Below are 57,671 nucleotides of genomic sequence, written 5' to 3'. Positions count from 1 at the left end.
ACAAATTTATTAACTCCATGTTTTTTCATCAAACTTAAAACTGTTAATGTATTACATAAATTGTTTTTGTAATACTCTAAAGGTTTTGCAACAGATTCACCAACTGCCTTAAAAGCTGCAAAATGTATTACAGAATCTATTTTATTTTCTTTAAACACTACTTCCAAAGATATTTCATCATTAGTATCTAATTCATAAAATTTAAACTCTTTTTTACTTATTTCTTTTATTCTGTCTAAAACTGAAGGACAACTATTTGAAAAATCATCAACAATAATTACTTCTTTTCCTTCTTCCAATAATTCTACTACAGTATGACTTCCTATATATCCAGCTCCCCCTGTTACTAAAACTGCCATTTATTAACTCCCCCTTATTCTCTATACTTAACTAAAGGGGTACACAAAAATGTTACCCCCTTGAATTAATCAAACTAAATCATTATATTTTTATATTAAACAGTTGCGGCCACTTCATCTAGAGTATTGTTTTCTGTTTTTCCTGCTTTACTTTTTAAAAACTCTACAAAGTCATCTCTTAGTTCTGGTCTTTTTAGTGCAAAATCAACAGTAGCTTCTAAGAAACCTAACTTGTCACCTACATCGTATCTTCTTCCTTCGAAGTTATATGCATATATAGCTTCCTTTGTAGCCAAAGTTTGAAGAGCATCAGTAAGCTGAATCTCTCCACCTTTTCCTGGTTCTTGATTTTCTAATATGTCAAATATGGCAGGAGTTATTATGTATCTTCCCAGAATTGCTATATTTGAAGGAGCTTCTTCTATAGCTGGTTTTTCAACCATATCTTTTACTTTATATACTCTGTCTTCTATATGTTTAACGTCAAGTATTCCATACTTGTTTACCTTATCTTTGTCTACTTCCTGAACACCTAATATAGACGTTTTGTATTCATCATAAGCATTTATCATTTGTTTTAGACATGGAGTTTTGGCATCTACTATGTCATCTCCCAGTAATACTGCAAAAGGTTCATTTCCTATAAAACTTTTTGCACAGTGTACAGCATGTCCAAGGCCTTTTGGCTCTTTTTGTCTTATATAATGTATGTTAACCATGTGAGATATGTCTTGTACCATTTCTAACATGGCAGATTTTCCTTTTTTCTCAAGTTCAAGTTCAAGCTCTACACTTCTATCGAAGTGATCTTCTATACATTTTTTATTTCTTCCTGTAACTATTAATATTTCCTCTATACCAGAGGCTATTGCTTCTTCTATTATGTATTGTAGAGTTGGCTTGTCCACTATTGGTAACATTTCCTTTGCTTGTGCTTTTGTTGCAGGTAGAAATCTAGTTCCTAGTCCTGCTGCTGGTATAATTGCTTTTTTTATTGTTTTACTCATATTATCCTCCGTATCCCTTAAGTCCAACCCCATATGTTAGCTTACTTAATTATTTTCTTTTACCCTGGCCATCTGTACAATTTTCCATATAGCTTAATTTACGCTTATATTTTCTTTGTTTCTTTTCCTTCTTTTCATAAAATAAAGACCTAAGACCATAGCCACTAAAGCTATTAATATTAGTTCTATACTCGCCCCATCAGCCACATGCATGGAAAGCGTCAGCATAATGGCTCCAGCTATGGCATTTCCTACAAAAATTCCAAAAAATGCATCTACTATTCTCATCTTAAAAATAGATGCCAATGCGGAAGCAGACCAAGACCCTGTAGTAGGTAGTGGCACGCCAACGAAAACTATAATTCCTATTATGCTGGCGTTTTTTAACTTCTTAGCTCTTCCTTCTATTTTTTTATCAATCCACCTAATTACTTTGTTAAAATATTTTCTATGTCTAAAAAAATCTATAACTTGTCTAAATGCTAGTACTACAGGTACTGCTATTATAGATGATCCTATAACACAAGTTATATATAGGTATAAAGGATTTAGATCCATTGCTATACCTAAGGGTATGGCCCCTCTTAGTTCTATAATTGGAATCATTGATAAAAAAAGTAATTTAATATATTCCATATATTGTTTACCACTTTATTCTAATTACTTTTAGTTTTATTTTACACAGCAAAATAAAACTTTACAAAAAATTCTATTTTTTACTTTAATATGTAATTCAAATAAAGCTTTTGTATTATGATATTTATTGATTATAAAATTACAATAATCTATAATAAACATATAAATACTTATTTATCCTAAAAAGAAAGGTACATATGTAGTCAATAAATTATTTTCTTTCATATGTTATACCCATGGTATGCCTAGAAATTGTTTTATCGGTGTAAGAAATAGTATTATTAACAATAATAAGTAGTATACTTTTATTCGTAGCCATATATTATAATGTGATAAGAGCTTTATTAAAATGGTAATAAAAAATCAGTCATTATTTTCAGTTTAATATTTACGATATATGTTGAGTTAAGTCAGCTTATTTTGACCATGAGACAAACAGATATAGATGATATAATATTAAATTTACTGTGTGGATATATGGAAATGAAATCATCAGAAAAATATGGAAAAATAGATAAGCAATAATTTTACATCAATTATCTATTTTTCCATATGGTTATTACACCACTCTTAGTACCCCCAGCAGACTGTGTATAAACTTGATTTTTAAATAGGTTAAATTCTACATAATATTCTATAGATTTCATTGTAATTTATTCTCTTGTTACGTTTTGGATGTAATTCATAAAATAAGACCCCTAAATTATGATGTTTAATTACATTTATAATACCATATTAAGGTACTTTTCTAATAATCTACCAGTTATCTTTGACCAATAAGCGTCAGTAACTTGGTCTTGCTATTATGCTGTACCAGTAATATTGCATTTGATAAGCCTACATATCCCGTACTCGATATGCCCCCTTCATTAAATCTTCTCCTTTAAAGTAATGTATCTTATTTGTCAATCTATAAGCTTTTATATATATTCGTTATTTTCTCTTCAAAGTCTATAGGATTATGTTGTTTCTTAACTCTTTCTATACATAATTTAGCCTTTTCTTTTATAATACTTCGATTTTCTATACATTCTAAAAATATATCCTCTAAGCTACTTATAAACTTTTCCCTAATAACTTTTATATTTTCTTCATTAATATAATCTATTTCTTTTAATTTTGTTAGAGGCATATTAATCATCCATCCGATTTCATTGTTATTTATTTCAGGCAATGCTCTAGCGTTACTACTTATTACAGGACAACCACATGCTTGAAATTCTAAAACAGAATATCCATATGTATCTGCCCATGTAGGTAGTAAGCCAACATCACTCTTTTTCATCAAATCAATAACTTTTGCATTATCTAATCTCTCATAGTATGAAATTTTACTATTATTGTTTATTATTTCTTTTACTTCTTCTACTTCTGACTTTTCTAGTTTTTTCACATAATCTAGGTTTTGGTTTACATCCCCAACTAATATTAATTTTATATTTTCATATCTGGCTGATATTTTCTCAAATGCTTTTGTAATTTCATATCCACCTTTTCCGTGAAAGAATCTTCCTACAAACATAAATGTTATCTCATCTGATAGATACTTTTCTTTTTCTTCATTATTTTTTACTATTAAATCTTGAGGCGGATGTATAACTACCATTTTATTTCGTACTTTGTCTTGTATTTCTTGGCTACAAAAACTTAATAAATGTAATTGTATTTCACTTGTACACTCAGATATAGCTATAATTTTTTTACAATTATAATCAGCTAATTTTTTCATTAGTTTTTCAATATACAATCGTGTTTTATCATCTATATTTCCACTTAGAAAATCTTTATTTCTAGTTATATCTAAAACCTTATCAATTCTAGGGATTGATGATTCAAAAGTTACAATATAATCTTTATCAGCCATTTCTATATGATTAAAAAAATGATATAAATCTATTGATTTATTATAAATTATACTTTTATGTCTAAATCTATAATTTATAGTTTCCTTACCTATTTTTAGTTGATACAAAAGCTTTTGAAATCTATCAACATAAAAATACATATTATTTTCTCTACTATCATATATATAATTAATATATTTGCTTTTATTTATTATATTTCTTTTTTCCGGATAATTTTTATTTATATATCCAATATTCAAGGAACTCACTTCCTTCTCTACATTATTTTCTTATTTTCTTCTTTACCATATCTATAATTAGTTTTGTTTCATCTACTTTCAATATAATTATAAGTAATCCATACACTATGGCACCTATCCCAACAGAAATTATTAATGTTATAACTTCCTTAACAAGTCCTACCCCTATTAAAGATATCGTATATTTAAATACCACATTAATTATGATTCCCATAACTATCGCTGCAACAATAGACTTTACTGTTGTACTAAATATTTTATCTTGTCCAAAATAACCTATTTTTCTTTTAAGACTTCTAAATAAAAGCATTACGCATACTAAAGCTGATATACTTGTAGCTAATGCCAATCCTGCATATCCTATATATTTAATAAGTATTAAATTAAGCACTATATTCAATATTATAGCTATAATACCATTTACCATTGGTGTTTTAGTATCTTGAATAGAATAGAATACCTTTCCTAGTATATCTCTCACTCCAAATGCAGTCATTCCAATTGAGTACATAGCAAGTGCCACTGCAGTTATATGTGTTGCTTCAGTATCAAAGGCACCTCTTTGGAATAGTAATTTTACTATAGGAGTAGCAAGTACTATTGCTCCAACAGATATAGGTATAACTAAAATAGTCACACTGTTTACACTTTTAACTATAGATTGAATAAATTTTTTATTATCTTTATCATTAGATTGTTTAGATAATATAGGATATATAACCACTGATATAGAAGATATGAATAAAGCCATAACAAATGTATTAAGTTTATTTGCATAACTTAATGCCGATATGATTCCATCCCCTAATGCAGATGCTAAGTTTCTATCTATCATTGTATTTAATTGATTTACAGATACTCCAATTAATACAGGTCCTAATAGTAACAAACATTTTTTTACATATTCATCTTTTATATTTATATATAATTTATACTTATAATCTTCTTTAACAGCAAATGGAATCATAAACAATAGATCCATAGCTAGTCCAACTAATGTCCCCCATACCATAACATATGGTCCAAATTTAGTGCTTAATATGGTAGAAATAATAATAATAATGTTTCTTGGAATAGTTATAAGACCTGTTATAGTAAACCTATTTTTTATTTGTAAATAAGAAGTCATTATAAAACTTATTCCACTAAATACAATACTTATTAATAATATTCTTGTAAAATCTACTGTAATACTAAACTTTTCTGCGCCGAATCCTATGGCAAATAACTTAACTAATGGTTCTGTAAATATAAACCCTAATATAGATAATATCAAACATATTATTACAACTATATTAAGTATATTATTAGTAAATTCTAATGCTTTTTTTTCACCTGAGTTACTGTTAATTTCTGAGTACATAGGTATCAATATAGTGCTTATAGCCGCACCAATAGAAGCAACTATAACTATGGGTATGTTCATTGCAACAATATAGGCATCACTGTACATATTTGCACCATAAGAAGATGCTAATACTAATGACCTTGCAAACCCTAGTATTTTAGTCAATATTGTAGCTATCATTAGACCTATAGTTGCTTTTGCTATTTTACTCATATATTTCTCCTTAATATTGATTAATTTAAAAATCGGTTAATATCTATAATCTATTATCTTAGCTGGTACTCCAACTACTACAGCATACTCTGGTACATCTTTAGTAACTACTGCATTCGCTCCTATTACTGCTCCATTACCAATGTTAACTCCAGACATGATTTGAGCTCCATAACCTATCCACACATCATTGCCTATAATTATATCTTCTTCTCCATGCCCTTGTTCACGAATTAAAACATCTTTTTGCTTATATTTGTGAAATGTTGTTCTGATATGACAATTATAAGATATTAAACAATCTGACCCTATTTTTATCTTTGAATTTTTTCCTGCAAATAAACTAGTATTAGCATTAACATATGAGTTATCACCTACAAAAACATTTTCATGATATTGTAATAATACATTTTTATCTATTCTACAGTTAACACCTATATTAATTTTTTTTAACTCTTTCTCTTTTTTTAGTTTATTAATAAAATTACTTAACATATGTGTTCCTCATTTTCTATAATTAAAATAAACTTTGAATCTTGAATAAATATTAAATACTAAGAAAATATATTTATCCATTCATTAACTATATTTTCTCCATAAAATACTTTAACTCTTTTTAAACCATTATAAGAGTATTCTTTTCTTATGGAATAATTATCCATTAATTCTATTAATGCTTTTGCAAATTGAACTATTCCTCCCTGATCAACTATAGTTGCACAGTTAAATCCATCTAGGATTTCCTTAGGCCCACTTTCATTAAAAGATACTACTGGTAGCCCAGCTTCTAATGCTTCTGTTACTACTAACCCGAATCCTTCCCATCTAGATGACATAGCATATATAGAAGCTTGTTTTAGATATGTATCTATTTCTTTTGTAAATGGTATAAATTTAACACAATTGGATATATTTAAACTATCAACAAGTTTTTTTAGGATACCTTCATCTTCTCCATCGCCAATTATCCATAATTCCCATTTATCACTTCTATCTTTATTGGCTATGTAAAAAGATTTTATTAAATTATCAAATCCTTTTTGTGCGCTTAACCTTCCTGCCCCTATAATAACATTTGATTTTAACTCAGATTTTTCACAACATCTAAAACTTAATGGATTATATATAACATCCGATTTTATACCTAATTCATCTAAATATTTATTCTTATCACTTTTTGTTAAAACTATATTTTTATCTAATATAGCCATATATTTCTTGAATAATATATCTCTTTTCCAATAATATCTATTTTTATTTTCTAGATATGCTTCATATGAATTATGGCTCCAACCGATAGTTTTACATTGTAAGTTAGGCTTTATTATTCCTAACAATATTGCATAAAATCCTTCACATCCTACTACTACGTCATATTTATTTTCATTAATAATATCTATGCTTTTTATCTTAAGTTCTTTCGAGTAATATGATTTTTGCAATATATCAACTAAATATTTATTATTAAGTATATTTGTTAATCGATTTACACCTCTTATAAATTTAACCATATGTCTATTTAGTTTATTAGAATTATATATAGGGTTATGTATAACCCTAACATTCTGCGATAGGCCATACTTTTGCCTATCGATATTTATATTCTTATTAGTACATATAACATCAACTTCATACGTTTCAGAAAGCAAATTGCTAACTGTAGTAACTACTCTTTGTACCCCTCCATTAGAAAAGATGTCATCTGTAAGAAATGCTATTTTCATGTATTTTCACCTCTACATATTAATACATTGGACATATTAATTATAATAAATATAAACAAACATAACATAAGCATATAATCTCCTGCTAAAGCTAGTCCGTTATATGTGTTTACATCTAAAAAAAGTATTAAGTAAACTATTAATAGATATATATGTCTTCGTTTTATCAATATAAATATAGGAATTAATCCTATACATATATATATCAATATCGACATAATAGTTCCCAACTCTAAAGCAAACATCCTTATAGGATATTCAAATGCAGCGGATGCCCAATCTAAATATTTATTATATTCAAATGTAAAACCATGTCCATATCCAGTAAAAAATTTTATAGGAAACATTCCACTATTTATTACTCTTTCCCATGACTCCGATCTTCCTGTTGTTAAAGATCCTCCTACTAACCTGGAAATAGTATTGTTGAATATCCCGGTTTGAAATACTACGGTTCCTGTAACTATAATCATAATTATATGATTTAATTTAGATTTTTGGTATGTTACAAGTAAAATAGATATCCCTATCAATACTAAACCTGTCTTACTTGCAGTCATTGATATTCCAATAAAAGATATAATTATTATTGTTTTTATAGATAGTACTTTTTCAAAATACTTATTATATATATTATTTAATAAGAAGAACATTAGATACAACTGAGTATTTAACAATGGATGTCCCATAAATGAATATAATCTATATATTTCTCTAGATTTTTGACCTAATATTAATTCTCTTGATCTAGGAGTCATAATCTTAGAAATACTACTATATAAATCAATTTTTAATACAACTTCAATTAAACCTGTTATAGTTACTATAATCATAATTATATTAAAAATAAACAATAACTTTCTAAATATATTTTTAAACTCCGCTTCTTCAATTTTCATTCCTATTATTAATAAAGGCATTATATGACTTATAATAACTATTATTGAGTTTATTATATTATCTTCATAAAGTGTAAAAGTTGCCACATAATATATCAAAATTAAATATATAAATATTAGATATTTTTTATTAAATTTCCTAATATTTATAAGGGTTAAATATGTTATTAATCCTACAGCTATATAATTTACTAATCCTAATGTTCTACCTAATATACCAGTTCTTATCTCCCCTGGTATGCAAAATGTAAATATAATAATTAAGGTTAATATTTTTTCTGTTTTTAAATCAGATTTATTTATTAAATTTATATTTTCCATATTTAATCTCACTTTAATTCAATTTTAATTCTTTAATTATTTTGTTCATTTGAAATTTCCATGTTAAAAACTCTTCCGAGTATTTTCTTATCTCATTATTCTCTATATAAGAACATGATTCATATTTCTTTACGATATCTTCTATATTTATCGGAGTATCGCTTTCATCTACTTTTAAAACATATGGTAGTTTCATGTCAATTAATTTATCTTCATATCCTAGCAAAACTGGTATGCCTCTCCCTAAAAATTCTTTGGATTTTATAGGATCATGTCCTCCGCCTGCCCTAAATAAAGCTAACGATGACACTCCAATATGCATCCAATTAAATACATTGTTTAATTCTTGACCTGCTTTAGCTCCTAGAAAATGAACTTTATCTTCAATACGTAGTTCTTTAGTTATTGTCATTAAATTGTTTTTTTCTGATCCTTCTCCAACTATATAGAAATTAACATCTTTTTTATTCATAGATTCACTATTATAATAGTTCGCTAAACCTTTTATAACTCTATCATATCCATGCCATCTTGCCAGATTAGCTATTCCAATCATATTAATTTTGGACTCTTCTTTTTTATCTACGATAGGTAATTCTCTCAAATCTATACCATTATTTATATTAATAGTTTTTATTCCAAAAATTTCACTATGGGTATTTGTAACTGATATACGGAATACATATTTACATAATTGTTTAGTTATGTATTTATCTAAATTTCCTACTATAAATCTCCTTAACGTCATTTTATTAAATTCTGTATTGTACGGATATGTTGGTATTTCAACTATTATTTTTTTATTTCTTTTACTAAAATACTTTATAATATTATATAAGCTGATATTTCCCTGAATATATCTTATATATATAAAGTCGTATTTATCTATATGTTTAGTTTCTAGATTTTTTATTACCTTATAAAAATGTCTACATCCAAAAAATCTATATTTAACTTTATTAAATAATGTTTCATTAAATTTGACAGTTTTATTGGACAATCTAAGATAATCAATATCGTATCCTAACTGGTTAAATGCATGAATTTGGCCTCTTATTTTTTTGCCAACACCTAAGTCTAGACTATATTCTTCATCAATTCTTGCTATATATAAACCTTTCATATTTTAATCCTTCCATTTTTTAGTTTGTGAATTATATATATCTTGATGCCTACTTTTATAAATAACCTCATTAAAATTATCATAATAAGTTTTAGTAGCATTTTCTTTTAATTTTTTTTGAAGGCTTTTATCATTAAATACTTTTAATATATTAGTTTTAAATGCGTCTATATCTTTTATATTTACTAAAAATCCATTATAGTCATCTTTTATTTCTTCATTTGTTCCATCTATGTTAGTAGCAATAACAGGTATACCTTGAGAAAAGGCCTCTAATGGAGCTAATGGTAACCCCTCTATATAGGAACATAATAATACTAAGTCAATATATTTTAAATGTTCAATAACATTATTCTTACTACCCAACATATATACATATTTTTCTAATTTTTTTTCTTTTATATATTTTTGTAGTTTTTCTTTCTCGGGTCCATCTCCAATAAATACAAATCTTATATTATCATTTTCTTTAACTGTTACTTCTGCTATATCTACAAAATCATAAACCCCCTTATAATCTATAACTCTACTTACTTGACATACAATGTAATATCCTGATTCTTTTAGTTGTTTTAACCTTTCATCTACAACTTTATTTTCATTTTTTACCTCTATTGTATTATAAATAGTAGTTATATTCTTGTCCTCTAAGTTAGATTTTGTTTCTAATATTCTTTTAGCTGCATTACTTACAGTTATTGTTTGGATATTATTTAAGGCTAGCTTAGTAAGTTTAAATTTATCTTCTATACATAAATGTTGCGTATGAATAACTCTTACTTTTACAAATCTTGAAACAATTTTAGCAGTCAAAGTTGCCATTCTGTGATGACTATGAATTACATCTATATTTTCATCTTTTACTATTTTAATTAATTTCATTATATTAAATATTATAATATGAGGTCTTTTATTAACTACATCTTTAATAAAATAGTGACTAATTCCCATATCTTCAAAATCTTGAGTAAGAATCCCCCCCTTACTTGCAACAACTATTTTATTTTCATCTTTTAATTCTTTACATAGTTTTAGTATACATTTATTGTCACCACCCAAATGCATTGAATTATTTATATATAATATATTCAACAACCTACCTCCTAATCTAAAACCAACTTTTCTCCTAAAATAAAATCATATTTATCTGGTTCTAGCTTTTGTCTACCTCCTGCAGGTGAAAAAGTCAATTCACTAAAATATATTTTTTCATCGGATAAATAAAAATCTACTCTAACAAAATCAAATTCTTGTGACAATTTTTCTGATAAAGTTATAATTTCATTTAATTTTTGCGGTTTTTCTATATTACGTTCTATGAAATCATACTTCATCTTCATCTTTAATAGATTCCATTCCAAATCATAATGATTCCTTTTTGTATTTCCATCAGAAAATCCTTCATCTATTTGAATAAATTCAGGCCTTCCATTAAAACAATATACTCTGCAATCCAAAAAATTATCATTTAAATCACAAATTAATTCTTCACATATTATTTTTCTATTTATATTTTTATACTGTTTTTCTTTACATTTATTGTAAAAATTCTCTTTCATCCATTTAGTTAATTTTATTTTACATTCATCTATATTTAATAATTGTTTCTCTTTACATATTATGAAGTATCCTGAACCATGATTAGTTTTTAATACAAATTGATTAGGTAAACTATTAAAATCTATTTCCTCTACATTATCATATACCCCTACTAAATTAATTAAGTATTTTTCACCTATTTTTTCTTCTATATAACCTCTAACTTTGTACTTGTCTACAAAATCAGTATACTTAATCATTTGATTACCTATCATTTTAAGTTGTAATTTTTCAGTATATCTTTGTGGATTTCTCATATTTGGTATTCTCTTATGTCTAATTGTATAGTTGAGAAAAACAAACAATTTACTCGGTATAAATTTACTTAATTTCATATATATACTATAAAATGTTTTTTTCATTAGTTTGTACTCCCGTCTCAATATCCTCTATAAATTCATTTAATGAACTTATAATATTATGTGTATTAGATTCATATGAATTAAATTTTATTTTGTCTAAATTCCCAATTAATACTTCCAATTCTTCTAACTTTGTAATCGTACTGATAAATTTCATACTACTAAATGTGTCTACTATTTCTATTTGGTGGTTATCAACATGTTCATTAAATTCCTTAAGCCTAGGTACAGCTATTACTTTCTTACCTTTTTTTATCGAACCTATTATAGCTCCTGTTCCCCCATGAGTAATAACTTTATTACATATGCTTATATAATATTCAAACTCATCTCTATCTAAAAATTTTTTATATTCATAATTTTTAGGCATATAATCACTATAACCAATCTGAGCAAATATTGGCTCATTAATTTTTTTTTCTTGCACTAATCTATCAATTTCTATTAACAATCTATTAAATTGAAATTTTTGCGATCCAAGTGTAATAAAAATCAATATATCCCCCCCTTGCATATTGAATTAGGATAAAATTTCTTCATACTATCCCATTGCACGTAAAATTGGTCTGCAAATTTATAAACTAATTTTCCTGTAAGAGTTGGCGAGTTAATTTTTGCAAATGATTCTATAAATATTACTTTTTTTCTAAATACTTTAGCTATTATACTCATCGGTATAGTTGCTAAAGCACCCGTCGAAATAACAACATCAGGCTTTTCCTTAAAAAATATTTTTAATGTTATTACACTGTTTATAAACATATACCATAAAAACTTAACCTCATGCCTATTCACCTGATTAAGGTAGTAAAAAGGTATGTCTTTATTTGATACTGAATAATTTGTTCTTTCAGTTACAACAAAACTGTCATACTTATCCATCAAAGGCTTCAACATCATTATTTGTTCAAAATGCCCTCCTGATGATGCTGTAAAGCAAATTTTCATATTTTTCACTTCCTAATCTATGCTACAGTTTCATCATCCTGCATTTTTTTCTTTTGTAAATTCAATACTTCTTTTCTTCCTATTGAATAGTAATCTATACTATATTTTTCAATTTCTTTTATATCATAACAATTACGCCCATCGTATACTACTGGAGTATTCATTAATTCCACATATTTATTTAACTCAATAGATTTTATTTCATTCCATTCAGTAAATATAAATGCCATATGTGCATCTTTTAATGCTTCTTCTGGCGAAGTTGCATAGTCAATTTCAGTAGGATATAATTTTTTAAAGTTCTCTACGCCTACTGGATCATAAGCTATTATTTCAACACCTTCATCTAATAATCTTCTTACATTTGGTATAGATGGTGCTTCTCTCAAATCATCCGTTCCCGGTTTGAAAGTAAGCCCAAGCACTGCCACCTTCATACCTTTTAAAGATCCTAGTTCTTGTTTAGCTTTTCTAAATAACTTATATTTTTGATTTTCGTTAACTTCTATAGTTGCTTTTATAGTTTTTATTTCGTATCCACTGTCATTAGCTAACCAGTGAAGTGCCTTTGTATCCTTAGGGAAGCAAGATCCTCCGTATCCAAGTCCAGCATTTAAAAATTTATTTCCTATTCTAGAATCGTAACTCATTCCTTTTGCTACATCTTCTATATCAGCTCCAACTATTTCACAAACATTAGCCATTTCATTCATAAACGATATTTTTAATGCTAAGAAGTCGTTAGATGCATATTTTATCATTTCAGCACTTCTTCTATTTGTAACTACTATAGGTTGATTAAACCTTTCATAAACATATCTTAATTTTTCTTCTGCTTTTCTAGATTCCACACCTATTACTATTCTAGATGCATGTAGCGTATCTACAACTGCTGTTCCTTGTGCTAAGAATTCTGGATTAGATGCTACTTCTATTTTAACATCATTTTTCAAGTTATCTTTCAAGTATTCTTCTACTTTATCATTAGTTCCTATTGGTACTGTTGATTTAACAACTACTAAACAATCTTTAGTCACGTTTTTTGCTATTTGTTTGCAAACACCAAATACATATTCTAAGTTCGCAGAACCATCAGCTCTTTCTGGTGTTCCCACACCTATAAAAACTATATCTGCATTTTTGTAAGCATTAGCATAATCAATTGTAAAATCTAATCTACCTTCTTTATAATTTCTTTCTAGTAATTCATCTAGTCCTGGTTCATATATAGGAGATATTCCTTGTTTCATTATCTCAACTTTTTTTTCATCTATATCAACACATGTTACATTATGCCCTACTTCTGATAAACAAGCACCTGTTACTAAGCCTACATATCCAGTTCCTGCTACTACTATATTCATTTTTACACAACCCCCTTATGATGCATTATCGTCTCCAAATAAAACCCCAACAGTTTTAAATATCAACTTTATATCCATCCATAAATTTCTCTTCTCTATATATTCCAAATCCATATCTACCCACTCATCAAAACCTATACTATTTCTGCCACTTACTTGCCATATACAAGTCAGGCCAGGTTTTACAAGTAATCTTTGTTTCTGATATTCGTTATACTCTGCTACCTCATGCGGAATAGCCGGTCTTGGTCCAACTATACTCATATCTCCCATAAGTATATTGAATAGTTGAGGTAACTCATCTATACTAGTTTTTCTAATAAATCTTCCTACCTTTGTTATCCTTGGATCTTCTTTTATCTTAAAAACTGGCCCGTCCATTTCATTTTCACAAATCAACTCTTCTAGTAATTCTTCCGCATTACTTATCATGCTTCTGAATTTATACATTTTAAATAATTTATTGTTTTTTCCACATCTTTCTTGTGCAAAAAATACTTTTCCCTTAGGATCTTCTATCTTTATTGCTAAGGCTACTAAAATAAAAATTGGTGACAATATTATTAAACCAATACCAGATCCTAGAATGTCAATTGTTCTTTTTAAAAATAAATAAATAATTCCTTTTCTAGGCTCTACCATCTCGTAGTTCCTAGTTTTGTTAACATTCACATCCATATTTCTACCTATCCCCCCATATAAAAATTTTACCAATCCCTACTACTTAACCGAATTCAGCTTTTTCTTCCCAAATAATCCTGCTTTTTTCTTTTTCTTATTTTTTCTTCCATGTTTTCCATCATCTTGTTGATAATAATAGCCATAATAGCCATATGCATTATTTTCCATATCATACTTATTTAAAATTGAACCTATTATATTAACATCAGACTTTCTCATATTTTCAATAACTTCTTTAGTATGATTTATATCAGTCTCGTTTGCCCCCACAACAAACATAACACCATCTGTATATTTAGATATGATTATTCCATCAGACACGATTCCCACTGGAGGAGCATCTATAAATACATAATCATATTTGCTTTCAACATCTTTTATAAAGTTTTGCATTTTTTTTGAAGATAAAATTTCCGTTGGATTAGGTGGTATAGCCCCTGGAGTTAATACATGGATATTTTCTTCCACTTTATTAATGCATTTTTCTAAATCCCTTGTATTTTTAAGATAATCCATAACTCCATAAGTGTTTCCTATGCCAAACATCTTATGAACACTTGGATTTCTCAAATCCAAATCTACAACTAAAACTTTCGTATTTTCCAATCTAGAAAACGCATGAGCTACGTGACATATAGTTGTACTTTTTCCTTCATTTTGCTTTGTACTTGTAAACATAATAGTTATTAAATTATTATCTATATCAGCAAAGCTTATATTAGTTCTAACTGTTCTATATGCCTCTGCCAAAGGTGATTTCGGATCTAAATCCTTAATTTTCGCCATATCTATAACCCCCCTATTAAAACTTAGGAATTACGCCATATACTGGTAATCCTAATTTTTCTTCTATATCTTTTGGCTCTTTTATTTTTGTGTTTAGTGCTTCTCTTAAAAATACAACAAATACACTAATCATTACTCCTAATACAGTCGCTATAAGTATATTCATTTTTTTATTTGGTTTAATTGGTTCCTCTGGCAATGTTGCCTTGTCTATTACTTCTGTTCCACTTGCCTTTACTATCCTTTGTGCCTCTGTAGAAAATATCTCTGGAATAGTATTACAGATTGTTGCTGCTACCTTTGGATTTTTATGTTGTACAGATATTTTTATAATTTGAGTATCAGCCACATTAGTAACTGAAACTGCCTCTGAAAGTTCTTCATAGGTCATATCTAAATTCAACTTTTTTATAGTTGACGTGATAACTGATTTTGATTTGATTATCTCCCCATAAGTAACTGCCAGTTTTTGTACAAAGTTTAAATCGTCGCTTGTTGTCATCTGTGTAGTTTCATTTTCTACTTCTTTGTTAACTATAAGAGTAGTATTTGCTTCATATATAGGCGTTAAAACAAAAAAACTAACTAATCCACTTATTACTCCACAAATTATTGCAGAAAGTGCTATTATCCACATTTTTTTCTTTAGCATAAAGAAATACTCCCTTAAATCAATTGTTTCTTCCATAATTCCTCCAATATAACTTATTTTAAAATATGTTTTTATATTTATATTCGTGTTTTCATATTTGGTCAACCTTTATTTCAAAATATATATTTAAATGAATTCCATATTATTTTACAAAAATAATAACCAAAACTTTAGTAGACCTTAATTTAATTACACAAATTCAAAATAAACTTTAATTTATGTTAAAATATATTTTAATTTTCATTTTTTATATACTTTCGCCTTATTTGTCTAAGGAAAAGTCTAGCATATATTCCTATTTATTACAATTTTATGAATCATTTTATATACATAAAAGGATTTTTGTCATTGTCGACAATTGTCGTAATTTCAACATTTGTGAATTTTATAACCACTAAAAATCCCCTTCTATTTATCTAAAAGTCTTCCTACCGTTTATATCCATCTAATCTCTTTCAAATTTTGACATTAGCATTTTATGAAATACATTTTACTTTACACACAAATTATAATTTGTATTTTATTTTAATTTTTTTTTACATATTCCTTCATTTTTTTCACATGAAATTTTATAGTATATTTTTATATTACGGCTTAAACAAAATTTTTTTTAACATTCTAAGTATAAAATCACATTGTTTTACACTAAATTTTTTATCTTCTAGAAGCTTTTCAAGTATAATATAATAATTACATGAGAAAAATATTTATTTAGATATATATATTTTAAAGAATCAAATCTTGAGATAAATATTACGAAAGGAAGGTACTATTGAAAAATATAAAGAAAAAAAATATTTGGATTTGGACAGTCATCCTTATAATACTAAGTATTTTTACAATAATAGGTATAAACAATAAAATGAATAAAAACTTTGTTATAAAAGAAGAAACTTTAACATACAAAAAGTTGCTAAAATCACTTGAAGATTATAAAATACTTCAACTTTCAGATTTACATAGCAAAGAATTTGGAACAAACAATGAAAAGTTAATAAATTCAATCAAAGAAATTAATCCTGATCTAATTCTTGTTACAGGAGACATGTTTACTGTGTCAGATATTTCCATAGACATGAATGAAGAAAATCTTGTTCCTTATCAACTACTTTCTAAACTAGCTACAAATTATAAAATAGTCTATGTTTCTGGAAATCACGAAGAAGGAAAGGACATTATCTACAACGGTGATGACTATAAAACTAGAGATCGTAGCAAAAACAACGCATATAATAGGTATAGAAAGAAACTTGAATCCCTAGGAGTAACATTTGTAGAAAATTCCGTTCTACAAAACTACAATGACTTTATAAATATTTACGGTGTATACTTTGACTCTATGGAAAAAGACGAATATTATCAATCTATCAACTTAGACAAAACAAAATTCAATATAATGCTTTGCCATGACCCCAAATATTTTCAAACTTTCGCCAACATGGGATTTGATCTAGTACTTTCAGGTCATGTTCACGGCGGCATAATCAGAATACCTTTAGTAGGTGGCCTTTTCAGCCCTGACAGAACCTTTTTCCCAAAATATGATAAAGGCATTTACAAAATAAATAACTCATATATGAATGTTAGTACTGGACTTGGAGACTCTATACTCAAAAGGGTGTTTAACCCTCCTGAAGTAAATGTTATTATCCTAAATAACAAATAAAGTAAAAACCTACCTGTAATTCGTTACAGGTAGGTCTTTATTATAACTTTGTATATGAAAAGGTTATTTTTTTTAAGAAATAATATGAATATAGTTACATTTAAAATGTATTTGGACTATAATTATTTTAGGCTCGAATGATAACTATATGATATAGTCCATTCTTAAGTTTACATATTATTTAATATTAAAGGACAACCTCCCCAAGGTTGTCCATTTTTCATTTACTCATATTTGGGCCACTTTTTCAATTCATTTTTAGCAACGGACTTATCTGAAATTTCATAGCGCCCACGCAGTGGCTTAAAGCGGTAGCAAAATGATTCGCCCACACGTGGCTCGAAGATAAGTCATTGGCGACATGAATTAAAATAAAGATGAAAATTACAATATCTATTTAAGGAGTTACTATCCTCTTTTATAAATTGCCATGTTTCTTTGTAATCACCTTTGGCTGTAAAGTCATTACAACTTAAGAAATCCACAAACTTCTTTTCACATCCCACGTATTTATCCACAAAATCATAGGAATATACACGTTTTTTATTGTATGGTGCGTTTTGTAAGTTATGAAGTACATGTTCTAAATTACAAGAAAAAAAGTAAACTTTGTATCCAATTCGCCCAATATGACTAGTTTGATAAAGTTTGTTTAATATATTGCTCTTTCTTTCATTTCTTTCTACTATTAAATCTCTTTTATTTGTAACAATAGAGTTGTGAGTATAAAAAGTTTTCTCCTGTTTCATATCTTCCACAACAAAGTCTTCTTTTATAAATGCGCCATCTGTATCTACTAAATGAATTATTTCTTTTATATCTGTTTTTTTCAAACCGTTGTTTTGTGACAAAAACTGCTTTACTTGACTGTCAATTTTTCTAATAATATTTTGACAATTAGAATTAAAATCTGCTGTTATATCTTGATTTATTATTTGAAACTGAACACTACAGTCTTGTACTAATTTTGACAGAATTAAACTTAGAGACATTTCATCGGTGATTCCTTCTACTATAAATAGGATTATTTTCTTAGTCTTTATCATTATTTCCAATCATCCATGCCTTCCTAAAAGCATAGTTTATCTCATATTTATTAGTCTCATCGTACAAATCTTCTTTCTGTCCTCCAAGCATAATACCTCTGTAGTAAAAATCTCGAAGATTATTACCTGTTTTTGTATTGTTTAAACTTATATATCTATTGTTTTCATTTGTTGTTGTAAATACGACTAAATCCTTGTTCAACTTTTCCAAAGCCCTTAGGTTATGGGATGTGAAAATAAGTTGACCCTTAGCACTTTTGCTTAAAATTTCAAGGATTTCACCTAATAAATATTCAAAAATACCAGCATCTAACTCGTCTATTGCCACCAAAATATTTTCATTATTATACATTCCTATTAATACACTTAATATGGAGATAATTTTTTTAATTCCTTCTGACTCGTATTTCAAAGGAATTTTTCTTCCATTTTTTACTGACAAAAGTTCCACCTTAAATGCTTCTTTTGAATTTTTTAAAGTTTCCTTACCATAATTTTTTATTTCTATCTTTAATTTTGGAACTAAAGTATTTAAGACCACATTTATTTGTTCCAAAATTTTATTAACTGTTTCAAATTTATCCATATCAATTACAGAAACCTCAAATAAGTTTAGTCCAATACTTCCTCTCTTATTTGCCTTTTTGTTTTCTAGCATAAAACTAATAGGAATCATTCTGTTACTTGTTATGGCGCCCAGCTCATCATTTTGTATAACAAAAAGGTTGAATATGGCAAAGTTCCTTAGTATAGCCATAATCTTGCTGTTTTCTGGGTTAGTTTTTGCAAAAGAAGTTAACAAAAGAGAAAATGTCTTTGGGTTAAAAATAAATGATGTTGAGTTTTCTTGGGATAGCCCCTTTGCAATACCAAACCTCACCTTCTTATCCGTGGAGTTTGCTGCATCTTTATAATTTCTTATCGGCCTAAAAGTATAATCATTATCATCCATATCATAGTCCACAATTGTTATACTTTTTCTCCACTGGTTTTCGTCCCACTTGGAATAAGTTAACTTTTCTCTAAAAATTTCTACTGTTATGTCTTTGTCATCCTCTATACTAGCACCTTCACTTTGGTTTAGTTCTAGTATTTTGTCATATTCTGTACTTAAATCCTGTGAAAAAGCGCCCTTTTTATAAGTTTTTCTTAGTTCAAACTTATAGATCACCCTGTATACTTCAGTTTTATCAGTCAACCTAAATTCTAAGCTAATTCCTGCAGATTTGGCGTCACAAGAAATAAAGTTACAAAAATTAGGATTCAATGGTTGACCTGAAATAACCATTCTAAAAAGATGTAGAGCATTTATAACAGATGTTTTTCCCGATCCATTTTGACCATATATTCCTAATATATTAGATATATCTCCCGACTCCTTGTCTTCTTTAAAATCAATTTTTCCATACTTTACATTTTTAAAGTTTTCCAACTCCAAGGTTTTTAGCTTTACAATTCTGCTATCCATAAAATCACCTCCATGGTACAACAAAACACCCACCTCAAGGGTCGGTGTTTTAATCTATTTTTTTATTACGTATTTCATCACAAAAAAAGTAATGGGAGTGGCAACTAGTGTTGTAACCACAGGAGCCAACTTACTATTCATATTTATTTTGTCCACCAATAAAATAATGCCAAAATACTGAATAATAAAATTAGGCACATAAGTCAGAGGAAAAAGCAAAAACTTTTTCAGGTTAGGCTTTTGTTTGTATGTAAAATAAGTATTAAAAAAATATGATCCTACAATACTAACCACATAGCCCATAACAAATGAAATCCTATATGAAAATTTGAATATATCCATAAAAATTAAATATGACAAATAATAGACTGCCGTATTAATACATCCTACAATTGTATATTTCATAAACTCAACTAAATTACTTCTGTCTTTTATAGTTATAAAGGTTTTATCCATAAAGTTGTCTCCTTCTTCTCATAATTTGACTATTATTTATGGTTCCTTTTATTTTGCAATTTTTATATAGATTTTATTCTCTTTTTCCTATTTCTCTTAATTTGTAATAATTTTATAAACACCAAAACTATTGCAATTCCTACAATACTTCCACATGAATCAATTATAACATCTTTTAATTGACCTGTTCTTCCAGGTACAAAAAGTTGATGAATCTCATCAGATATGGCATAAATTACACATATGAAAAACGCAAATAGTGGCTTTTTATTTATATTCTTAAACTTTAAAAGCAACAACATTGATAAAACTCCAAGCATCATGTATCCAATAAAATGACCGCTTTTTCTACCTATAAATTGAAGACTTTCTACAATATTGTCTTGCACTTCTTTTGGTTGTTCTCTAAACTTTGGTACTATTGATAAAACAACTTTAATAGTGTTTCCACTTGTATTTGATGATACTTCCCCATTTTGTGATGACATGGAAAAAATAAATAACATCCAGATCACAACTAGCACTGCGAAAATACTTTTTTTCACTATTATCATCTCCTTTCACAAATTATATTATAGACTATTTGCATAGAAAAAGAGACTATCTTTTTTTAGATAGCCTCTTTCATATAATTTAAAACATTTATTTTCTTTTCTTCTTTTTCTTTTTTTTCTTCTTTTTTACACCCTTTACTTCTGGTTCTTCTTTTTTCTCAATTTTGCAAGATTTTCGTATATTGTAATACATAATTGCACCTATGATAAATAGTACTGCTATACTTGCTTTGTTTAAGGCATCTCCTACCTTATTACCCATAGTAAAGTATCTAGCAACTAATAAAATAATACTAATAAATCCATATGCCATAATATGAGTTCCTGATACTTTAGCTACTTTTTTATTATCATATTTTTTCTCACTAACAAAAATTATATAGCGGCCCAAGTTGTATCTTAATGTTGCATAACCTAAAGCAATTGCAAGTATTCCTATCATTAAATCTGTATATAATCCGGTCATATTTTCCCTCCTCCTTATCCAAGTTTATTATATCATTTGTTGTCACAAAATTATAACAATATGGTTATATAAATATATATAAAAAAAAATTCGCTTCGCTTGAGCGACGTGTCGGCGAAACACTTCATATCGCCAACGAGATGCCTTCGCTATCGCTTCAGGCAATGACCTTGCTCAAAAATCACTTTGTGTGTGCGAATCATTTTGCTATCGCTTTAAGCCACTGTGTGGGCGCTATGGAATTTCAGGCAATGACCTTGCTCAAAATTCACTTTGCTATTTAACTTTTGCATATTTTATATTGCTATAATAACTATATACGTTTCCTATGTCTGCTGTTCTATAAGCATTAATTTTGTAGTAATATGTTTTCCCTATTTTTAATCCTTCATCATAAGCACTTAAAATAGAGCCACTTTTAATAGTATTTATTCTTTTATAATTTCCATTTTTACTTTCTGATCTGTAGATTGCATATCCATATGCACCATTGACTTTTTTCCAACTAATTTTTACTTTTCCATTTTTGTTGGCATTATTCTTTATACTGGAACTAGTACAAGATGCAATAACTGGTGTATTGCATCTTGTACTAGTTTTTAATATTGTTGAATATGACCCATAATCTCTATTTTTCCCGACTTTTCTATAAGCTCTTACTTTATAATAATATGTTTTTCCTGATGTTAGCTTGTTATCAGTAAATTTTGTATTTGTGCTACCACTAAGTTCCGCCACTCTTTTGTATGTTCCATTTTTACTAGTTGCTCTGTATACTCTGTATCCACTAGCATAACTCGCCTTATCCCAAGATAACTTTACTGAAGTTTTATAAGAAGACTTTTGTTTTAAGTTTTTAACTTGAGATGGATATTTTGTTTTTCCAGAAAAATAACTAGAATAATCTCCATAAAGATTTTCTTTATCTACTCCTTTGTAGGCTCTTATTTTATAATAATATGTTTTCCCACTTACTAGTCCTCTATCTGTGTAAGTATTTGAAGAATTGTTAGAGACTTTACCTACATCAGTGTACTTTCCATCTTTTGATGTAGCTCTATAAATTTTATATCCTGTTACGCCACCTTCTTTGTCCCATCTAATGTTCAAAGAATTAGTAGTGCTACTTAATACTTTTACTCCAGAGACTTTGTTTGGGTAAATTTTAAATGTAACATTCTTTTTACCTGTATAATTACCTATGCCTACAAGGGTTATATATCCCTTGCCGCTTAACATGTTCTCTCCATAATCCAATGAGTAGTCCTTGCCTTCTTCTAGTGTTTTATTGTTATATAAAGCAACAACACTTGGTCTTGAATTATCTGAATAAGATGTGAATCTTTCTCCACTACCTATTTTAGTTACTTTACAACCACTTAAATCATATCTTACTTTTACATTGCAAGTTGCTATTTTTTCTCTTTTAGTCTTTGCAGTAATTGTTGCATAACCCAGATTCACTCCTGTTACATTCCCTTTTGAATCTACTTTTGCCACATTTTCGTTGCTGCTAGTAAAAGATTGAATTGCATCACCATAAGATAGTTGTATACCATATAGTTCAAAGGATTTCCCAACTCCTATTGTTTTTTGCAGTTTATTTAAAGAAAACTTTTCGTTATTGTAATCAACTTTGCTGTAAGATGTTTTTGACATAGGGTATGATTTATTAAACTCTTTTTTAATAAATTGATCATCCCTTTTATGACTCGGGAATTCAACATTATTTCTTAGGAAATATGTATAATAAACATAATTATTATCACCATTAGCCGCATCCCAAGTATTATCTATATTGTACCATTTTGTGCCTATTTTCCCTATATTCCACGCATGATAGTCATTACCACCATAACCTGTAATACATCTTACTTTTACGCCTAAATCCTTCATCATTTTGTAAGTTAGTGTTGCATATCCATTACATACAACATTTTTTGACACAATACCATCATAAGCAGAGAATTTTTTCAAAGCATAATCGTACACTATATTTTCAGTAATAAAATCATGAACAGCCTTAGTTTTTGTGTATTCATCTTCATTATAAACATTCAGCTCGTCTAAAACTTTTTTCACTTCATAGTCAACACCTTGCTCCTGCTTATATGTTGAAAGATATTCCATTTCAAAAGTAAACTTTGTTTCATTAGATTTACTATCATTCCAGTCAACATAGTAAGAACTCCAGTGTCTAAGAAGATAATCTCCCTCACTAGAATTCGCACTTTCATTATCTGCTACTGCCATTGCAAATAAGTCTGTATATAAACTACTATAGTTCTTCTGTTTTATTGTAAATTCAATAGTTCCATTTCTTTTTACCATCTCTTCCTTCAAATAATTTGCAGCTTCTTTTTTTGTTGAAAAAACCTTATTTGAATAAAGTTTATAGGAATATTTTGGTGAATAAGTTTTTATATTCGCATTTTGATACAGAGGATTTACTATTTTTCCATCTGGCTCTTTTACAACTTCAATCTTTTCCTCTGATGTACCAATAGAAATAACTTTTGGATTAGTCTTATAATCAGAGTTTAAATTTTCTGCAAAAACATTAAAATTTCCTATTGAAATCAAATTAAATATCAATAGGATACATAAAAATAAACTAATTGTTTTCTTCAAATTTTTCATTTTCTCTCCCCCATACAACTTATTCTTTAAATCCGTAGTAAAATTGCCTCACTCTTAATTATTCGTTTATTTAATCAAATTTCCTTTTCATATGTTCATTTTTTTGTACAACAAAATAAAACACTAATCTTCAATTAAAACTTAATTTCTATATCAAAATCATGATATACTTCAAAACATATTGAAACTGTAAAATATTATGGATTACATAAAATGTCTTCTATATAATAATTACGTCATAATTAAAATCATCTTTAGTAGAATATGAATAAGATTGCTTTGTATAATAAAAAAGGAATTTTAGAAGAAGTGGTAGAAAGTGCTGATGAAAGAGATCTATATTTGGCTATGAAAACTAGTCATCTAGTTATCAAGTCTCTCAATTATGCCATATGTTCTTTTACATTTATCTTCTTGATTTTGCATGCCATATGGAAACATGAATATTTTATTATTGTTGCAGTAACATTATCCTTGGTACTTGTTTTAATATTCATAGTATATTTAATAGTAAATATTTATTTAGAAAAGCAGGAATAATTATTTATAATAATTAATTAAGCGGTATAATACCTAAGTATAATACCGCTTAATTAATAAATCTAAATACAGCCTTATAAAATATCTACTACAACATTTTTATTGATAGTTTTTTATTGTATTAATTTTTACACCTAGTTCTTCCAAGCGTTTTACAACAAAGTCTCTATCTTTATTTACTTCTTCTGTTAAATATAATATATCTTCTTCATCTATTTCTTCCAACTTGTTGTTAGCAACTGCATTTTTTATAAAATTGTTTTTTAGTCTGTCTAAGTCCAAATCATTGGATTGAATGTCTCCCATATTCCATGGAATTACTATGTTTTTTCCAGGAATATTTTCTGTTGGATTTCCTCGTCTTATTTCTATTCCATTTTGTTTAGCAAAAGTAAGCTGTGGCATAGGATGTTTTCCTGCTCCTGTGTACTCTGTTTCTTGTACTACTATTATTTGGTCTTCATCCATTTCTTTTGCTATAGATATGGCTGCTGCAAGAGAAGTGTTTCCTGCTGGTCCTCTTTCCATTCCTTCCACTTGAGCTAATGCTTCTGTTACGTAGAATACTTCTCCTTGTGTAACTGTTACATATCTATCCATGTATCTAAGAACTCTTGCTGCATTTCTTGGTACGTCAGATCTGTCTGGCCAAGTTGCAAATGGAACTCCAAATCCTGTGTGACCTGTTGTGAAAGATTTTTTGTTGAAGGCATGATCAGATGCCATGTGTAATCCGCTTAAATCAACTGATGCACCAACTATTTTAGTATCTTTTGCACCAGCTAAATTAAGACCTCTTTTAGTTCCAGTTAAGTTTCCTCCACCAGCGTGAGTTGCCACAACTACATCTGGGTATTTACCTTCCATTTCCATCATTTGATTGGCTAGTTCATATCCTAAACTTTCCACACCAGCTATTCCAAATGGAGTATATAAAGAAGCATTGAAATATCCTGTTTCTTCTAATAATTTTAGGAATGTATAGAATAATTCTGGTCCAACTGTTAATTGTATAACCTCTGCACCTAATGCTTCACATTTTCTAGTTTTTTCAAGTATTTCTGGTTGGCCTATTTTTTTAGAATCGAACACTTCTTGAACTATTATACATTTTAAACCCAGTTGAGCTGCTTGTGATGCTACAGCTGCACCATAGTTTCCACTAGTTGCTGCTATTACACCTTTGTATCCCATTTTCTTTGCATGATAAACAGATATAGCTGCTCTTCTAGCCTTAAACGATCCTGATGCATTTGCTGCTTCGTCTTTTACAAATATTCTAGCTCCCTTGCCTTTTTTTGAATATTTTCTAACTAAAGCAGTTATATTTTTAAGCTCCACTAAAGGAGTTCCTCCAACTTTTGCTTCTTTTTGTATTTTTACTATATCTTCTATTGAATAACCAACTGTTGCCATCATTTTTTCGTAATCAAAAGCTATTTTTCCATATTCATAAACACTATAATCAAGTCCTACTGCTTTCTTCATTATGTCATTTTTTCTGCCCATTACGGCTAAGTAAGACATATCCTTCATATCTACATCCCCTTCTCTTTAATAAGATCCTTTCTTTAACACTTGTTAGATCAAATCTTTTTCTTCGTTTAAATTTCTTCTTAATATCTTCTATTTATTATTTAATTCTTCGATTTCTCTTCTAAGTTCCATTCCAACTTGGATTAACTCTTTTACTGGCTCACCAAAATCATGTACGTGTCTAGGATTTATTGCACACAACTGTCCTTTCACACTTCTTCCTATTATTGTTTCTATCTCAATTTGATCACCTATTGTTGCTTCGTCTGTTATCATTAAACCTCTTATCCATTGAACTAAAGGTACTTCTTTTGTGTCATCTGGCACTTGAGGCGCTCTTTCTTCTGGCTTCAAAAGTACCTCTTGTATCTCTACCCAATCACCTTTTTTTGCTATAATCATTTTTAATTTAGCTCCTTCCTCAATTTGGTTTCTTATATTTCATAAACTCTAGGTCTATAACTAGCTAAGGTAGACCTAGAGTTTGGCTATCATTTAAATTTGTTTAAGCCTCTGCTTCAGCTATAGTTTTTACTTCTTCACCTTTACTATTTACGTACATTCTTCCCCAACCACTTATCATGGCAAATAACATTACTACAAGAAGTGCCCAACAGTAAAGTATCCATGGACACATTTGAGTTGTTGTAAGTGCAGGTACCATACTACCAAATTGTTCACTAGCTTGAACTGACAAGTTTTTAGTAAGTAATAAAGCTGGCGTCCAAGGTAGAGAATAAACTAGTGTACAAGCTGTTGCATCTAGTAAGTTTGCTCTTCTATATGGAGATATTTTGTATTTTTCCCCTAGTGGTTTAGCAAAAGATGTTCCTATTGCAAGTATTGGTGGTGCATTTAGTCCCATTATTCCAGACATTGCAAGCGCTAATCCCCCTATACTCATTTCCACTCCACGAGCAGTGTGTACAAATTTTTCTGTTATATTTATTAAAGCCTTGTCTCCTCCACCTTTTTGCATAATTCTTACACAAGCTAAAACTAAAAGTGCCAGAATACATATATCAACCATTCCGCCTATTCCATCTACTAGTAAACCTTGAACTGTTCCTTCTTTTATAAATAATAAATCTGAAGGACTTATCATCCCAAGGCCACATCCAAATATTGCTGCTGCTATTGACCCTATAGTTGTTGCTGCTATTATGTGGTGACCTTTAATTGCTAAAGTAATTGTTATTGCTGCTGGTATTAGCATTAATAATCCTTTTGGATTCATATATTGAGAAACCAAATCATAAGGAATGTCTTGAGCTGTTCCTCCACCACCAAATAACATAATTGCTACTAAAGTTGCTGCTCCAGCCACCAAGGAGTACTTTAATCTTGATTTTACAACTCCACCAACATCAGCTCCCTGAGTTGCTGCAGAGCATATAGTAGTATCAGACAGTGGTGCCAAGTTGTCACCAAATGCTCCTCCACCAACTATAGCTCCTGCCATAACAACTGGGTTTGCTCCAAGTAAAACACCTGCTGGATATAAAACTGACATACCTGCAACTATCGTTCCAAATCCTGTTCCTGCTGCTGTTGCAAATAATGCACTTGCTATAAATGTAATTGCCACGAAAACTCTTCCACTAGCTCCAACATTATATGCAAGCCAAATAATACCTTCAACTAAACCCGATGCTCTAAGAACTGATGCAAAAACACCTGCAAATATCCAACATGCTATAGGTGTTACTGCTATTGGATCTGCCATACCTTCTATAACCGTGTCACAATAAGTTTGTTTGTCTGTTGCAAAAAAATAAGTTGCCATAATTCCCAGTAATGCACCAATCCACATACCCCTTATATCCGGAGCATTAAGAACCGATATATAGATTGCTATTATTATAAATACTCCAAAAGGTAAAAAGGACATCCATCCTCCACCATGAAACCTAAGCGTCTTTTTTTCTTCCATTTTATAAAACCCTCCATTTTATAATTGATTATTATATCTGCCTTTTTATATAAGCAATTCTTATGCCAAGTTTTCAAATTTTTACAAAATAATCAATTTTATCTAAAATAAGGTCACTATATAACACTTTTTTGTTTTTTTAATGTATTGATAATACTTCCGTCTAGAATTTTCCCAAGGGAAAAGGGATATTATAATATCCTAGTAAGCAAAAAAGGAAAAACACTACCAGCAAGTCACATAATCTATAAAAAAATGTGCAACTTTTTTCCACCTGGAAATATTTTTCCTACTTATATATGTAATTTTTTTCACACTATAAATCTTCTTTCACATTGTACTCCACAATTTTATTAAAAAGTTGTCTTCTACTAATTTCTAAGTACTCTGCACTTTTTGTAATATTGCCATTAAATCTTTCTAAAACCTTTTTTATATAGTTTGCCTCAGCTTCTTGCTTAATTTCCTTTAAAGGTTTAATGTCTTCTAACTTTATAAAGTTTCCACAGTCTGATTCTATGTTAGGTTGAACATTTGCTGATACAAATTCCTTGCGAATGACTCCATTTTCTGATAAAACAACAAGTCTATCCAAAATATTTTTTAACTCTCTTATATTGCCTTTGTATTCATAATTTAGTAAATGATCCATTACATCATCTTCTACATTTATAATTTTTTTATTATATTTGGCAGAAGATTTTTTCAAAAAGAAATCAATTAACATGGGTAAGTCTTCTTTTCTTTCTTTTAGTGATGGTAAATGAATAGAAATTGTGTTTATTCTATAAAATAAGTCTTCCCTAAATTCTTTATTTTCTATTGCTTCATAAAAGTCCTTGTTAGTAGCACAAATTAATCTAAAATCCACATCTATAGGTTTATTACTTCCGATTTTTTCTATAGTTCTGTTTTCCAAAACTCTAAGGAGTTTTACTTGAGTATTTAGATCAATATCTCCTACTTCATCTAAAAATAAGGTTCCACCGTGAGCTTCTTCAAAGCGACCAATCCTTTTATTAAATGCACCTGTAAAAGATCCCTTTTCATGACCAAATAACTCAGACTCTAATAAGCCACTTGAAAATGCCTGACAGTTAACTGGTACAAATTTTTCATTCTTTCTTTTACTATTTTCATAAATAAACCTGGCCATTACTTCCTTGCCTGTTCCTGATTCCCCTGTTATTAAAACATTCACATCTGCAGATGCTGCTTTTTTAGCAATTCTTAATATTTTTCTAAAGTTATAGTTTTTAGTATCTAGTAAAAACTTATTATTTATTTTTTCAACTTTTTTTGTACTTTCACATTCTTTCTTAACTTTCTCAATTTCTCTTAAAAGCTCTGCAGGATTACTCCCCTTTATAAAATATCCCAAAGCTCCTTTTTTCATGGCTTCCACAGCATTTTTTATTGTGCCAAAACCAGTAATTAGCATTACATAGCTATTCATATAGTTATTTTTTATTTCTTCCAACAAATGAATTCCATCCATACCATTCATTTTTAAATCTGTTAAAACTAAGTGAAATTTCTCTTTTTTTAATATTTCTAAAGCTTCTTCCCCACTACTAGCTACTTTTGTTTTGTATCCTTCACTTTGCAAAATCATGTTTATAACTTCTTGATATTGTATCTCATCATCAACTACAAGTATTTTAAAATTATCCACCTAAATCTGTTCCCCCTTTGTAGGTATTTCAATCCTAAATGTTGTCCCTATATTTATTTCACTACTAGTTATTTCAATATTTCCACCTAGTTTTTGTACTTCATTATAAACTATGAAAAGACCTAAACCAGTTCCCTTTCCTGGGTTTTTAGTTGTAAAAAACGGATTGAATATATTATCTAAATTATGTTTTTCAATACCAATTCCACTATCAGTAATGTCAATTTCTATAATAGGACCTTTATCAACACAAGTAATTTTTATAATTCCTCCATTTGGCATGGAGTCAACAGCATTAGTTATTAAATTTATAAAAATATGTTTTAAACTTTCCTCATTAGTATAAATACCTATATTTTCACATTCTAAAATTGGTTCTATGTTCATCTCTTTCATAGACTTCTTCTCCAATTGTAAAATAAGAAGTAAAAACTCCCTTATGTTTATTTCTCTATATTCATTCCCAGATATGGATGAGAAGTTAAGAAGGTTGTCTATAATTCCGCTTGCTCTTTCCACAGATAGTTCAATATTATCTATGCCCTTTTTGTATATTTCTTCATTTTGTCTAGCATTTTTCCCCTGAAGAAGATAACAGTAATTTCTAATAATACCTAAAGGATTTCTTATTTCGTGGGCAACACCTGCAGCTAGTTGACCAATTGCAGCCATTTTTTCTGATTGTAATAATTGTTTTTCCGTTGCCTTATTGTTAGTAATATCATTTATAGTAATCAACATATCATAGTCCTTATTTTCGTCATTTTTATTATCTAACTGTTCTATGTCTTTTATATTTCTTACATGAATTTTATAAATTCTATTATTATAATTAAATTCAAAAGGCGTATTTTTTATATTTTTAACATCAAATATATTATTTTTATTTAAAGAATAAATTCCCTTATTTATAATATTCACCAAAGTTTCATGACTTTTAGGAACTGCCAAAACAACATCATTTTCATATATTTCTTTTTCTACTATTTTTAATTTTCCTTCATAATGATTTTTTTGTATAAAATAACTACAAACTGGTTCATCACCAACTACAGCATCAGCTTCACCACGTTCTAATACTTTCAAAGCTTCATTAATATCTGCTACATAAACATATTTTGCATTCTCCACATTTTCTTCTAAATATTCATTAGTATAGTCCCCTAGCTGAACTGCTATTGTTTTATTGTTTAAGTCCCAAAGATTTTTTATCTCTTCATTGTTATCCTTAGTTACAATAACTCCCCTTAACTTGTATATTGGGTTACTAAATAAGTAATTTTTCGATCTTCCTACACTTGGAAACATGTCACATATATCTGTATTTTCATTTTTTAATTCTGATAATGCCTTGTCCCAAACTAAAGGTCTCACCTCAATTTGCAAACCACTTTCTATAGACAATGAATTTAGATAGTCAATAAAAATCCCCTTATATTGATTGTCCGTATCCACATATCTAAGTGGTGGTGCATTTTTATCTGCACCATATATTATTTCTCTGTGGCTCTTAAGCCACTGTTTTTCTTCTTCAGTTAGTGGCTTAGATATTTGGGTATACTCCATTAAACTAACGCCATATTGATTTTCTACTATATAATTAACTAAGTTAATTGTAAAAACTAATATTAGGACCCCCGAAATATATATCTTTTTCCTCATAATAACCCCTTTTTTATCATTTTTAGACTCAGTATAATTATATATCATTTTATATTCACATAGCTTTTACTTATATAATTCTTTGTAATATTTTATGTACCATATTTGTAAAACAAAAAAAATATAACTGTTATATTATTTGAGGATTTTTCCCATAATCCTAGTATGACTATTAGTATAAGGAGGAATTCTCTTGTTTAAAATTTTAAAAAAGTTAAAATTTATTATTGTATCAACAAGTTTAATTTTAATAGTAATTGGTGTAGTGGCTTATGCTGATTTATTTCCATATAAAAAATCAAATAGCTTACCTTCTTCCACTAAAGTAAAAGAAAATACTGAGGATAATAATTATACAGAAGGTTCAACTAAAGATGAAACTTCACAAAAGACTACAAACATCTTACTTTTGGATGATAAGTCAGACTCCATGGTAGTGGCATCACTTGACCAAACCAATAAGGATATAAAATTAACAGAAGTTGCAAATACAGGTTGTTTTGACAGAAGTAACATGGATAATTTATTAAATACTGTTGAGAAAAATCAAAATATAAATTTAGATAAGTTTTTACAAGTTGATACATCTAAACTAATGAATGTAATTTCTATTTTAGGTGATATATCTGTTAATATTAAGGCGGAAGATTTAAACCTTATTAATAATTTAATTCCAAAGTTTTATTCCAAGCTTCAAGGTGAAGATAAAGGTAAGATGAAATTAATAACTTCTCCAGGCGTTCAAAACATAAACGAATACCAAACATTGGCCTATATTAGTGTGATTTCAAAAGATAGCAATAAGCAAAAAGATGCTCTTCTTGCTTTAGCTAAAAATGTGAAGGATCTAGGTTTTAATAAATCCCTTGAAATTTATAATAAAATTAAACCTTACGTGGAAACAAATTTAACTATTCCTGATATGCTAAAACTTGCATCAACTGAATATTAATTTAAGTAAAATAAAGCCGGCTTTGGAGTCGGTTTTTTTGTTTTTGGGATAAAATAGTGATTTAGTAGTATATCAATATGATATAATTATTTATTATTGATAAGGAGGCTTACTTTGGCAAAAAAACAAAAGAATTTTAACTTAAAAACTATTACTGTGGTATTACTTTTACTACTTATAGGCATACCTTGTATCACCTTCTGGGCTTTGCAAAATAATAAAAATTCAAGGACAGATAATTCATCTACTGAAAATACTTCAAACAATATTACAAATATTTTATTACTTGGAACTGATGGTAGAGATAAGGAAGAAGCCTTTAGATCAGACTGCATGATTATTGCCACACTGGATATGAAAAACAAGAGCATAAAACTTACATCATTAGCTCGTGATACTTATGTTGATATACCTGGACATGGAAAGGGTAAACTTAACGAGGCTTATTTTTGAGGAAAGCAAGATTTGCTATTTAAAACCATAAAAAATAACTTTGGAATTGAGCTATATAAATACATACAAGTAGATTTTGATAATTTAATGAATATAATATTTATCTTAGGCGGAGTTGAGGTAAATGTGGATGGGCATGAATTGAAAGCTGTAAATAATTTAATTCCTGCTTCTTATGAAAGTTGTACTTATGAAAATAAGGGTTCTATGAAACTTTTAGATTCAGCAGGTGTGCAAAAGCTCAATGGATACCAAGCTATTGCTTATACTAGAATAAGATATTCAGACAATGCTATTAATAGAGATTCTAGACAAAGAGAAGTTCTTATGTCAGCCCTTAGAGATATAAAAAACAAAGCTACATCAACTCAGGACAAAACTCTTAAAGAGTTGGCTCCATACTACTCAACAAATGTTACGTCTTCAGAGATTTTGAATTTGGCTGCCAATGCCTACTCTTCTGGGGCTATTAACAATGTTAAACAGGGGCAATTCCCTATTATAGATGATGTTCACTCTAAAGGTGGTACTTACAAGGATGCTGGCTGGGTATGGTTATATGATGTAAATTCTGTCTGTGTCTTGAAAGATTTTATTTTTAACGATATAGATATGAAGGATAATGATTATTTAAAAGACAACAGTAAAATTGAACTTAATTACTAGAAACATATAAAAATAAAAAGATAGTTTAAATAAAAAAGGATCTATACAGATCCTTTTTTTAGCGTGATATTTTTCCTACTCCATTGTACATTAAATTCTCCACGTCCTCTACAGAGACTAAATTGGCATCTCCGTGAATACTATGTTTTAAAGCTGAAGCAGCAGTGGCAAATTCACAAGTATAATCTGGCTCTTTATTATTTATAATAGAGTAAATTATTCCTGCAGTTAAGCTATCTCCACCACCAACTCTATCGATTATATCGTCAATTGTTATAACTGAAGATGAAAATAAACGCCCATCCCTATAGTAATTACATTGTAAATTGTTTACGGATGAAGATACTATATTTCTCATGGAAGAAAATATATACTTAATATTAGGGTAAGTTTTACTGATTTCATAATAATAGAATTTTAATTTTTCGTGTTTATCTTCTAAATTACTATTAATTAGTAAAATATTTTCAGCGTCCAGTATCCCCGCTGATAGTAAATTTACATAAGGCAATATTTCTAAAGTGGCTTTTCTAGCCTCTTCCAAAGTCCATAATTTTGCCCTGTAATTTGAGTCATAGCTAACCATTATATTATTTTTCTTACAGTGTTCTAATATTTTCATAGTTAATTTTCTAAGGTCATTAGAAAGAGCTAAAGTTATGCCAGAAAAATGAAAAACGCCTACTCCTTCTAAAGCTTTTTCTATATGTAAATCATCTACTTTCATGTTTGCAAAAGCAGAATCAGCTCTATCATAAATTACCTTAGATGCTCTGTTTCCACTACCTACTTGTAAAAAGTATATTCCCGTTCTTTTATCACTTTTATTTATAAAATTTGTATCCACACTGTGACTACTTAAATAGTTTGTAATACTTTTTCCTATATCATCATTAGAAACACACGTTAACATTCTAGTGTCTACTCCGTAGTTAGATAAAGAAACTAAAACATTAGCTTCTCCTCCACCATAATTAGCATTAAAACTATTACACTGTGTTATCATTTGTCCTTTATTTGTAGATAATCTAAGCATTATCTCTCCAAATCCTGCAACCCTCATATTACTTACCTCTAGTTTCATTTAATTTAGAAATATAACTTTCACAAATTGATGTTATTTCTTCAAGTCTTCCTTCTTCACCAAGGCTGTTTAGTTCTCCACCAATTCCCACTGCATCAACTCCAGCTTTTATCCATGAATCTAAATTATCTAAATTAACTCCACCTGTTACCATTATGTTGGCATAAGGTAATGGTCCTTTTATTGCCTTTATATATCCTTGTCCAAAAGCACTTCCTGGGAATAATTTCACAAAATCCACGCCTACTTCATGAGCTTCTATCACTTCATTTATAGTCATTACACCTGGAATATATGGAACTTTATATCTGTTACATATTTTTGCTGTTTCTGCAGAAAATCCTGGCGATACTATATATTTTGCCCCAGCAAGCATGGCAGCTCTTGCAGTTTCTGAGTCAAGTACTGTTCCTGCTCCTATTATTACATCTTCTTGTTCGTCAAACTCCTCGCTTAAATCCTTTATTATATCGTTTGCAAATTTATTAGTATAAGTTACTTCTATGGCTTTAACTCCACCTTTTATACAAGCTTTTGATATCTCAACCCCAACTTCTTTTGAGTTTCCTCTAACTACTGCCACTACACCACAGTCTGCTAATGCTTTTAATGTATTTATTTTAATCATTTTATTTCCCCCAAAAATTCAGTTTTTTATATACAAATAACTCATTTCAATTAATATTTCCGCTTTATACTTAATTGAAATGAGTTTCTTTATAAGTTATTTAGCTCTCTCTTAATAGAATAAATTTACTATGAATGTAGAGAACACTGGTATATATGTTATTAAAAGTAAGTTTAATATTAATAAACCATAGAATGGTAGTGCCTCTTTAATAAATGCCTTTGTTTTACACTTGGTGATACCACATGTGACGAACATCAGAGTTCCCATTGGTGGTGAAATGGCACCTATTGCATTGTTAAATATGTAAATCATAGCAAATTGTATTTCATTAATCCCATAAGCTGCAGCAACTGGTGCAAGTAATGGAACTAAAATTATCATAGATGCATTTCCTTCTATAAACATACCTACTATTAATAGGAATAAGTTAACTAATATTAAAAATAAATATTTGTTATCTATTACTGTAACCATCCATTCAGTTAATTGTTGAGGTATTCTTTCTTTTGTTAATATCCATGAAAATACGCTGGCAGCTCCAACTATTAGCATTATTGATGCTGTAGTTGTAACAGTTTCTTTTAATCCCACTACCATATCTTTTATTTTTATTTCTCTATAAATCAATCCTAAAACTAAAGCATATATTATTGCTATTGATCCTGCTTCCGTTGCAGTAAATGCTCCCACACGTATACCACCTATTATTAATATTGGTAAACATAATGGTAATATTGCTGGCTTTAAAACCTTTGTAAATTCTTGTACTGTTATTTTTCCTGTTCTTATTGGCACATACCCTCTTTTTTTAGATATTATTGCAACTAATAACATCATACTTACACAAAGAAGTGCTCCTATACCGATACCTGACATGAATAGTTGTCCTATAGAAACATTAGCTATACATCCATAAAGAATCATTGCTATTCCTGGAGGTATTAATGGTGTTATCATAGAAGAACATGCTGTAACAACTGTTGAGAAAGAGTTGGAAAAACCTTTTCTCTCCATTTCTGGAACTATCATTTTTGATTGCATTGCTGCATCTGCTATATTTGATCCTGAAAGTCCACCCATTAAAGTAGATAATAAAACGTTTACTTGAGCAAGACCACCAGACATTCTACCTGTTATTACTTCACAGAAATCCATTATTCTTTTAGTTACACCAGTATAGTTCATAAATATACCAGCACAGATGAAAAATGGTATGGCTAGTAATGATATACTTTCTACTCCTGTAATTGCTTGTTGTGCATATACTATTGGATTTGCATATGGATCAAGTAAGAAATACATTGCAGATCCACCTAATACAGATATGTATACAGGTACTTTCATGAATAATAACACTAACATTACTATTGCTGCTAAAACAATTCCTGAACTCATTAAATAGCCACCCCTTCTTCATTAATTTCTTCTTCGTTCTTATTTATATATTTAGAAGTAAAGTAACTTACTATCATTAATAAGTATGATACTGGTGCTATACCGTATATTAATGTGTAAGGTATTTTTAGCATACTTGTAGCTCTTTCACTACTTACGAATACTCCCACGAATCTTATACTTTGAACAAATAAGTAAGATATCACAAATAAAACAACTAAATCAACTATTATTCCTATTACCTTTTGCACAGGTTTTGGGAACATTTCAACAACCATTTCTATTGCAACATGATTTCCTGTTCTAAATGCCGCTCCACCTGCACCAAATACTATCCAAACCATACAGAATAATTGTACTTCTTCCAACCAAGTAAATGGTTTTCCTATGACATATCTCATTACAACTCCAGAAGATGTAAGGCCAACAAGTACAATTAAAGCTACTACGGCTACAAAAATATCTAAGTTTTTAACTATTTTTAGAAATGTATTATCCTTTTTCACTTTATTCACCTCTTAATTTTTATAGATTACTCTGCTCCCATAGCTTTTCTAACTGTATCATATAGACCCTTTGACCATCCAAATTTCTCTTCTAATTTATAGAAAGGCTCTGCAGCTTTTTTAAATTCAGCTTTTGTTTTTTCAGGTAAGTCAGTTACAGTTACACCTTCATCTTTCATTTGTTGAAGATATTCAGCTTCTGCATCTGCTTGTAAACCATTGTTGTAAAGTCCTGCTTCTTCTCCTGTTGAAACTAATAAGTCTTGTTGTTCTTTAGTTAAACTGTTGAAGAAATCTGCACTACATACCCAAGTAGTAAAGTTTTTAACGTGACCATCCAATAATAAATATTTTGCAACTTCGTGTAGTTTTCTTCCATACAAAGTAGCTATTGGGTTTTCTGCTCCATCTATAGCTTTTGTTTGTAATGATTGATAAACTTCACCTAAGTCCATACCTGTAGATGTTGCACCTAAAGTATCAAAACCTATTGATTGTATTTCATTACCTGGAACACGGATTTTTAATCCTTTTAAATCCTCTGGCTTTTCAACTTTTTTTGTAGTTAAAGTATGTCTGTCTCCGTACATCCAGTTAGAAGCAAGTATTTTCAAACCTTTTTCTTCTAATAAACTACTTTGCTTTTTGTACCAATCACTTTCAATTAAAGTCCAACATTGCTCCCAATTATCAAATAAGAAAGGTCCAAATAATATTCCCATGTCTTTTACTCCATAGTCAGCATAAAATGCTCCATCTGCCAATGTTATTACTGGTTCACCAATAAGCATTGTATCTATAAGCTCACTCTTTGAACCTAATTGGCTATCTGGGAATAGCTCAATTTTTAAACTTCCGTCACCTTTTTCTTCTACTAACTCTTGCCATTTTTCTAAGGCTTGTCCTATTGGCTCACTTATGGAGTTTTCGAAACCTATTTGTACTGTCATAGGATTTTCTTTTGACGGGGCAGGACGTTCATATTTTGAACAGCCTGCTAAACTTGTAATTCCTAGTGTTGCTGATAAAATAACTGCTAATAATTTTTTGATTTTCATCAGTATCTTCCCCCTATTTTATAAAGTCTAGAATTCTATTAGCACCTTTAACATTGAAGCTCCGTTGTTTGCGAAATCTTCAAATGCTTTTCCTGCCTCTTCAAACTTATATGTATTAGTAACAATCTTGTCTAAATCAAATTTTCCTTCTTTAACTATATCTATTAACCCTAAAAAATCTTTTTTAAGAGCATTTCTTGATCCAAAGACATTTAGTTCTTTCTTTTGTATAAGTGTAAAATTAAAATCTAAATTTTGTTTTCCTACTCCGATTAATACTACTCTCGCCCCAAATGCTGCAGCATCTATACAATTTTGGAATGTTGATGGAAGACCAACTGCTTCTATAGTAACGTCAAATCCGTTTCCATTTGTAATCTCATTTACTTGTTTTTCAAAACTTTCAGTACTTTCATTTAATATCATACCATCTAATTGAAATTCTTTGTACGCATATTCTAGTTTTTGTTTAGAAACATCACTTATATAAACTTTTGCTCCCAAAGCTTTTGCTGCTACTGCTGCAAGAACACCTATTGTACCAGCTCCCATTACTAATACTGTATCCCCATCTTTAACATTCGCTCTTGATACACCGTGGTAACTTATGCAAAATGGTTCAATTAATGCTAATGTTTTTGGAGAAAGACCTTTTCCGTCATATACTCTTTCAATTGGCATTGTTATATATTCACAAAATGCGCCGTCTCTTTGGCAACCCATTGTTTCATTAGTTGTACAACAGTTTACTAAACCTTTTTCACATGAATAGCATGTAGTACAGTTAAAGTATGGGTTACAAGTAATAATCATTCCTTTTTCTAATCCTCTATCATTCTTTCCTATTTCAACTATTTCAGCAGAAAATTCATGGCCTGGTATTCTTGGGTAAGAAGAATAAGCAAAAGTTCCTTTGTAAGTTCCTAAATCACTTCCACATATTCCTCCATAAAGTAATTTTAAAAGAACTTCACCATCTTTTACTTTTGGCATTTCTATTTCTTTTATTTCTACTTCACCTGGCTTATTGATTAATATACTTTTCATTCTCCATCATTCCCCTTTGTTTGTATTCAATATTGTATTTAATGTTGTATACATCATAGCATGGTCATGAAAACGGTGTCAACACTTTTTATTTTTTATTCTTTTAATTTGACTATTGTTATCATAGGTGATATTCTTATCTATAACTTACAAATTAATATTATATAAGGAGGTCCAATGGCAAAACTAAGTCTTAAACAAAAAGCTTATAATTCCATTAAAGATAAGATCTTAAAGTGTGAATATATGCCTAATTCTTTCTTAAATGAAGATTTGCTATGTGAAGAATTTAAAGTTAGTAGAACTCCAATAAGAGATGCATTAAGTAGATTAGAACAAGAACATTTAATTAAAATACTACCTAAAAAAGGTTTCTTTGTTGCTCCCCTTTCTATTGGAGAAATCAACTTAACCTTTGAAACTAGAACACTTCTAGAAACTTATGCCATAAGCAATCATTGTTCTAATCTTAATAGTGATACTATAGATTCATTATATGAAAATATTAAAGAGGCTAAAGAATGTATTAAAAATAATAATCAGGAAGAGCTTTTCAGGCTAGACGATGAGTTTCATAGAATTATTTTAAATCAATGTAACAACTATTATTTAATTGATACTTATAGTAGGGTTCATAATCAAAACTGTCGTCTAAGGGTACTTAGTGGATTACATGATGATAAACGTCTTTGTTCTACTATAGATGAACATATGGAAATACTAGCTTTCCTAGCTAAAGGTGATGTAACTTCTGCAGAAGAAGCTATGAAAGTCCACTTAAATAATGCAAAGGCTTCTTCTTTCCAAGCATTTATAGAGGGTAACTCTTCACTTTAAAATGTTAATCTATGATAATATTCATAGATTAACATTTTTTATTTTCAATATGATTCATTTTTCATTGAATTTTAAAGTTTTTTTATTTATTTGCATTTTGTTGTATACAACAAGAAATACATCTGTTATTATAAAGATAATTAAGTTTGGGAGGTAATGTTTGACATGAAAAAAATAAATGAAACAATAGAGAAAAGATATAATAAATATCCAGAAAAAATACTTCAATTTGGTGAAGGTAACTTTTTAAGAGCTTTTACTGATTGGATGATAAATAAAGGCAATAAAGAAAACGTTTATCAGGGTAGTATAGTATTATGCCAGCCTATCGCTCCTGGTTTAGCAAACCTTATAAATGATCAAGAAGGTTTATACACTCTTGCCATGAGAGGAATAGAAAATGGTCAGGCTGTAGAAAAAATAGAACAAATCACATCTGTATCTAGATGTATAAATCCATATGAAGATTACAATGCGTTATTGGATATAGCTAGAAGTGCTGATTTAGAAGTAGTAATATCTAACACTACAGAAGCAGGAATTTCTTATAAAGAAGGAGACAAATTAACTGACGCTCCTCCATCTTCTTTCCCTGCAAAAATAACTGCTCTTCTTTTTGAAAGGTACAAAGCATTTAATGGTGCAGGTGACAAAGGTTTATTATTCTTACCAGTTGAGTTAATTGATAACAACGGCGCAGAACTTAAAAGAATAGTTCTTCAATATGCTAATGAGTGGAAACTTGGTGAAGAATTTATAAACTGGATAGAAACTGCTAACGAGTTTACCTCCACTTTAGTAGATAGAATAGTTACAGGATATCCAAAGGATCAATTAGATTATTTTGAAGAAAAATTGGGATACAAGGACAACTTAATAGTAACTAGTGAATTGTTCAATTTATGGGTAATTGAAGGAAAGAAAGAATGGTCTGAAATACTTCCAATTCACAAAACTGATGCTAATGTTATTTGGACTGAAGATGTTACTCCATATAAAAAGAGAAAAGTTAGAATCTTAAACGGTGCTCATACTTCTACTGTTTTGGCTGCTTATTTAGCTGGACATGATATAGTTCTTGATTTTATGAATGACGAAATTTTCAAAAACTACTTAAATAAATTAATGTTTAATGAAATAATACCTACACTAGATCTTCCTAAAGAAGAATTAGAATCTTTTGCTTGTGATGTAATAGATAGATTTGCTAATCCATACATAAAACATAGATTATTAGATATATCATTAAACTCCGCATCTAAATTCAATGCAAGATGTCTTCCATCTTTACTTGAATATATAGATGAAAAAAATCAAATTCCAACACATTTAACATTTTCTTTAGCTGCATTTATGAAGTTCTACCAAGGTAAATTAGTTGAAGGACAATATGTGGGAGCTAGATTTGACGGTACTATTTATGCTATAAAAGACGACTCTGAAGTTATAAAATTCTTTGCAAATACTTGGGCAAAAGGTAGTGCTGCTGATGTTGCTCATGACGTATTATCTAACACTGCTTTATGGAGCGGAAAAGATCTAACTAAAGTTGATGGACTTGAAGAGGCTGTTGCTAAACATTTAATAAATATGGAAACTACCAATATGAAGGACTTAGTTGCTTCTTTATAAAAATGAATGGGGAGAATTATCATGAAGGAAAATAAGAACTTAATCATAATATCACAAAATGATAATGTAGCTGTTGCTCTTGCTGACTTAAAAGCAAAAGAAACTTACACAGTAAACAATCTGACTGTCACTCTTTTAGAAGACATTCCCTTTGGTCACAAAGTTGCTTTATGTGATATAAATGAAAATGACAATATAATAAAATATGGCCATCCAATAGGTCATGCAAAATGCAATATTTCAAAAGGAAATCATATACATACTCATAATCTAAAAACAAATTTAGATGGAGTTTTAGATTATAAATACAATAAAAACGAAGAAATTTTAGCTAAATTCAACCATAATAAGAAAGAAGCTTTCTTTGATGGTTATGTTAGATCCAATGGTAAAGTAGGTATTCGTAACGAAGTTTGGATAATCCCTACTGTTGGATGTGTTAACACTACTGCTAAAATATTAGAAAAAAAAGCAAATGAAAAATTCAGTAATAAGATAGACGGTGTATTTGCATATACTCACAATATGGGTTGTAGTCAGTTAGGCGATGATCACGCTACAACGCAACAAATTTTAAAAGGTTTAATCAACAACCCTAATGCAGGAGCTGTTCTTGTACTTAGTCTTGGTTGCGAAAACAACAACTTAGATGAATTTAAACCTGTACTTGGTGACTACGACGAAAATAGAATTAAATTCTTAGTTACTCAAGATGTGGAAGATGAATATGAAGTAGCTATGGAAATTTTAGATGAATTAGTTGAATATGCATCTTCTATGAAGCGTGAAAAAGTATCTGCTGAGCATTTAGTACTTGGATTCAAATGCGGTGGATCTGATGCATTTTCTGGGATAACTGCAAATGCTTTATGTGGTTGCATAAACGACACTTTAGTCAATCATGGTGGAAGTACTATTCTTACAGAAGTTCCTGAAATGTTTGGTGCTGAAACAATTTTAATGGAAAGAGCTGTAACAAAAGAAATATTTGATGATACTGTGAGCTTAATAAACGATTTTAAAGGTTATTTTACAAAATATGACCAAACTATATATGAAAATCCATCTCCAGGAAATAAAAAAGGTGGTATCTCTTCTTTAGAGGAAAAATCACTAGGCTGTACTCAAAAGGGTGGTCAGGCTCCTGTTGTTGGTGTGGTAAATTACGGTGAATCTGTTAAAAATAAAGGACTTAATTTACTTATAGGTCCTGGAAATGACCAAGTTTCTTGTACCAACTTAGTTGCAAGTGGTGCTCAAATGGTGCTATTTACAACAGGTCGTGGAAACCCATTTGGTTCTCCAGTTCCTACTATTAAGATATCTTCTAATAGTAATTTATACAATAAGAAAAAGCATTGGATTGACTACAATGCTGGACAACTACTTGAAGGAAAAACTTTTGATGAAGTTACTGAGGACTTCTTCCAGTATCTACTAGATGTAGCTTCTGGAAAAGTTCAAACTAGAAATGAAGAATACGGATACAAGGAAATCTCCATATTTAGGGATGGTGTTATTTTATAAATTTCCTTTCACTCAATTATAAAACCGACTCAACTGAGTCGGTTTTCTTTTTACAATAAATCTTTTTAATCTAAACAGGTTATTTTGTTATTAATAATTATTTGCTAGATAAATTATCCTTTTCAACCTTTTTAACATCATATTTAGCTATTGATGCTTTTGCAGAACTTCTATTTGATTGAGATTGCATTTTTAAAACAGAATTAACTACTACCTGTGCTGAATTTTTCAACCACTTAGGATTTATAGTTTCTACTTTATCTCCTTTTGTATGATAATATTCATCTAATTTGCCAGATTCATCTAATGTGTATCCTATAAATGTAGATGGTATACCTACTGCTTCAAATGATGCATGGTCACTTGATGTGCTATGTAAATCCTTAGTAGTAGACATATCTAAACATCCCAATTCACTTGCAACTTTCTTAGCTAAGTCAGTTACCTCATGGCTTGTAGATTCGTTGGAATTCCACATTACCATATTATTACCTACACCAACCATGTCTAAGTTAATCATAGCTTTAACTTTATTTACTCTTCCAGAATCTTGTAAACTCTTAACATATTCTTTTGAACCTACAAGACCTATTTCTTCAGCGCCAAAGTTTACAAACTCAATATTATATTTTAATTGGCTAGCTATTTCCGGTCTAGATAATACTCTTGCAGCTTCTAGTATTGAAACTGTTCCTGAACCATTATCATTTGCACCTGGAGTTTGGACACAGTCCATATGAGCTCCTATTACTATTGTTTGGGCTGTTCTTGAATTATTAGCTGCTGGTAGAGAAGCCACTACGTTGTAAGAGTGACTATTTCTTTCTACTAATGTTTTCACTTCCATAGAAACCTTTACTGCTTTTTCATTTGCTAATTTAGCTGCCAATTCTTCTCCATCTGCTTTTGATATAGAAGTGGATGCAGCTCTTTTTGATTGATAATCACCTAAAGTTCCGTTTAAAGGTCCTTCAGCATTATTATAAATAATAACACCTACTGCTCCTTTAGCTGTTGCATTATCTATTTTTTCAGCAAAAGATATCTCTCCTCTTTTTATAAGAGCTACTTTGCCTTTTACATCTCCTATTTGATCAGCTTTTCCTAAACCACAATCTACTAGCTCACTTTCAATTACACCACTAGTTGAATTAGAATAAGTAAATGTTTTTGAATCTAATTCTTTATCTCCAACTTTTACAGTTGATCCTTCAGACATAAATCCATCTATTCCATTTATTATTTGTTTTCTTGCTTTTAATCCCATATCTTTATATTGACCTACTATGTAATCTGCTGCATCATGCTCCCCTTCAAATCCAGTAACTCTAGCGTTGTCTTTACTTGCCATAGCATTTAAATCTTTCATCATATTTTCTGTACTTACCAAATCTTCATGATCAGTATCTACAGTTTCATATATTGCAGAACCTATTAATTTTATAGTTCTTTCAAGTCTTTCTTTACTTGCATGTTCTGTATGGTCTGTTGGTTTATGATAGTATGGCTCTAAAGCTGTTCTTGGATCATCTAATTTTTCTGGATCACCATTTATAAATAATGCTGATGGTATACCCGCATTGTCAAAAGAAACGTGATCTGAAGATCCCATGGCAACCAAACCACCATCCTTATATGTTTCATGATTACCATCATAACTTGTAAAATCAGTAGTGTTATCTTTTAGTCTTTCTCCGGCTTCTTTAACTGCATCTGTAACTATATTACCTTTACCTTGGTTTGTATATACTGCTAATTCTGAACATGGTTCATAGTTAGTTGCAACCATATCTAAATTAAAGTTTCCTATGCTTCTTTCTAACTCATCTTTAGTTAATGATTTTACATAAGCTGCAGATCCTTTTAGACCCACTTCTTCTGATCCACAAGCTATAAATCTTATTTCTTTATCTGTATCTAAGTCTTTTATTGCATTTGCTATTTCAATCATAGATGCTACACCAGAAGCATTATCATTTGCTCCAGGAGCTTTTGGAACACTGTCATAGTGAGCACTTACATAAACAATATCATCAGTATTAGCACTATCATTTCCTCTTGCAGCTTGTTTTGCAACAACATTCCAAGAAGTAGTAGTTTCCGGTTTCCCAACTTCTAGAGAAATTGTTACTTTTTCCCCTGAATTTAATTTTTCAACTATGGACAATCCTGCTGTTTTTTCTATTCCTACAGCTGGCACAGATACATCCCCAACTTGTCCAGTAGAAATTCCAGATGTATTATTATACATTATAAGAGCCACAGCACCTGAATTTGCCGCATTTTCAACTTTTTCTACAAAAGTATATGTTCCTCTTTCAACGATAGCTATTTTCCCCTTAACATCTACCTTTGAAAAATCATCCTTACTTCCTAATCCGCAGTATACAACTTCACTATTTATTACACCATCTGTAGCTTTAGAGCCTGTAAATGCTGCTGATTGCATTACTTTATCTTCATATTTCAAAGTTGAAGTACCTTTACCTGATGCATATTTAAATTCTTGTATTTCTGTGTTATAGCCTAGATTATCAAATTGTTTTTTAATATATTTAGCGGCTTGGTACTCCTCGTTTGTACCAGCAATTCTTGGACCTATGTTATCTGATAACTCTCTAATATAATCAAATGCTCTACTTCCATCAATCTTACTTAAATACTGTTGTTGCTCTTTGCAAATAAGCTTTCCTTCTAAAGCCTTTGTAGTCATTGTAGCATAGGCCATTCCTGGCGCCGTTGACATAAATATTGTTAATGCCAAAGAACCCGATAAAACTTTTTTATTTAATTTGAACAATATAATACCCCCTAATCAATTTATTAAAAAATTCGCTTCGCTTGAGCGACGTGTCGGCGAAACACTTCATGTCGCCAACGAGATGCCTTCGCTATCACTTCAGGCAACGACCTTGCTCAAAAATACATTTTTTACACTTTCTAAATGAGTTGATATAACTTCATCCCAGAGTTTATCAAGAACGTAAATTCAACTATAATTCCTAACATGTAAAAAACATATAAAAATTACATACTCTCTTTATTGATATATCTATTGTTTAATTATTTTCGATTTTTTTGTCTTGTTTGTCTTGTACATCTTCTTCTTGTTCATTTGATTTTTCTTCAAGTATTTTTATATATTTTTCTTTCTCATCCAATTCATTTTTAAGTTCTTCTATTTGTTTTGTAGAGTTAGTATACAAACAATTGTATTTTTTTAATATGTCATCTCTATTTTCTTTCATAAGTTCATACTTTTTTATAACACCATCAAAATTATTATAAATGCGACTTATATTATCAAACCTAAAGGTTTCATAAGTATAACAAATAGCGCCAACAGATATGGTGCCTCCTACTAAACTTGCTATAATTTTTTGCTTTATCATAAAGCTCCCCCCTTAAGTTATAGATTTGATACTAAGTCTTACTTTTAATGGTTCTTAATCTAAAGTTTGTAAACTATCCACATCAACCATTTCATTATCTATTGACTCTAATCTTTCTGATGTATAATCTTTTAATCCACCTACAGCTTCATTGGCTTTTTTTACTTCTCCATTAGCTTCTTCTAATGCTTTTTCCGTATCACTCAAATTTTTATTAGTATCATTTAATTGACCTTTTAGTTCTGATAATTCACCTTTTAATTCTGTTAATTGCTCATGTTTAGCTTCTAGCATTTCATCGTATTTTACTAATTCATTATCTAACCATTCTATTTCTGATTCAGCATCTGCTAATTCCGCCTGTAATTTTGCTATTTTATTTTTTAATTCTTTATTTTGAGATTCTAGTTGTCCTATTGTAGTATTTTTTAACCTTTCTATTTCTGCTTCTAACTCTGCTTTCTTAGCTTCTAATTCTGCCTTTTGAGCTTCTACATTTGCTTTCTTTTCTTCCAATTGTGCTATTTTTGATTTTGCATCATTGTATAGCTCATTGTATTTTGCAACTAACTTATCTTCATTATCTTTGTATTTTTGCTCCATTGATTGAACATTTGACTTTACTTGCGAAGATGCTTGTCCATCAAATTTTTCAACTGCTATCACTATTCCCCCCGCTATTACTGTTACTAATAACCCTGTCACAACTTTTGACATTGCCATAATAAAATCCTCCTTCTTATCCTTTAAATTTATCGTAAGGTAAAATTTTTAATGTATTACAAAATTATAATACATATCAAATTGCTTATATATAAGTTTATTGTAAGAATATTCGGAAATCAATTATTTTCGTTCTTTTTTTCCCAACATTATCCATTAAATATCGATATGTACATGTAATAAAAAGCCATATAATGAAAAAAGCAGAATCATTCTTTCTAAAAATGATTCTGTTTCGTATTTATTTAATGGCTATTATTCAATTAATTTGTATTCTTTAAGCAAATCTATTCTTCTGTTACCTACTTCTATAGTCTCCTTCGCCGTAGCCCCTAGGCTAGATAAACTACCTCTTTCTTTTGAATAAGTTAGAATTCGACTTCCCCATGCCACTGGTAGTAATACTGGATATTTTTCTAAATATTTGTATCTTCCTTTTAAGTTTTCTGCTTTTGGAAAGATTGCTGCTATATTGGACTTTATTTTTGATTTTGATTCTTTGTTTAGAGCATCAAGGGATATATTGGCTGCATTTAGTCTTGCTTGGGTGCTTGTTCCGTATATTCCACCTTCCATTATGTCTTCTATCAAATCATCTACATTTAAATAATAAGTATTTTTATTTTTTGCATAAACTACCTTGTTTTCATCTAACCCTAAGTAATCTATAGCAATTTGAAGTAAATTAACTAACAAGGTGTCATATCCCATTTTGTTAATTTCAAACCATATATAATCCCAATTTATAATTTCATAATATTTATTTATATACATGGATATATCACAAATCTGTCTAATTCCCGTACCACATGAGACAAAATGCTTAATTGCATGACATATTATGTATAAAAAATGTTTGTCTATAGAAAATATGTGTACATCTACATTGTTTATATTTATTTTATCTACATCTTGAAAAACAGTACTAAATACTTCTTCCATTTTTTTATTTATGTCTGATTTATCACCAAATAAAGTAGTATGAAACTCTAGGTGAAGACCACTTTTATTACAAAAATAATGATAAACATCTGCTTCATCTTCATCAGAAAAAACTCTCTCCATATTGTTAAGTTCCAAAATTTTTATAGTTTTTTCCAGATCTTTTTTTTCAATTAGTAAATCCTCATCTGCAGATATTCGTTCCTCTGGTACAGGGTATAGCTCTCTTAATACAATTCCCTTAAATACTAATGCTTTTATATTTGCTTGATTTAACTCCCTATATAATTGTAAAAATCTATAACTTCTTTTTACTTGACTATAAATTATTTCCATGGATTCAGCTTTGAAGTATTTCACAAATTGTATGTTTTCATTTTGAAATGATTGAGTTTTGCAAGCTGACTCATATGTAAGAGGAATAATTTTATGTATAGATGATAATCTTAATATTTCTAACCAATCTATATCTTCTTCTATAACGACTGTTTCTTTTTCTAAACTAGATCTTAATAATTTAAAAAAATCTTTGTATATTTTCTTCATATTTCTCCTTTTTAAAGGGGGTAACATTTTTGTGCACCCCTTTACCCCGTGTTAGTTTTTGTTTTAGCGTTTTACTAGAATAAACTATTTACTAAAAGTCTATAGCCATTGCACTAGACTCCTCTTCACAAAGTTGTGTAATAGTTTTATCCATAACTCTATAAACTCTTTGACTCAGGTTTAAAACACTAGGTCTATGAGTAGTAACTATACAAGTTTTATTAGGCTTTTGTTGAATAATATTTTTTAGAACTTTTCTTTCTGTAGTTATATCTAAGGCAGATGTAGCTTCATCTAGCAACAGTATGGGTGCATCTCTAAGAACTGCCCTGGCTATGGAAATACGCTGAGCTTGTCCTTCTGAAAGGCCCAACCCTCTAGGACCTACTGTACTATTTATACCCTCAGGCAGTTTTTCAACAAATTCGTAAGCACAAGCTATTTTTAAAGCTTCTATTATTTCTTCATCAGTTGCATCTTCTTTAACCATTCTTAGGTTTTCTGATATGCTTCCAGAGAATATGGTATTTCCCTGTGGCACATAGGAGAAAAATTTCCTTGTGGATGCATTTAACTCTACTTTTTTCCCATCCTTATCTATCATAACTGCTTCACCTGAATCTGGCAAAATCAGTCCTAAAAACATACGAATTAAAGTAGTTTTTCCTTCTCCAGAAGGGCCTACTATGGCTACTATTTCATTTCTATGAGCTTCAAAATATGATGAATTAATAACTTTCTGATCTTCTACATAGGAAAAATCTACATCTTTTAATTTTATAGAGAATCCATCATTGCTAACGTTTCTAAGTTCCTCACTATCTCCAATATTTCTATTTTCCTTTGGTAAATTTATTATTTCCATAAGACGAGCTGCAGATATGGTAGAGCCTACTGTTGATGGAATTATTGATACTAAAGAGCTGAAAGAAGACGATAACCGCCCTGCTTGAGTTAAGAACAAGGTCATTTCTCCATAGGTAATATACCCTGTCCATAATCTGTATACAGCCCAACCAAAGAAGGAATATTCAATTACCATTCCTATTAATGACAATACCACATTGGTTTTTATACTAAATAAGTTATATTCCAAATTTACATCTTTATATCTAGATTGAAAATTTCTAAGTCTTGTAGAAAATAATGATGTTAAATCGAAGGACTTTATAGAATCTACATTTGAAAAAGTCTCTGTTTGAAAATGCGTAACTTCACTGTTCATTTCTTTAACGTTTTTTGTGTAATCTCTCATTCTAGACATTAATACCTTAGAAGACAAAAGCATTACTGGAGCATTAAGAGCAGTCAACACCATCATAGTAGGGTCGTAGTACATAATTACGGCAAGGGTGGCTACAAAGTTAAATACACCTACAACTAAATCTGGAACCCATCCAATAGCACTTTGTGCTACGGTGCCCACATCATTACTAAATCTATTTAATATATCTCCACTTGGATATTTTGAAAGGTCTAACCAATTAACTTCAATTATTTTATCAAAAATATCTGCCTGGATATCATTTTGTATTCTTATATTTATTTTCAGTGTAATACGAGACATGATAGAGTCAAAAAACAAGCTAAACAGTGCCATACCTATCATAATTATGGCTATCAGTGGCGCTCCTTTTATATTGTGTCCTGTGACCACATCTATTAGCTCTTTTGATGCAATACTGCTTACTAAGGTCATTACTGTTGAAAAGACTCCTAAGAAAATATAAAAAACTATTTCTTTTTTATATTTTTTAGCATAACTAAACATCCACTTAAACTCTATCCACATCTGTCTAATAGTTCCATCTTTAATTTTCCCAATTATTATCTTGATTGACTCCATAGATATCAATCTTCCCCCCTAACAACTAACTTAATTCTACTCCTCAACAACTTAAGATCTTTATTATTTCTTCTGTTAATTTACATAAATACTCTGGTTTTTTACTTACACTTCCCGTCTCGCAATAAGCTGCTGCTGCACAAACTTGGCATACTTCTCTCTTATCACAATGTTTACAATCAGAAGATAAAAATATTTTTTTACTTTCTTCAACTATATAATTCCATGATTTTATAAATCCATTTTCAAAAACATCCATATATATATTGTCTAAAAATACACAAGGAGTCATATTTCCTTGCCAATTTATCCAAAAAGAACTTTTACCTGCTCTACAGCTCAAAGGTAGGGATTTAGGAGGTTTAGCGTTTTTACCATACTCATATCTATTTAAATACTCCCATCTATTTTTCATAAATGACTCTTCAGTTTCTGTATTGTATCTAATAAAAGTATCTATATTTGCTACTTTTTGTGGATCTATTCTATCATCATTATTAAAATCATTTTTAATTCCTTTAGTTTTTGGATACATGTACGTGTCTACCTTTATAGAAATTTCTAGATTATTAGCTATTTCCAACATCTTAGGCAGATCACTCATATTTTCTTTTACTAAACTCACATTTAGCTTAATATCTATATTTTTTTGTTTTAGTAGGTTTATTCCTCTAATTGTTTCATCATAGCCTTTAGGGTTATGACATAATTTTTTATAAGTCTCGTTACTTGCTCCATATAAAGTTACATTTACTCTGCGTGGCTTATTATTTGCTAACATATTGCATACCTCGTCATTAATTAAAGTCCCATTAGTATTTATAGTCACAATCATTCCCATTTCTCTCAGACCATTATAAATTTCTTCAAATTCTTTATACAGTAAGGGTTCTCCTCCGGTTAATAGTATAAAAAGTGTACCTGCATCTTTCATTTCTTTTGCAATTGATAACCATTCATCAGCAGTTCTAAGATATCCAATTTTATACATTTCTTCACTTGTTAATCGTATATAACACATACTACAGTTCATATTACAAAGAGGTAATAATTCAAAAGCTCCACTTAATGGAATATTAGCTAATGTTGCTTTGTAACATAATTTTTCTTCAATATTATTAATTACTTCTAATGTATCCATTCTTCATTCTCCTCCAAAAACTTTTCTAATACTTTTACTGCCTCTATATCTGGCGTACATGTTAATTCATATATTTTTATATTATCAACAATATTTTCGGCTAAAGAAATTGCCTTATTTACAAAATCTTTATTCCAATAATTTATAGTTATTTGACTTATTAATTTTTTTATTGCATATTTTCTTTCAAGGCGAACCACTGAATTTTCATTGCTTTTTCCTAAAAATACGATGGAACCTAGTTCATGTTTTTCATTTGTACAAATTTCTGAAGAACCACAAACAGGCCAGCCATTTACATACCAGTTTTTATCTTCTTTTACTAATAAAGCTCTATCTCCATTAATGATTCTAGTATTTCTATTTTTCTCCCATAATCTTGATTGTGTTGACTTGCCTATACCACTTGGCCCACTAAATAAAACTGCATAACCTTTATAAACCATGTATGAGCAGTGAAAAATAATTGATTCTTCTTTTATTAAATGTTTTTCTAAGGCAAATAAAGACCAAAACATTGTATCTATAGTAAAGCTATTTTTAAAATCCTTTATGATTTCTATACTTATTTTTTTGTCACTATCTTCCCTATAATAGGCATAAGGATAAAAGTTACCTGGTATCATCAAATATCTAGATTCAAAATTATGGTCATTTTTAGTAACTAGGATATGCTCTCTTTGACATACAATTGGCTCATTGTTGTATTTGATACTATCTACAAATTTAATTCTATAATATATATTTATTTCACTATCATTATCTTCAAATTTTTTTGCATTTATAGGTATATCCCATCTCTTATCATGGGATATTTTAAATGCTAATTTACCACATTTTATATTCATACTTACCTCAAAAAAAGGTAGGATTACCATCCCACCTTTGCCTTTTCTGTATATTTATTTTATTTTATGATGCATTTGGATTACTTTCCCACTGAGTGTCTGAAACCTTTGAGAAATGGTGTCCGCTATTACCATTCCCTTGAGTCCATTGGAATACACCATAAGCCGTCCCCTTGTTCTCTCCCCAAAAGTCAGTTGGTTGCCACATAGCATTCTCATGAGGTGCAGCATCTAAATGTACGCCTACATGCACTTTATTGCATCCTGTTCCTGAAGCTATTTTTGAACCATCATCTTTTTTTCTATACTTACCATCGCCATTTAAATCATTAAAACCATAACCTTTAGGTACATTACAGTATATTTTGTAACAAGCTGCTATATACTCATTGGCTTCGAACATATCTATGCTCATACTTGGCTTTGTATATTTTCTTCTCACACTATTCCCCCCATAATTTTTAATTATATTTAATACAACATAAAGAAATTTATATACATACCCCTATATAAAATTAATTTCTATATATTGTAAAATACCAACTCTAATTTACAATATAGTAAAATTTAATCAGCATTCAAAACTATCCCCATTTTTAAAAGCTGTTCAATAAACTCCCTAGTATCTTCTCTAGCTATATTTTCATCTACTTCAAATTCATCAAGAATCTTGCTAACTAATTCATCTTCATCTTTACATTCTTCAATTTTTTCTAAAATAAATGCTCCAACTTCATTTAGTGTTATCATCCCATTAAAATTTTGTGAAGCTTGTCCTGTTGCAACAAGAATAGTATCTCCTGCAATCTCTCTTATCATAAAATCCCCATTTATTTTCATTGTTTTTGCTCCTATGTTTTACTTATTCTTTTTGTGCAATCTTATTTTTATAATATATAATCCTATATTTTTATTGTGTACTTTTTACCATTTTTTGTCAACGATTATTATTAAGTTTTTAGTCTTATGAATAATTATAATTTTAATTCCTCAATAATACTTTTGTAGGCAGGCTAATACAAAAAAGAGCTTATTTCTAAGCTCTCTTCAATCTTCTCTTCACCACATCCGTAACAATCCTAATCTCATCAACCTTAAACAATATAACAAGACCACCATATACAGCAGTCGCCAAAGTAACAGCAATCATAAGCACAATAAACTCTGTCTTTCCTCCAGTATGAGTAAACCCTATCATATAATGATAAGAATAATAAGCCACAGCACCCATAATCAAAGATGCCACAAGACTTTTCACTGTAGCCTTTGCAATCTTATCTTGTCCATAGTATCCTATCTTCTTTCTCAAACTTCTAAACAACAACATAATACAAGCCAGTGAAGACAAGCTAGTGGCCAAAGTAAGGCCCGCAAGTCCCCAAAACTGAATAAACACCACATCCATAACCATGTTCATACCCATGGCAATTACACCATTTACCATTGGTGTCTTTGTGTCTTGCAAAGAGTAAAAAATCTTGCCCAGAACATCTCTTAGACCATAGGCAACCATTCCTACAGAATACATAGCCAAAGCCACTGCTGTTAAAGAAGTTCCCCTTGGGTCAAAAGCTCCTCTTTCAAAAAGTATCCTTACTATTGGAAGTGATAGAACCATAGTTCCTACAGTAATTGGCAAAACAAGTATTATGACACAGTTTATACTTTTTATAACAGATGAAATAAATCTCTCTTTGTTATCTTCCTTAGACAACTGTGACAAAATAGGATAAATCACAGATGAAATCGATGTTATAAATATGGCTATAACAAAGGATATCAGTTTATTTGAATAATTTAGTGCAGAAACTGTCCCTGCTGGCAATGTAGATGCCAAAGTTCTGTCTACCAAAGTATTCACCTGATTTACTGCCACACCGATTAGCACAGGTGCAATAAGCCAAGCCATCTTTTTAATATATTTATCTTTTATCTTAATAATTGGTACATATCTATATCCAGCCTTAATTGCATAAGGTACTTGAATTAAAAACTCACTTACCATTCCAAGCAAAGTCCCCCAAATCATTATATAAGGACCATACTTTATACTAAGTAAGGTTGCCACAATAATAATTACATTCTTTGGCACACTACTAAGTCCTGGCGTAATAAAATCATTTTTTATTTGTAAATAAGAAGTCATCACATAACTAAGGCCAGTAAATACAATTCCAAGAATAGTTATTCTAGTAAAATTAATAGCCACTTGCAATGCCTCTCCTTTGTATCCCATGGCAAATACGTTTACAATTTGCTCTGTAAACACAAACCCAAGAATAGAAAGAACTACACATCCTATTACAACTAAGTTAAACACATTATTTATAAATTTAAGAGAACCTTCTTCTCCTTCTTCTTTATGTACTTCCATATACATAGGTATAAGTACCGTTGCTAAAGTACTTCCGATTATTGCAAAAATAACCTGTGGTATATTCATGGCTGTTATATAGGCATCACTATATATGCCTGCTCCATACCCAGCAGCAAGAACTAATTCTCTACCAAATCCCAATATTTTTGCTATTATAGTTGCCACCATTAGTCCAAAAGTGGCTCTTGCCAATTTACTCATTGTTTTGCTCCTTTGTATTTTTATCACACATACCATTATAGTATCTTTTGTTAAAATTTAATACGATATTCTAACATTATTTCTTTATATTAATAAATTTTAATAATTCTAGTTTTTCATATAATTTTTTAGTGTCCTAGGAGCCTTTTCCTTGGTATTGCTTTATTATAGGGCGGTCGGCGAGATTTTTCTTGCCGTCCTTTTTATTTTAGTGACCAATTCTTATACTAAAAAATAGTATTTAATAAGTCTAAGAACTCTTACATAAGAAAAAAGTACACTAAAACATATAAAAGGACGTTAAAAGGACGCTAAAACTTAATTTTTAGCGTCCTTTTAATGTTTCAAATATATAATTAGCAAATCCTTATTAATTTTGGACATATATAACCTCTTATTCCACCTCTTTTGGTAAAGGTAGCACCATAAAACTCCATAACACTTTTCAATCCTTTTGTACTTTTCAAATTAAAATATCTGGCAATCTCACTGGAGCTTGTCCAACTCCAATCATCTTTTGGACTATTCCAATTAAACCCATCTTCCACCATGACTTGCACATGATTCATCGGTGTAAATTCATCATTACTTTCATTTAACATTTTCATCTCATCACTGGTTAAATAGTGAGCATATTTGTTACTACAAAGCAGATGCATCACTTGTCCCCACAATTGATTTACATCAATTTCTTCCAACTTTTCAAAATCTATTTTCTCCACTGGTATAACCCAATACCTTCTATTTCCTGTTTCATCCTTTAAAAAATCCCCTTGGTTAACTGTTGCATAAAATGAGGTCATCCTAGGGTATTTTAATGGAAAGGCTGCATATGGCCTTCTAAATTCATCTTCTTGCTCTGTTAAAAAAGCTTTTAATTTTGCCAAATCCTTTTTTAGGGTGGAGTCCAATTCACCCAACTCACATACCCAGTATTTTATACACTGATTTATTTTATCCTTGTCACTGGGATCCAAATCTAATCCTGTTTTTATATATAATGGAATTATTTTTTTAATAAACCTAGTTTTGCCCAGTCCTTGGCCTCCTTGCAAGGTTAGGACACCTTCAACGTTCATATTTCCTTCATTATTATAAACAATCCTAGCTGTATTAATTAACCACTTAATAATTAATATTCTTTTTAGCTTTTGGTTAAAGTTTTTCTTCGTTATTAAACAATCACATAACTTTTGAATATTATTATTTTTATTGTCATATATTTTTTCACAATCATCCAGATATTTTCTAACTGGATTTTGGTGATTGTCCATTCCTATTTTTGTAATAAACTCTACTATTTGTTTTGAAGTTAATTTAAATCCATATTTGTAACAAAGGGAATGTATATCTATAACACAATCATTTAAGTTGCTACTAAAAAGTCCATCAACTTCTATATTTTTAGAAATTTCATTGTAGTAAACTTCTATTTTGTTTGCTGAAAGTAAGCATGCTAAGTTTTCCCATACTTTTAGCAAATTGTTCTCCTTGTCCATAAAGGGAAAATCTATTTCGTAATTTGTACTTTCTTCTTTAAACTTCATATTTTCATAATCTGCCGCCAAATAATCAAGTCCTTTTGATCTTGCTTCTTTGATTTTATAATTATAGTAATTAATAGTTGCCTCTTTATTGTTGGTTATGTTTTTTGCTCTATAAAATCTATCATTATTTTTATTTTCTTGTTTATTATACTTTGATGATCTTGTGTTTGTAGGTAGCTGCAAATTCTTTCCCAAAATCTCGTAAGCCTTCTTCAGTGCAGGTATAAAATTAAGATTTTCAGTTTTCCTAATAAAAGTAATAATATCTCCACTTTCACCACAACCAAAACACTTATAAAAACTGCCACCAGAACTATTCTCTTTTACATATAAACTAGGATTTTTGTCATTATGAAAGGGGCATACCATTTTTTTGTTTTTTAGTTGGTTAGGATAATAATAATTTATTACAGTTACTAATTCGTTGTAAATGATACTATATAGATGTACATAAAATGGAATATAAAAATGTACAAAATTATACAAATTTCTGCTATCCTTATCCCGGGAGGGATAGCCATGATTTTAAATTTAATAGGACAAATTAATATA

The 57,671-nt window shown here is 29.6% G+C and carries 51 protein-coding genes and 2 pseudogenes (1 of these 53 running past the window's edge); 8 read left to right on the top strand and 45 right to left on the bottom strand.

Features of this window, described 5'->3' with window-relative positions:
* The 3 genes from galE to K0040_RS00260 all read right to left on the bottom strand — a co-directional run.
* Window positions 1-359, bottom strand: the 5' portion of a protein-coding gene (gene galE, locus K0040_RS00270) for a UDP-glucose 4-epimerase GalE (RefSeq protein WP_228106983.1). Its footprint begins 667 nt before the window's first position; 359 of the gene's 1,026 nt are visible here — the first part of the coding sequence; the start codon lies at window positions 357-359; its stop codon lies off the left edge, out of view.
* 95 nt (window positions 360-454) lie between these two features.
* Window positions 455-1,366 carry a UTP--glucose-1-phosphate uridylyltransferase GalU gene (gene galU / locus K0040_RS00265; RefSeq protein ID WP_228106982.1) on the bottom strand — a complete coding sequence of 304 codons (912 nt, stop codon included), beginning with the start codon at window positions 1,364-1,366 and terminating at the stop codon, window positions 455-457.
* A 93-nt stretch (window positions 1,367-1,459) separates the two neighbouring features.
* Complete coding sequence (locus tag K0040_RS00260) at window positions 1,460-2,002, bottom strand: COG2426 family protein (RefSeq protein WP_228106981.1); 543 nt, start codon at window positions 2,000-2,002, stop codon at window positions 1,460-1,462.
* A gap of 369 nt (window positions 2,003-2,371) precedes the next feature.
* Between K0040_RS00260 and K0040_RS20970 the strand changes: the two genes are divergently transcribed.
* Window positions 2,372-2,527 carry a VanZ family protein gene (locus K0040_RS20970; RefSeq protein ID WP_331476260.1) on the top strand — a complete coding sequence of 52 codons (156 nt, stop codon included), beginning with the start codon at window positions 2,372-2,374 and terminating at the stop codon, window positions 2,525-2,527.
* 385 nt (window positions 2,528-2,912) lie between these two features.
* On the opposite strand, the gene K0040_RS00255 is transcribed toward K0040_RS20970, so the two are convergent.
* The 14 genes and pseudogenes from K0040_RS00255 to K0040_RS00190 form a co-directional block, all read right to left on the bottom strand.
* The gene (locus K0040_RS00255; RefSeq protein WP_228106980.1) at window positions 2,913-4,106 is read right to left on the bottom strand and encodes a glycosyltransferase; all 1,194 of its coding nucleotides are present in this window, start codon (window positions 4,104-4,106) and stop codon (window positions 2,913-2,915) included.
* Between the two features lie 22 nt (window positions 4,107-4,128).
* A complete protein-coding gene (murJ, locus tag K0040_RS00250; RefSeq protein WP_228106979.1) occupies window positions 4,129-5,667 on the bottom strand; it encodes a murein biosynthesis integral membrane protein MurJ in 1,539 nt (512 codons plus the stop codon).
* 39 nt (window positions 5,668-5,706) lie between these two features.
* Window positions 5,707-5,874 (bottom strand): annotated as a pseudogene (locus K0040_RS21955) (DapH/DapD/GlmU-related protein); the annotation flags it as partial.
* Between the two features lie 347 nt (window positions 5,875-6,221).
* On the bottom strand, window positions 6,222-7,391 hold the full coding sequence (locus tag K0040_RS00240) for a glycosyltransferase family 4 protein (protein ID WP_228106978.1): 1,170 nt from the start codon (window positions 7,389-7,391) through the stop codon (window positions 6,222-6,224).
* Window positions 7,388-8,611 carry a hypothetical protein gene (locus K0040_RS00235; RefSeq protein WP_228106977.1) on the bottom strand — a complete coding sequence of 408 codons (1,224 nt, stop codon included), beginning with the start codon at window positions 8,609-8,611 and terminating at the stop codon, window positions 7,388-7,390. Before K0040_RS00235 ends, K0040_RS00240 begins: the two co-directional genes overlap by 4 nt.
* Before the next feature lie 13 nt (window positions 8,612-8,624).
* On the bottom strand, window positions 8,625-9,734 hold the full coding sequence (locus K0040_RS00230; protein WP_228106976.1) for a glycosyltransferase: 1,110 nt from the start codon (window positions 9,732-9,734) through the stop codon (window positions 8,625-8,627).
* 3 nt (window positions 9,735-9,737) lie between these two features.
* A complete protein-coding gene (locus tag K0040_RS00225) occupies window positions 9,738-10,826 on the bottom strand; it encodes a glycosyltransferase (protein WP_228106975.1) in 1,089 nt (362 codons plus the stop codon).
* A gap of 11 nt (window positions 10,827-10,837) precedes the next feature.
* Window positions 10,838-11,695, bottom strand: coding sequence for an ATP-grasp fold amidoligase family protein (locus K0040_RS00220; RefSeq protein WP_228106974.1), 858 nt, complete (start codon window positions 11,693-11,695; stop codon window positions 10,838-10,840).
* A complete protein-coding gene (gene pssE, locus K0040_RS00215; RefSeq protein WP_228106973.1) occupies window positions 11,676-12,191 on the bottom strand; it encodes a PssE/Cps14G family polysaccharide biosynthesis glycosyltransferase in 516 nt (171 codons plus the stop codon). The genes K0040_RS00220 and pssE overlap by 20 nt, the downstream gene beginning before the upstream one ends.
* On the bottom strand, window positions 12,188-12,643 hold the full coding sequence (pssD, locus tag K0040_RS00210) for a PssD/Cps14F family polysaccharide biosynthesis glycosyltransferase (protein ID WP_228106972.1): 456 nt from the start codon (window positions 12,641-12,643) through the stop codon (window positions 12,188-12,190). Before pssD ends, pssE begins: the two co-directional genes overlap by 4 nt.
* Before the next feature lie 17 nt (window positions 12,644-12,660).
* Window positions 12,661-14,007, bottom strand: a complete 1,347-nt coding sequence (locus K0040_RS00205; RefSeq protein WP_228106971.1) for a UDP-glucose dehydrogenase family protein — start codon at window positions 14,005-14,007, stop codon at window positions 12,661-12,663.
* A gap of 15 nt (window positions 14,008-14,022) precedes the next feature.
* Complete coding sequence (locus K0040_RS00200; RefSeq protein WP_228106970.1) at window positions 14,023-14,685, bottom strand: sugar transferase; 663 nt, start codon at window positions 14,683-14,685, stop codon at window positions 14,023-14,025.
* A 42-nt stretch (window positions 14,686-14,727) separates the two neighbouring features.
* The gene (locus K0040_RS00195; protein WP_228106969.1) at window positions 14,728-15,474 is read right to left on the bottom strand and encodes a CpsD/CapB family tyrosine-protein kinase; all 747 of its coding nucleotides are present in this window, start codon (window positions 15,472-15,474) and stop codon (window positions 14,728-14,730) included.
* Between the two features lie 16 nt (window positions 15,475-15,490).
* Window positions 15,491-16,162, bottom strand: coding sequence for a YveK family protein (locus tag K0040_RS00190; protein WP_228106968.1), 672 nt, complete (start codon window positions 16,160-16,162; stop codon window positions 15,491-15,493).
* Between the two features lie 736 nt (window positions 16,163-16,898).
* Between K0040_RS00190 and K0040_RS00185 the strand changes: the two genes are divergently transcribed.
* Window positions 16,899-17,792 carry a metallophosphoesterase gene (locus K0040_RS00185; protein ID WP_228106967.1) on the top strand — a complete coding sequence of 298 codons (894 nt, stop codon included), beginning with the start codon at window positions 16,899-16,901 and terminating at the stop codon, window positions 17,790-17,792.
* 350 nt (window positions 17,793-18,142) lie between these two features.
* Here the strand turns inward: K0040_RS00185 and K0040_RS00180 are convergent, their stop codons facing one another.
* The 6 genes from K0040_RS00180 to K0040_RS00155 all read right to left on the bottom strand — a co-directional run bounded on the left by K0040_RS00180 (window position 18,143) and on the right by K0040_RS00155 (window position 24,422).
* Window positions 18,143-18,838, bottom strand: a complete 696-nt coding sequence (locus tag K0040_RS00180) for a hypothetical protein (RefSeq protein WP_228106966.1) — start codon at window positions 18,836-18,838, stop codon at window positions 18,143-18,145.
* The gene (locus tag K0040_RS00175) at window positions 18,825-20,306 is read right to left on the bottom strand and encodes an AAA family ATPase (protein WP_228106965.1); all 1,482 of its coding nucleotides are present in this window, start codon (window positions 20,304-20,306) and stop codon (window positions 18,825-18,827) included. The genes K0040_RS00180 and K0040_RS00175 overlap by 14 nt, the downstream gene beginning before the upstream one ends.
* A gap of 54 nt (window positions 20,307-20,360) precedes the next feature.
* Window positions 20,361-20,762, bottom strand: coding sequence for a GtrA family protein (locus K0040_RS00170; protein ID WP_228106964.1), 402 nt, complete (start codon window positions 20,760-20,762; stop codon window positions 20,361-20,363).
* A 62-nt stretch (window positions 20,763-20,824) separates the two neighbouring features.
* Window positions 20,825-21,307 (bottom strand): VanZ family protein, encoded by a 483-nt coding sequence (locus tag K0040_RS00165; protein WP_228106963.1) that lies wholly within the window; start codon window positions 21,305-21,307, stop codon window positions 20,825-20,827.
* 97 nt (window positions 21,308-21,404) lie between these two features.
* Window positions 21,405-21,782 carry a hypothetical protein gene (locus tag K0040_RS00160; RefSeq protein WP_228106962.1) on the bottom strand — a complete coding sequence of 126 codons (378 nt, stop codon included), beginning with the start codon at window positions 21,780-21,782 and terminating at the stop codon, window positions 21,405-21,407.
* 276 nt (window positions 21,783-22,058) lie between these two features.
* Window positions 22,059-24,422 carry a fibronectin type III domain-containing protein gene (locus K0040_RS00155; protein ID WP_228106961.1) on the bottom strand — a complete coding sequence of 788 codons (2,364 nt, stop codon included), beginning with the start codon at window positions 24,420-24,422 and terminating at the stop codon, window positions 22,059-22,061.
* Between the two features lie 264 nt (window positions 24,423-24,686).
* On the opposite strand from K0040_RS00155, the gene K0040_RS00150 reads away from it, so the two are divergent.
* Complete coding sequence (locus K0040_RS00150) at window positions 24,687-24,962, top strand: hypothetical protein (RefSeq protein WP_228106960.1); 276 nt, start codon at window positions 24,687-24,689, stop codon at window positions 24,960-24,962.
* A 99-nt stretch (window positions 24,963-25,061) separates the two neighbouring features.
* On the opposite strand, the gene ortB is transcribed toward K0040_RS00150, so the two are convergent.
* The 5 genes from ortB to K0040_RS00125 all read right to left on the bottom strand — a co-directional run bounded on the left by ortB (window position 25,062) and on the right by K0040_RS00125 (window position 31,768).
* Window positions 25,062-26,498, bottom strand: a complete 1,437-nt coding sequence (ortB, locus tag K0040_RS00145) for a 2-amino-4-oxopentanoate thiolase subunit OrtB (protein ID WP_228106959.1) — start codon at window positions 26,496-26,498, stop codon at window positions 25,062-25,064.
* 90 nt (window positions 26,499-26,588) lie between these two features.
* A complete protein-coding gene (gene ortA / locus K0040_RS00140) occupies window positions 26,589-26,900 on the bottom strand; it encodes a 2-amino-4-oxopentanoate thiolase subunit OrtA (protein ID WP_265588764.1) in 312 nt (103 codons plus the stop codon).
* Between the two features lie 103 nt (window positions 26,901-27,003).
* The gene (locus K0040_RS00135) at window positions 27,004-28,431 is read right to left on the bottom strand and encodes a Na+/H+ antiporter NhaC family protein (protein WP_228106958.1); all 1,428 of its coding nucleotides are present in this window, start codon (window positions 28,429-28,431) and stop codon (window positions 27,004-27,006) included.
* 316 nt (window positions 28,432-28,747) lie between these two features.
* Window positions 28,748-30,106 carry a sigma-54-dependent transcriptional regulator gene (locus tag K0040_RS20965; RefSeq protein ID WP_228106957.1) on the bottom strand — a complete coding sequence of 453 codons (1,359 nt, stop codon included), beginning with the start codon at window positions 30,104-30,106 and terminating at the stop codon, window positions 28,748-28,750.
* On the bottom strand, window positions 30,107-31,768 hold the full coding sequence (locus K0040_RS00125; protein ID WP_228106956.1) for an ATP-binding protein: 1,662 nt from the start codon (window positions 31,766-31,768) through the stop codon (window positions 30,107-30,109).
* Window positions 31,769-31,961: 193 nt separating this feature from the next.
* Here K0040_RS00125 and K0040_RS00120 point away from each other — a divergent pair, with 193 nt between their 5' ends.
* Together K0040_RS00120 and K0040_RS00115 are read left to right on the top strand one after the other, a co-directional pair.
* Window positions 31,962-32,720, top strand: a complete 759-nt coding sequence (locus K0040_RS00120) for an LCP family glycopolymer transferase (RefSeq protein WP_228106955.1) — start codon at window positions 31,962-31,964, stop codon at window positions 32,718-32,720.
* A gap of 156 nt (window positions 32,721-32,876) precedes the next feature.
* Window positions 32,877-33,839: pseudogene (locus K0040_RS00115) on the top strand (LCP family protein).
* Between the two features lie 58 nt (window positions 33,840-33,897).
* On the opposite strand, the gene K0040_RS00110 reads toward K0040_RS00115, so the two are convergent.
* From K0040_RS00110 to K0040_RS00085, 6 genes are all read right to left on the bottom strand, one after another.
* The gene (locus K0040_RS00110; protein ID WP_228106954.1) at window positions 33,898-34,923 is read right to left on the bottom strand and encodes a sugar kinase; all 1,026 of its coding nucleotides are present in this window, start codon (window positions 34,921-34,923) and stop codon (window positions 33,898-33,900) included.
* Entirely contained in the window at window positions 34,904-35,551 is a 648-nt protein-coding gene (locus tag K0040_RS00105; protein ID WP_228106953.1) for a bifunctional 2-keto-4-hydroxyglutarate aldolase/2-keto-3-deoxy-6-phosphogluconate aldolase, read from the bottom strand. Before K0040_RS00105 ends, K0040_RS00110 begins: the two co-directional genes overlap by 20 nt.
* Window positions 35,552-35,662: 111 nt before the next feature.
* Entirely contained in the window at window positions 35,663-36,949 is a 1,287-nt protein-coding gene (locus K0040_RS00100) for a TRAP transporter large permease (RefSeq protein ID WP_228106952.1), read from the bottom strand.
* Window positions 36,949-37,455, bottom strand: a complete 507-nt coding sequence (locus K0040_RS00095) for a TRAP transporter small permease (RefSeq protein WP_228106951.1) — start codon at window positions 37,453-37,455, stop codon at window positions 36,949-36,951. The genes K0040_RS00100 and K0040_RS00095 overlap by 1 nt, the downstream gene beginning before the upstream one ends.
* 26 nt (window positions 37,456-37,481) lie before the next feature.
* Window positions 37,482-38,513, bottom strand: a complete 1,032-nt coding sequence (locus K0040_RS00090; protein WP_228106950.1) for a C4-dicarboxylate TRAP transporter substrate-binding protein — start codon at window positions 38,511-38,513, stop codon at window positions 37,482-37,484.
* Between the two features lie 27 nt (window positions 38,514-38,540).
* Window positions 38,541-39,560 (bottom strand): zinc-binding alcohol dehydrogenase family protein, encoded by a 1,020-nt coding sequence (locus tag K0040_RS00085; protein WP_228106949.1) that lies wholly within the window; start codon window positions 39,558-39,560, stop codon window positions 38,541-38,543.
* A 177-nt stretch (window positions 39,561-39,737) separates the two neighbouring features.
* Here K0040_RS00085 and K0040_RS00080 point away from each other — a divergent pair, with 177 nt between their 5' ends.
* The 3 genes from K0040_RS00080 to K0040_RS00070 all read left to right on the top strand — a co-directional run bounded on the left by K0040_RS00080 (window position 39,738) and on the right by K0040_RS00070 (window position 43,556).
* On the top strand, window positions 39,738-40,397 hold the full coding sequence (locus tag K0040_RS00080) for a GntR family transcriptional regulator (protein ID WP_228106948.1): 660 nt from the start codon (window positions 39,738-39,740) through the stop codon (window positions 40,395-40,397).
* A 165-nt stretch (window positions 40,398-40,562) separates the two neighbouring features.
* On the top strand, window positions 40,563-42,029 hold the full coding sequence (locus K0040_RS00075; protein WP_228106947.1) for a tagaturonate reductase: 1,467 nt from the start codon (window positions 40,563-40,565) through the stop codon (window positions 42,027-42,029).
* A gap of 21 nt (window positions 42,030-42,050) precedes the next feature.
* Window positions 42,051-43,556, top strand: coding sequence for a UxaA family hydrolase (locus K0040_RS00070; RefSeq protein ID WP_228106946.1), 1,506 nt, complete (start codon window positions 42,051-42,053; stop codon window positions 43,554-43,556).
* 97 nt (window positions 43,557-43,653) lie between these two features.
* Here K0040_RS00070 and K0040_RS20900 read toward each other — a convergent pair whose 3' ends face one another.
* From K0040_RS20900 to K0040_RS00005, 11 genes are all read right to left on the bottom strand, one after another.
* Window positions 43,654-46,356 (bottom strand): DUF4910 domain-containing protein, encoded by a 2,703-nt coding sequence (locus K0040_RS20900; RefSeq protein ID WP_272491572.1) that lies wholly within the window; start codon window positions 46,354-46,356, stop codon window positions 43,654-43,656.
* Between the two features lie 259 nt (window positions 46,357-46,615).
* Complete coding sequence (locus K0040_RS00050) at window positions 46,616-46,948, bottom strand: V-type ATPase subunit a family protein (protein WP_228106945.1); 333 nt, start codon at window positions 46,946-46,948, stop codon at window positions 46,616-46,618.
* Between the two features lie 54 nt (window positions 46,949-47,002).
* On the bottom strand, window positions 47,003-47,671 hold the full coding sequence (locus K0040_RS00045) for a hypothetical protein (RefSeq protein ID WP_228106944.1): 669 nt from the start codon (window positions 47,669-47,671) through the stop codon (window positions 47,003-47,005).
* Between the two features lie 255 nt (window positions 47,672-47,926).
* Window positions 47,927-49,159 (bottom strand): nucleotidyltransferase domain-containing protein, encoded by a 1,233-nt coding sequence (locus K0040_RS00040; RefSeq protein WP_228106943.1) that lies wholly within the window; start codon window positions 49,157-49,159, stop codon window positions 47,927-47,929.
* Between the two features lie 91 nt (window positions 49,160-49,250).
* A complete protein-coding gene (locus tag K0040_RS00035) occupies window positions 49,251-51,005 on the bottom strand; it encodes an ABC transporter ATP-binding protein (RefSeq protein WP_228106942.1) in 1,755 nt (584 codons plus the stop codon).
* A 43-nt stretch (window positions 51,006-51,048) separates the two neighbouring features.
* A complete protein-coding gene (locus tag K0040_RS00030) occupies window positions 51,049-52,146 on the bottom strand; it encodes a radical SAM protein (RefSeq protein ID WP_228106941.1) in 1,098 nt (365 codons plus the stop codon).
* Window positions 52,134-52,994 carry a hypothetical protein gene (locus K0040_RS00025; RefSeq protein WP_228106940.1) on the bottom strand — a complete coding sequence of 287 codons (861 nt, stop codon included), beginning with the start codon at window positions 52,992-52,994 and terminating at the stop codon, window positions 52,134-52,136. The genes K0040_RS00030 and K0040_RS00025 overlap by 13 nt, the downstream gene beginning before the upstream one ends.
* 64 nt (window positions 52,995-53,058) lie before the next feature.
* Window positions 53,059-53,436, bottom strand: a complete 378-nt coding sequence (locus K0040_RS00020) for a hypothetical protein (protein WP_228106939.1) — start codon at window positions 53,434-53,436, stop codon at window positions 53,059-53,061.
* Window positions 53,437-53,561: 125 nt separating this feature from the next.
* Window positions 53,562-53,834 (bottom strand): PqqD family protein, encoded by a 273-nt coding sequence (locus tag K0040_RS00015; RefSeq protein WP_228106938.1) that lies wholly within the window; start codon window positions 53,832-53,834, stop codon window positions 53,562-53,564.
* Between the two features lie 196 nt (window positions 53,835-54,030).
* Window positions 54,031-55,572, bottom strand: a complete 1,542-nt coding sequence (gene murJ, locus K0040_RS00010) for a murein biosynthesis integral membrane protein MurJ (protein WP_228106937.1) — start codon at window positions 55,570-55,572, stop codon at window positions 54,031-54,033.
* Window positions 55,573-55,928: 356 nt separating this feature from the next.
* On the bottom strand, window positions 55,929-57,605 hold the full coding sequence (locus tag K0040_RS00005; RefSeq protein ID WP_228106936.1) for a VapE domain-containing protein: 1,677 nt from the start codon (window positions 57,603-57,605) through the stop codon (window positions 55,929-55,931).
* Window positions 57,606-57,671: the final 66 nt, after the last annotated feature.

The organism is Terrisporobacter petrolearius (genome assembly GCF_020748185.1).
In the GTDB taxonomy this organism is placed as follows: Bacteria; Bacillota; Clostridia; order Peptostreptococcales; family Peptostreptococcaceae; genus Terrisporobacter; species Terrisporobacter petrolearius.
Note: the sequence above shows the minus strand (reverse complement) of the source record. Positions and strands in the feature narration are given on the sequence as shown.

What these genes read in the sequence shown, in the direction of transcription:
- galU (WP_228106982.1), bottom strand. Translation starts at nt 1,366, where the DNA reads ATGAGTAAAACAATAAAAAAAGCAATTATACCAGCAGCAGGACTAGGA.
- K0040_RS00260 (WP_228106981.1), bottom strand. Translation starts at nt 2,002, where the DNA reads ATGGAATATATTAAATTACTTTTTTTATCAATGATTCCAATTATAGAA.
- murJ (WP_228106979.1), bottom strand. Translation starts at nt 5,667, where the DNA reads ATGAGTAAAATAGCAAAAGCAACTATAGGTCTAATGATAGCTACAATA.
- K0040_RS00240 (WP_228106978.1), bottom strand. Translation starts at nt 7,391, where the DNA reads ATGAAAATAGCATTTCTTACAGATGACATCTTTTCTAATGGAGGGGTA.
- K0040_RS00235 (WP_228106977.1), bottom strand. Translation starts at nt 8,611, where the DNA reads ATGGAAAATATAAATTTAATAAATAAATCTGATTTAAAAACAGAAAAA.
- K0040_RS00230 (WP_228106976.1), bottom strand. Translation starts at nt 9,734, where the DNA reads ATGAAAGGTTTATATATAGCAAGAATTGATGAAGAATATAGTCTAGAC.
- K0040_RS00220 (WP_228106974.1), bottom strand. Translation starts at nt 11,695, where the DNA reads ATGAAAAAAACATTTTATAGTATATATATGAAATTAAGTAAATTTATA.
- pssD (WP_228106972.1), bottom strand. Translation starts at nt 12,643, where the DNA reads ATGAAAATTTGCTTTACAGCATCATCAGGAGGGCATTTTGAACAAATA.
- K0040_RS00205 (WP_228106971.1), bottom strand. Translation starts at nt 14,007, where the DNA reads ATGAATATAGTAGTAGCAGGAACTGGATATGTAGGCTTAGTAACAGGT.
- K0040_RS00200 (WP_228106970.1), bottom strand. Translation starts at nt 14,685, where the DNA reads ATGGATGTGAATGTTAACAAAACTAGGAACTACGAGATGGTAGAGCCT.
- K0040_RS00195 (WP_228106969.1), bottom strand. Translation starts at nt 15,474, where the DNA reads ATGGCGAAAATTAAGGATTTAGATCCGAAATCACCTTTGGCAGAGGCA.
- K0040_RS00190 (WP_228106968.1), bottom strand. Translation starts at nt 16,162, where the DNA reads ATGGAAGAAACAATTGATTTAAGGGAGTATTTCTTTATGCTAAAGAAA.
- K0040_RS00180 (WP_228106966.1), bottom strand. Translation starts at nt 18,838, where the DNA reads ATGATAAAGACTAAGAAAATAATCCTATTTATAGTAGAAGGAATCACC.
- K0040_RS00175 (WP_228106965.1), bottom strand. Translation starts at nt 20,306, where the DNA reads ATGGATAGCAGAATTGTAAAGCTAAAAACCTTGGAGTTGGAAAACTTT.
- K0040_RS00170 (WP_228106964.1), bottom strand. Translation starts at nt 20,762, where the DNA reads ATGGATAAAACCTTTATAACTATAAAAGACAGAAGTAATTTAGTTGAG.
- K0040_RS00160 (WP_228106962.1), bottom strand. Translation starts at nt 21,782, where the DNA reads ATGACCGGATTATATACAGATTTAATGATAGGAATACTTGCAATTGCT.
- K0040_RS00155 (WP_228106961.1), bottom strand. Translation starts at nt 24,422, where the DNA reads ATGAAAAATTTGAAGAAAACAATTAGTTTATTTTTATGTATCCTATTG.
- K0040_RS00150 (WP_228106960.1), top strand. Translation starts at nt 24,687, where the DNA reads ATGAATAAGATTGCTTTGTATAATAAAAAAGGAATTTTAGAAGAAGTG.
- ortB (WP_228106959.1), bottom strand. Translation starts at nt 26,498, where the DNA reads ATGAAGGATATGTCTTACTTAGCCGTAATGGGCAGAAAAAATGACATA.
- ortA (WP_265588764.1), bottom strand. Translation starts at nt 26,900, where the DNA reads ATGATTATAGCAAAAAAAGGTGATTGGGTAGAGATACAAGAGGTACTT.
- K0040_RS00135 (WP_228106958.1), bottom strand. Translation starts at nt 28,431, where the DNA reads ATGGAAGAAAAAAAGACGCTTAGGTTTCATGGTGGAGGATGGATGTCC.
- K0040_RS00125 (WP_228106956.1), bottom strand. Translation starts at nt 31,768, where the DNA reads ATGAGGAAAAAGATATATATTTCGGGGGTCCTAATATTAGTTTTTACA.
- K0040_RS00110 (WP_228106954.1), bottom strand. Translation starts at nt 34,923, where the DNA reads ATGAAACTAGAGGTAAGTAATATGAGGGTTGCAGGATTTGGAGAGATA.
- K0040_RS00105 (WP_228106953.1), bottom strand. Translation starts at nt 35,551, where the DNA reads ATGATTAAAATAAATACATTAAAAGCATTAGCAGACTGTGGTGTAGTG.
- K0040_RS00100 (WP_228106952.1), bottom strand. Translation starts at nt 36,949, where the DNA reads ATGAGTTCAGGAATTGTTTTAGCAGCAATAGTAATGTTAGTGTTATTA.
- K0040_RS00090 (WP_228106950.1), bottom strand. Translation starts at nt 38,513, where the DNA reads ATGAAAATCAAAAAATTATTAGCAGTTATTTTATCAGCAACACTAGGA.
- K0040_RS00085 (WP_228106949.1), bottom strand. Translation starts at nt 39,560, where the DNA reads ATGAAAAGTATATTAATCAATAAGCCAGGTGAAGTAGAAATAAAAGAA.
- K0040_RS00080 (WP_228106948.1), top strand. Translation starts at nt 39,738, where the DNA reads ATGGCAAAACTAAGTCTTAAACAAAAAGCTTATAATTCCATTAAAGAT.
- K0040_RS00075 (WP_228106947.1), top strand. Translation starts at nt 40,563, where the DNA reads ATGAAAAAAATAAATGAAACAATAGAGAAAAGATATAATAAATATCCA.
- K0040_RS00070 (WP_228106946.1), top strand. Translation starts at nt 42,051, where the DNA reads ATGAAGGAAAATAAGAACTTAATCATAATATCACAAAATGATAATGTA.
- K0040_RS00050 (WP_228106945.1), bottom strand. Translation starts at nt 46,948, where the DNA reads ATGATAAAGCAAAAAATTATAGCAAGTTTAGTAGGAGGCACCATATCT.
- K0040_RS00045 (WP_228106944.1), bottom strand. Translation starts at nt 47,671, where the DNA reads ATGGCAATGTCAAAAGTTGTGACAGGGTTATTAGTAACAGTAATAGCG.
- K0040_RS00040 (WP_228106943.1), bottom strand. Translation starts at nt 49,159, where the DNA reads ATGAAGAAAATATACAAAGATTTTTTTAAATTATTAAGATCTAGTTTA.
- K0040_RS00035 (WP_228106942.1), bottom strand. Translation starts at nt 51,005, where the DNA reads ATGGAGTCAATCAAGATAATAATTGGGAAAATTAAAGATGGAACTATT.
- K0040_RS00030 (WP_228106941.1), bottom strand. Translation starts at nt 52,146, where the DNA reads ATGGATACATTAGAAGTAATTAATAATATTGAAGAAAAATTATGTTAC.
- K0040_RS00025 (WP_228106940.1), bottom strand. Translation starts at nt 52,994, where the DNA reads ATGAATATAAAATGTGGTAAATTAGCATTTAAAATATCCCATGATAAG.
- K0040_RS00015 (WP_228106938.1), bottom strand. Translation starts at nt 53,834, where the DNA reads ATGAAAATAAATGGGGATTTTATGATAAGAGAGATTGCAGGAGATACT.
- murJ (WP_228106937.1), bottom strand. Translation starts at nt 55,572, where the DNA reads ATGAGTAAATTGGCAAGAGCCACTTTTGGACTAATGGTGGCAACTATA.